Genomic DNA, 57,671 nt, shown 5'->3' with positions numbered 1-57,671 from the left:
TTGTTAGAATTATGATGCAGAATCATTGGGACATCTCCTTAAGTAAATTATTAAATGAATTATTTGAAGGAAATGGATTTTTGATTGATCCTGCAGGTTTAAAAAATAATCAAAAAGAACTTGATAGTTTTATCAGAGATCGAATTGATCAGAACTTAGCGGATCAAAAGATTCCTAATGATTTAATCCAAACGGTTCACAAAATAAAAGATCTCAATCCTACTAAAATTGAGGAAGCTTGTTTAATTCTAAATAATCATCATGGAGATGCAGACTTTGTTGAGATGATTCAAAATCTAGCTCGGGTACAAAGATTATTTAAGAAAGAAAATCCTAAAGATTTCGAAGGGAAAGTAGTTAAGCAAGATCTTTTTGAAAACGATTCTGAAAAATCATTAAACGAAAAAGTTGAGTCAATCACAACTTCTTGGAATCAAGAGCGAGATTTGTCTAAACTTTATCAAAATCTTGAAAATATGATTCCAGTAATTAAGGATTATTTTGAACAAACGATGATTAATGTTGATGATCAGAATTTAAGAGAGAATAGATACGTTCAGATGACATCTTTACTTAATCTAATTAATTATTTTGGAGACCTAACTCAAATTGTTATTTAATAAAATAGGTGAATAGTGGCACAAAGGATTCCAAAAGAAATAATCAATGATATTCAAGAACGGGTTAGTATTGTTGATGTTGTTGGCAGATACGTTCAGTTAAAAAAGCAAGGAGCAAATTATTTTGGCCTTTGTCCTTTTCAAACTGAAAAGACTCCCTCATTTTCCGTAAACGAGGAAAAGAAAATTTTTCATTGCTTTTCCTGCGGACGCGGGGGGAGCGTGTTTACTTTTATCATGATGATTGATAATCTTAACTTTGTTGAGGCTGTTTCCAAGGCTGCAGAAATTGGCGGAATTCCTTTTGATTCATACCGTTACCAGGTGAATTCTAAACGAAGAAATATCGATGAACCAATTGAAAAAGTTTTGAAATTTTCATGCAATTTTTATCATCATGTTTTACAGCATACGCAAATCGGTCAAGAAGCGCTTGATTATCTAAAGCAAAGAGAAGTTCTACCTGAGACAATTGAACATTTCAAATTAGGATATGCGCCTGATAACAATCTTTTATCAGAATCATTAAAATCAGCAGCTGATCTTGATCAAGAAGCAGTAAAAAAGAGTGGGATTGTTACAGAAGCTGATTCTAAAATTTATGATTATTTTAAAGATCGGGTAATGATCCCAATATCTGATGAAAATAATAATTTAGTTGGATTTGGCGGCAGGCTGCTTAATAATACTGATTCAAGTGAACCAAGGTATTTAAATAGTAAACAAAATGAAGTTTTTAATAAAAGTAATCTACTATTTAATTTAAATCATGCAAAGCAGGAAATTGCTTTAGCACATGAAGTAGTGTTATTAGAAGGATATTTCGATGTAATCAGCGCTTGGCAGGCAGGCTTAAAAAACGGCGTTGCTTCCATGGGAACAAGTTTTACAGAAAAGCAGCTCAGTTTACTAAATAAAGTTACGAATCGCGTAATCTTAGTATATGACGGTGATTCTGCTGGAAAGGCGGCAATTGATAAAGCCATCGACAGTCTAACTGGACGACATAATTTGGAAGTTATGGTTGCACCGATTCCTGGGGGATTAGATCCTGATGATTATATTAAAAAGTATGGGGCTGATAGTTTTAAAAAACTTGTAACTAAAGATCGGGTTTCAAAATATCGATTTAGACTCGATTACTACCAAGAAACCGCTAATCTCAGTAACGAACAAGATTTATTAGATTTTGTAAATCGGGTCTTAGATAAGTTTGTTGACCTTAAGGATGATTCAATTCAAAAAGAATTATATCTAAAAGAGCTATCAAAGATAACGGGGATCAGTTTATTAAATCTTCAAAATCAATTTAATCAGCATGTTGCGCAAAATACTAAGAGTGTTGAGCGAGTTGTAAGACCACTATCAACTCCTGTCAAGCAAAAAACTGATAATCGATTTGAAAGAGCTCAAAAAGAATTACTGTTTATTGTTTTCAATAACGATCTCTTTGATTGGTTGGAACAAAAATATCATTGGTTCTTTCCCAATACTGATTATCAGATCATTTATGAGTTGTTTTCACAGTATTATAAGGATAATAAAGATAACATTAAGTTCTATGAATTTATAAATGATTTGCCGGCAGAACTAGCAAATATTGCCACAAATATCAGTTCACTTGATCGTCCAACTTCAACGGATGAACAGGAGGTTCAAGAACTAATCGATGTTATCCAGAAAGAGAATCTTGAAAATAGAATTGTAAAATTAAAACAACAAATTGAAGAGTATCAAAAATTAGGTCAAAAAGAAAAGTTAGATCAGTGTATGAAAAAACTAATTGAACTGATTCGCGTAAAACAGCAGGAGGAATCTTATGGCAGCAAAAAAGACATCAAATAACGAAGAAAATAGCCAAAAACCAAAGAAGGTTACGGCTAAAGAGAAAACAAAAAGCACTGGCAAGGTAAAAATTTCGGTAAAATCAAAAGTCAAAAAGACTCCAAAAGCTGCAGCAGCTAAAGAAAATGTTAAAGAAGAAAAAGTAGAGCCTAAAAAGACAACTGCCAGTAAGGCACCTAAAAAGACAACTGCTAAGAAAAAAAGTAAAAAAGAAACTAATGCACCAGCTGTTGATCAAAAAGAATTAGAATTTCAAAAGTTAGTTACTAAATACAAAAAAGCTCATGAAATCACATACGATGAACTAGCTAACCGCTTGGAACTTTCTGAAGATCAAGATGCTGACGAAATTGAAAAAGTAATTGGTCGTTTAGAAGACGAAGGAATTGGTGTTGTTGATGAAGAAGGTGAGCCGACAGATATTGCACTTAAAGCACAAAACGTTAAGATCAAGAAAGACGATTTAACTGCACCTGCTGGAGTTAAGATCAATGACCCAGTTCGGATGTATTTAAAAGAAATTGGTCAATTTCCATTACTGAAAGCAGAAGAAGAAGTTGAAATTGCTAAAAGAATTGAAGCAGGTGATGAAGTTGCTAAACAAACACTTGCAGAAGATAATTTGCGTTTAGTTGTTTCGATTGCTAAGAAGTATGTTGGAAGAGGCATGCAGTTTCTTGATTTAATCCAAGAAGGTAACATGGGATTAATGAAGGCCGTTGAAAAGTTTGACTACACTAAGGGATTTAAATTCTCTACCTATGCAACGTGGTGGATTAGACAGGCCATCACCCGTGCAATCGCCGATCAAGCTCGAACAATTAGAATTCCAGTTCATATGGTTGAAACAATCAATAAGTTAATTAGAATTCAAAGAATGCTTTTGCAGGATTTGGGTCGTGATCCATTACCGGAAGAATTAGGTGCTGAAATGGATCTTCCAACTTCTAAGATTCGTGAAATTTTAAAAATTGCCCAAGAGCCAGTTTCATTAGAGACTCCAATTGGAGAAGAGGATGACTCTCACCTGGGAGATTTCATTGAAGATTTTGATGCAACAAGTCCAGAAGAACATGCTTCTTATGAATTATTAAAAGAACAGCTTGAACAAGTGCTTGATACTTTAACTGAACGTGAAGAAAATGTGCTTCGCCTTCGATTTGGCTTAGACGATGGGCGAGTTCGGACCTTAGAAGAAGTCGGTAAGGTATTTGGCGTAACGAGAGAAAGAATTCGTCAGATTGAAGCTAAAGCATTAAGAAAATTGAAGCACCCAAGCCGTTCTAGACAATTAAAGGATTTTCTATAAGTGATAAATATTGATCTAAGATTAAAAACTTTAGCAAATTTTGTTCCAGCACAAAGTGATTGTGTTGCCGATATTGGAACAGATCACGCATATTTACCAATTTATCTGATTCAATCCGGGAGGACTCACTATGTTTTTGCAACAGACATTAAGGAGGGTCCTCTTTTTAACGCCAAAAATGATATTGCAAAATTTGGCTTAAAAAAGCAAATTGAAACTAGATTAGGTCCAGGACTTGTGCCGATTGTTGACGAAAGTTCAATTGATACAGTCATAATCTCTGGGATGGGCGGTAAGTTAATCGCACAGATCATGGAAGATTCTTCCAAAATGTCTAATCAGATTACTTATATTTTTGAACCAAATTCCAGTGAACCTCTTCTCAGACGCTGGCTAATGGCTAATAACTTTTTAATTACTAATGAGAAAATAATCGAAGTCCAAGATCGAATTTATGAATTTATTGCAGCCAATCATCAGTCCAAAACTGTTTCTTACAGTGAAGAAGATCTTTTATTAGGTCCAATTTTGCGAAAAGAAAAAAACGCAGTTTTCACTAAAAAATGGCTCAAAGAATTGAATAAAAGAGAATTGGTCAAGGCTAACCGTCAGAAATCAAATCAATTAATTTCTTCTAAGGACTTGGATCAAGAAATAAAAATAATAAAGGATAACTTATGAGTGAAATTAGATTATCAAATTTAATGGATTTTTTAGAGGAAAAATATCCCTTAAATGACGCGATGACATGGGATCATGTAGGTCTGCAGATTGGAGATCCGACACGGGTGGTCAAAAAAGTTTTTACAACGCTTGATGTAACTCCTTCGGTTGTTGATCATGCAGTTAAAAATGGTTTTGATACGATTGTAAGTCACCACCCGCTGCTTTTTCATTCGATTCAATCGATGAATTTAACCATTCCGCGTAATGAAATGTACCAAAAAATCATCAAAAATAATTTGAATGTCTACAGCATGCATACTAATTTTGATGTTGGAACAAACGGGATGAATGACGGGTTAGCAGAAATGCTGGGTTTAACTAACGTCGAAGGGATCTGTCCCGTGAAAACAAAACAAGGTGTTAAATCCATTGGCCGCATGGGAGACACTCAGTTAACAGTTGATGAAATTGTAGAGAAGTTTAAATCTAGATTAAAAATTAAAATGATTAGACTTTTATCTAACTATAAGCCAGTAAGAAAAGTAGGAATTGTTGGCGGTGCGGGAGCAGAATTTATCACTCCTGCATTTAACAGCGGCGTTGATCTGTTTATTACTGGAGATGTTAAATATCATGACTTTTTAGATGCTCAAATTGCGGGTTATGCGGTTTTAGATGTGGGTCATGTCGCTGAAAAGATTTTTGCCGAGAGAATGGCAATAATGATAAATAAAAATTTAAATTTGACAGTTGAAGCTAATGATTTAGACAAAATGGAAATTTTATACCTGGAGGACAAATGAAATATACAAATTTAAAAGATCGTTTTATAAAATATGTTAAAGTTAATACTCGCTCAGATGAAAAGAGCAATACAACTCCAACAACTAAGTCCCAAGTTCATTTCTTACACGATTTAGCAGATGAATTAAAATCAATTGGCTTAGAAGATGTCAAATACAACAAACAGAATGCTTACGTTACTGCAACTCTTCCAAGTAATATCGATCAAAAAGTACCAGTTGTCGGTTTTATATCTCATGTTGATACTGCAGATTTTAATTCTGAAAATATCAATCCGCAAATTATCGAAAATTATGACGGTAAAAGCGATATTCCTCTTGGACAAAGTGGATTTAAGTTGGATTTAAAAAATTCACCAAATTTAAGCAAATATGAGGGGAATACGTTAATCACTACTGATGGAACGACATTACTAGGATCAGATGATAAATCTGGGGTTGCCGAAATTGTTTCCGTGATGGAATATTTAATTAATCATTCAGAATTTAAGCATGGTAAGATAAGAGTTGCCTTTGGTCCTGACGAAGAAATTGGGGTTGGGGCAGATAAATTTGATGTGAAAGATTTTGGAGCAGATTTTGCTTATACCGTTGATGGAGGGCCACTTGGAGAATTAGAATGGGAAACCTTTAACGCAGCAAGTCTTGAAATTAAAGTTCAGGGATATAATATTCACCCTAGCGTAGCTTACGGTAAAATGATTAATGCGTTGCAAGTTGCGATTGATTTTCATAATTCATTACCCCAAGATGAATTTCCAGAAAATACCAAAGATCGAGAAGGATTTTTCCATTTATTATCCCTAGATGGATCTGTTGATCAAGCTCGCATGTCATACATTATTCGTGATTTTGAACGAGACGGTTTAGAAGAACGCAAAGAATTAGTTAATAAAATCGTTGAGCGCCTTAATAAGCAGTATGGCGAAAAACGAGTGCAAGCAGAAATGCACGATCAGTATTATAATATGGCAGAAGTGATGAAAGACCATATGGACGTTGTCGAGCTTGCTAAAAAGGCCATGGAAGATTTAGGTATTAAGCCCAATATTGCACCTGTGCGCGGTGGTACTGACGGTTCTAAGATCTCATTTATGGGACTTCCTACTCCTAATTTGTTTGCTGGCGGAGAAAATATGCATGGTCGTTACGAGTTTGTATCACTTGAAGTAATGGAAAAAGCTGCAGATGTGCTGCTCCAGATTATTAAGTTAACTACAGAGAAAGAAATTTAAAAGGAGGATTTGAAATGCCTTTAGTTCATATTGATTTAATCGAAGGAAGAACCGATGATCAATTACGTAAATTAGTAAAAGATATTACTGACGTGATTGGTAAAGATCTTAATGCACCTGCTGAACATGTGCATATTGTATTAAATGAATTTCCCGCTAGTAGAATGGCTGATGCAGGAAAATTAAGAAGTGACGAAGATTAAGAATGAGTGAAAATCCAATGTCTGAAGAAGATCATGACACAAAGGTCAAAAAGGAAATTTTAACAGCTTTAGAAAATGTTATCGATCCAGAATTAGGAATGGATATCATTAATTTGGGTCTAGTTTACCGCATCGATCTTGATGATCAAGGGACATGTAATGTTTTAATGACATTAACCACGGTTGGCTGTCCTTTAACAGTTGAACTGCAGGAAATGATAAAAATGGAATTAGAAAATGTTCCTGAGGTTAAAGACGTTACGATCGAATTAACATTTGATCCACCGTGGTCAATGGACCGAATGTCTCGTTACGCTAAAATTGCGTTAGGAATTGCTTGAGAGGCTGTGACATAACTGTCCCTTAAAAATAAAATAACGCTGATTAAATCATACCGACCAATAAAGTCGGTATTTTTTATAGCTGTCCTTTTTTCTTTTCTTTTTCAAGCTTTTGATGATTAGGCACGTATTTAAAATTTGGATCGATTTTCTGGTCAATTTCAGTAAAACTTTTTTGCATTTTTGAATCAATATCAGCACTGAATGCTTTGAAGTCTTTAATTGAATAGTCAACGTCTAATGGTTCGCCAAATCGAATCGTTATTTTTTGACGTTTAAGAAGGCCGCTAAATTTGACTGGTCCCTGATAAACTACAGGAATAATCTCAGAGTGAGTTAACTTATCAATTAAAGCAACTCCGCCTTTCATAGCTTCAGAGTGCCGAGTTCCTGACGGATACATTAGAAGTGATAATTTACCAGATTTCAGATAATTGACTGGCACCTTGATTGAAGATGGTTTGGGATTTTTGCGGTCAACTGGAAAAGCATTCATATGTACTAAAATAAATCTAATGACAAAATTGTTAAAAAGTTCTTTCTTTGCCATAAACGAAAATTTAAGCGGCCACGCCGCGAGAGCAGTCATGATTGGATCCCACCAAGTTCTGTGTGGTCCAACAAAAATGTAAGTTTTATCTTTAAGAACTTCTTTATTTTGGACTTCGATTTTTCCATTTAAAACCCAAACAATGAAACCGACTAAATAGCGCATAAAAGTATAAAACATTTGAATCTCCAATACTGATTGATTTAAGATAGATAAATGGATTTAAAAGAAAATGAACGGATTGATTATATTTTCGATCAAAAAATGCCAATTATCCAGAGTGAGGAAGTATTTTCTTTTTCACTTGATGCAGTGATCTTGGCTTATTATACTAGGATTTCCAGTCGGGCAAAAGTAGTTGTTGATTTATGTGCGGGAAATGGGGCAGTGGCAACCTTTCTTACTCGGAAAACTAAAGCTAAAATTTATGAGATTGAAATTCAAGAACAATTAGCTGAAATGGCTCAGCGAACTGCAATTTTAAATCAAGCCGAAGATCAAATTAATATTTTAAATATTGATTTAAAGGATTCTTTAAAATACTTGAAACATGATTCAGTTGATGTAATTTGCTGTAATCCGCCTTATTTTAAGGTTACTCCTTCTTCTCAGCAAAATCCCAACCAAACGTTAGCAATCGCTCGTCATGAAATTAAAACTAATTTAGATGAGATTGTCCACGTGAGCATGCAGTTACTTAAAAGTGGGGGACGGGCTTTTTTCATTCATCGTCCCGAAAGATTAACTGATATTTTAGCAGTATTTGATCAATATAATTTGGGAATTAATCGATTGAAATTTATTCATTCTTTTAAGGATGCAAACTCGAAAATGGTATTTATTGAAGCAATCAAAGGTAAGAGCAGTGAAGGAATTAAAGTTGAACCGCCCCTTTATATTTTTGAAAAAGAAGATGTCTATACAAATGAGATGAGCCAAATTATTCATGGATGAATATTATTTCTATGTTGTTCTTTGTAGTAATGGAGCATTTTATGCAGGAACAACTAATAACGTTGAAAATCGAATCAAAGCTCATAATAGCGGCAAAGGCGCAAAGTATACAAGAGCTCACCGACCAGTGAAGCTAATTTATCAAGAAACTTTTCCTTCAAAAGGAGAAGCTCTTTCATTTGAATTAAAGTTTAAGCGCTTTAATCGACAAAAAAAAGAAAATTATTTAAAAAACCATTGCAATCAATCTAAAAAGTGAGTAATATGTTTTTCAATATAAAAAATTTGAGGAAATGGTAATGATTAATCGAATTGAGATAAAAACAAAAATATTTTCACGAGCTGAAGGTATTAGTGTTTCTATTGAAGGATTAGTTGTTTCATTTTTAAAATTTTAGTTTTACTTCTCGCAAGAGGAGTTTTTTTTTGCCCAAAAATGAAAAGGAGAGAATGATGGCAAACGAAAAAATAATTAAATCTAATAATGCAATATATGATGTAAATGAGCGTCCGCCGCTTGGAACGTGGTTTGGACTTTCACTGCAGCATATGTTTAGTATGTTTGGCTCAACGGTTTTGGTTCCTTTGTTAGTCGGACTTAGCCCGAGTGTTGCTTTAATTTCTTCGGGAGTAGGGACTTTACTCCATATTTTAATTACACGTGGGAAAATCCCAGCTTACATGGGATCGAGCTTTGCTTTTGTAATTCCAATGGCCAGTTTAATGAAATCATTTGGTTATCCTGCTGTTGCTCAAGGAATTTTCAGTGTGGGCTTAGTCTATATCGTTGTTGCCTTAATAGTTGCTAAGGTTGGAACAAATTGGATTGACAAAATTTTCCCACCGGAAGTTGTTGGTCCAGTTGCAGTAGTCATTGGTCTGAGTTTAGCTGGATCGGCAGCTCTTAACGCCACACGAGTAGGAGGAGTGGAAACAGGTAAATATGACATTAGAATATTTATCGTTGCATTATTAACCCTGCTTTTTACAATTGGCTACAACATGTTTCTCAAAGGATTTTTAGGCATGATTCCCGTTTTATTGGGAATTATTACTGGTTATATTTTTGCAATTCTTTTCGGCTTAGTAGATTTAACACCAGTAGCAAAAGCGAGTTGGTTTGCCCTGCCGAAATTCAACAGTATTTTTGAAAGTCGGAGATTATATGTCAGCGGAATTATCAGTATGGCGCCACTAGCGTTTGTAACCATTTCTGAGCATTTAGGACATTTAATGGTTCTTAATAAAATTACCGATCGCAACTTCTTTAAAGATCCAGGACTATCCAAAACTTTAACCGGTGATGGTACAGCTTCGATTGCTGCCAGTTTGATTGGTGGACCTTCAGTTACCAGTTACGGAGAAAATATTGGAGTAATGCAGTTGAGTCGAGTTTACTCAGTCTGGGTAATCGGCGGCGCTGCGGTATTTGCGATAGTTTTTAGTTTTGTTGGTAAATTAAGTGCCCTAATTTCATCAATTCCTGGTGCGGTTATTGGCGGAGTGGGCTTTATGCTTTATGGAGTTATTGCTTCAACGGGATTACAGATCATCGTTGATAACAAGATTGATTTTAGTAAAAAAAGAAATATCATGATTGCTGCTCCAGTTCTAGTAACGGGAATTGGGAATTTTCAACTAGATTTAGGACATGGATTGGTATTTACAGGGGTCGCACTGTCAACTTTATTGGGAATTGTTTTAAACTTAGTATTGCCTAAAAAAGCAGCTTCAGAAGAATAATTTTTAAAGAATTTTACCAAATTGTCTTTTTTTATTAACGCAAATAGTAATATAATAAGATAGAAAGAATATCGGTTCTTTCGAATAAATTTCACAAAAATAGGCCTTCTTCTATAATGGAGAAGGTTTATTTTTATTACTTAACAGATTAGGATTTATGATGGTATATACAATTCCAATTAGAACTGCTTTGATATTATTTCCCTTTGTATTAATTTTATTGCTAATTCCTTTTTTAATTTGGCAGTATCGCAAATACGGATCAATTTCATCTTGGCGGTTTGCTGTTACTTTTAGTTTTGTCTTTTATCTTTTGACCGCTTATTTTTTGATAATTTTGCCCCTTCCTTCAAAAAAGTACGTTGCTCGTTTAGCGGCAAATCATTATCCTACGTATAATTTGGATCCGCTCATGGTAATAAAGGAGTTTATTCAAACTAATCCCTTGATTACAAAAGGACTTACTGCGTGGAAAGCAGGGTTAAAAGACGGAACCTTCATTCAGCCTTTTTTTAACATTCTTTTAACGGTTCCTTTTGGCTTCTTTTTGCATTATTATTTTCGAGCAAATTTAAAGCGTTGCGTCATTATCAGTTTCTGCCTTTCGCTTTTCTTTGAGTTAACCCAATTAAGCGGTCTTTACGGATTGTATGCGAGACCTTATCGTTTGTTTGATGTAGACGATTTAATTTTAAATACTATAGGTGGAATAATTGGTTTTTCTTTAGTTCCAATTTTTCAAAAGATGCTGCCAGATCTCCATGAAATAACCGAAAAGTCAAAAGAAAAATCGGAAAAGATTTCATTCGTGAGACGTTTAATTGCATTTTTAATTGATATTTTGATGATTCAATTAATAGCTGCAATTATTCAATTATTTATCAAAAATCGGCAACTTTTTTGGATTGAAGAGATTTTGGGATGTTTGATTGTCGGATTTATTTTTCCTTTGATATTTAAATGGTCCACTCTTGGAATGAAAGTAGTTAAAATTAGATATGGATCAACGATTAACAATAAATCAATGAAATTGTGGCAGCTTTTGACCAGAAATATTGTTGGTTTTGGATTGACGTTAGGTAATTTTTTTGCTTTTAATATAGCGTTGAAAATGATCTGGGAAGTAAAAGTTGATGATCGATTTATTTATATCGGTCTGTCTTTAGTTTTATTATTACCTTTGATGTTTTTTGCAATCGATTATTTATTAGTTTTAAAAACAGGACATCGGACGTGGTATGAAAAATTAAGCCGAACCAAATTAGTCTCAAATTTTAAAACCCAAACAATAAAATAAAGTGTATAATTTTATTTGTTTGGGGAATTAGCTCAGTTGGGAGAGCGTTTGCTTCGCATGCAAGAGGTCGTCGGTTCGAACCCGATATTCTCCATGTTTATTAAGAGTAGTTGGTGCTGCTCTTTTTTATTGTAAATTTTTTAGAAAAGTAGATAAATTATACAAATCTCTGAATATTGAAGATTTTTTCGTATGTTATAATTTTTCTTGATATTTATATGTAGAAAGTAAGGAATTTAAATGGAATCGTTAGTTGGTGTTACAGGTTTTGTTGGCGGGAATTTTGCTAGACAGCATCATTTCGATCGAAGTTATCACTCGACGGACATTAAAGAAGCGTATGGAACAAAGCCTGATTTACTAGTTTATGCAGGTGTTAGAGCTGAAAAATTTCTGGCAAATGCTCATCCGGAAGAAGATCTTGTTTCAATTAAAGACGCTATTCACAACATTGAAATGATTAATCCAAAAAAATTAGTTTTAATTTCAACAATTGACGTCTATCCAGTTCCCAATGCAGTTGATGAAGATACACCAATCGATCACTCAACTGTTCAGCCATACGGTAAGGACAGACTTTATTTAGAAAAATGGGTTAGAGATAACATTGATAATTCTTCAATCATTCGGCTGCCGGCGCTTTTTGGACCAGGGTTAAAGAAAAATTTTGTCTCTGATTTAATTAGTTTGGTTCCTTCAATGCTTTCAAAGGAAAAATACGATGAACTCAGTTCTCAAAGTGTTGATATAAAAGATTCATATCAACTTCAGCCTAATGGCTTTTATCAGCTAATCGTTAAAGATCAGAATAAAATAAACTTGTTGCGGCAAGAATTTATTAAATTAAATTTCACTTCGCTAAACTTTACTGACAGTCGGACAATTTTTTCTTTCTACAACATGGAACAGATCTGGCAGCATACTCAAACCATTATAGATAATAAAATTCCTTTAATTAATATGGCGGTTGAGCCCATTTCTGCTCATGAACTCTATAATGCGGTAACAGGCAAAGATTTTAAAAATATTATTCGTAAAGATCCTTTAATTTATGACTTTAAAACAAAATATGACCGAGTGTTTGACGGCTCAAATGGATATCTAGTTGATAAAAAGACTGCTTTAAGCGATTTAGTAAAATTTATCGAGACTAATAAACAATGGTAAAACTAGCAATTTCTCAGATAGCGTGGGATCTTAAGAACGATGACGAAATTTTGCCGTTTCTTGAAACTAATAATTATCAGGGAATTGAGTTAATTCCAACCAAGATTCAACTTGAAAATCCTTATGATCACGTCGAGCAGTTTAAAAAATATTTTGAAAAATTAAGTAAATACCACCTTGTAGTTCCGTCCATGCAGTCATTGATTTATGGACGAACAGAAAATATTTTTGATCCAAAAGATGGTCCAATATTAGTTAACTATTTAAAAAAAGCGATCTCTTTTGCGGGACAATTAGGAATTAAGAATCTAGTTTTCGGATCACCGAAAAATCGATTGCTGCCAGATAATTATTCAGAAGATAAAATTATTAATATTTTTAAAGAACTTGGTGACTATGCTCTTGAAAATCAAACTATTTTTGCAGTTGAAGCCAATCCTTCTATTTATGGCGGAAACTTTATTTTAACCACAAAAGAAGCGATCGATCTGATTAAAAAAGTAAATAGTCAGGGTTTAAAACTCAATCTTGATTTAGGAACGGTCATTGAAAATAACGAAGATTTATCTGATATTTTATCCAATGATTTAAACTTGATTAATCATATTCATTTATCAGAACCGTCATTAAAGAAGGTTTTGATCCATGAAAATCTTTATTCGGTTTTGTCACAGCATCTAAAAGATTATTCGGGCTTTCTATCAATTGAAATGAAAAATTTAAATGATTTAAATGCAACCAAAGAAATAATATTAGAGATTAAGGAATATTTTTCAAATGTTATCGATTAATTACGAAAAAATTGCCGGGGTACCGGATTTTGATTCACTTGAATTGAATAGTAAGTCAAATAAATATGTATTATTGATTCCAGTCATCAATGAAGGGGATCGAATTATTAATGAGCTGAGGAGAGCGCAAAAAGCTAAGGTCGGAACTATAATCGACATTGTGATTTGTGATGGCGGATCAGATGATGGAAGCCTTGATGATTTATCTTTATTACAATCACTTAATGTGAATACGATTTTAACGAAAAAAGGTCCGGGACGCCAAGGAGCTCAGCTAAGAATGGGGATCTATTGGGCTTTAAATCGTAATTATCAGGGAATTGTAACCATTGATGGTAATGATAAAGATAGTATTGAAGACGTTCCTGAATTTATTCAAAAATTAGATCAAGGATATGATTTAGTGCAAGGATCACGTTTTATTGAGGGAGGAGAAGGGATAAACACTCCTTTAGTTCGTGATTTATCAGTGAGATTAATTCATGCTCCAGTCATTTCACTAACTGCCGGACAACGTTATACAGATACGACCAATGCTTATCGAGCTTATTCTCGTAAATATTTATCAGATCCAAGAGTAATGCCTTTGCGTGATATTTTTCAAACCTATGAATTATTGGCGTATTTATCAGTAAGAGCAAATCAAATTGGCTTGAAATCTACTGAAGTACCAGTAAAAAGAAAGTATCCAGCCAAAGGTAAGACCCCAACTAAAATCAGCCCATTAAAAGGCAATTTAGAACTATTGAAGATCTTATGGCATAATTATAATGGTGTATATAAGCCTCAAATTTAATTCGGGAGTAAAAGATTGAATAAGGAAGTAGAATCAAAATCAAAAATTGTCAATGCCAATTTTTTTAAAAAAAATGGAAGTAAAATTATCACATTTATGTTTGTTTTACTAATTTTAGTTTATGCAATGAATATGGCATTTAAAAGAGCTGCGTTTGTTGACTTTTATGCAGTCGATGGAGATTTCCAAAATTATGATGCTTGGCGAAGAATACTTCATGGATTTGTACCATTTAGAGATTTTTCTGTTTATTTGGGATTGGGGCATCTATATATTGGAGCTTTATTTACCTTAATTTTTGGAGGAACATTCGCTAGTAGTCTTTTTGTCGGAGTTTTTCTAACAATTACATTAACTGCGTCGATAATATTTGTAATCGTTAAATTAATAACAAAAAATACAAATGTTTCGTTATTAGCTTCAACATTATTTGTTGTTGGTTACGAAGTCTACCCTGGTGTCATTGACTATTTAACAAAAAAAATATTTAGTGTTTCAACTAATTACATTACGCCAGGACCCTCAGCAAGAATTTTACGTGGAAGTTGCGTTATTTTATATTTTCTGATTGTATTCTTAATTATTAAAAAATTATATTTTAAAAGTTTTTTAAAATTTTCAATTTGCACATCTCTTTTTAATGGATTTTTAATTCTGTTTTCAAATGATACTGGAATTTCTAGTTTTGTTGCATCTTCGTTGTGTTTTTTAATATTATTAATAAAAAAATATAAATACGATTGGAAAAAAATTTAAAGTATATTATAATTTGGATTTTAGGAACGTTAAGTATATGGCTGTTAATAATAATAATAACTACACACGTAAACATTGGAAGCTATTTTGAGTCTATTTTGGGAACTTCAGGCGCACAATCTTGGTATTATCAACTTTTTCCTAAAACTTACGTTTTTTCTTTTTTTGATATTTTTACCCACTTTAAACTTTTTGATTATTTGTTATTATTTTATATAGTTCTTGAATTTATTCTTACGATTAAAACGCAAAATACAAATGAATATTTATTTCACGTAGGATTATTATTCATTTATCTCTCTTATTTTTTTGATCGTTGGCTCTATGCAATTTTTAGCTCCACCACAAAAACTGATTTTATTGCTTTAGTTCTTTTTTCCTCTACATTTGGCTACTTATTTAATTTATTAGTGCATAAAGGAAAAGAAACAGAAAGTTCAACCAAAAATAGTTTTTCGATCTTTTTAGTATCAATTATTTGTATTTCTTGTTTTGCTATTAGTCAAATTAATTTATCAAAAGAGGTTATCAATACTTACGCAACTCGTGCAGAAAATGGCGTTTATTATAAAAATTTAGGGGGATATTTAAGTAATGATGGTGTTTCTTTGTATGCCGGTGTACCAGGTGTAAGTGATGAAGGCTTTGATACTCTTATTGATAAAACTAAAGGTAAAAATTTCTTTTCTACTTATTCTTCTGCTCTAGAAGTTATTAATAATAAATTTTCTAAATCGCATGAAGATTATATAATTCACGCTCTTGGACCAAAAGCACAAAAAAATTATCTTAAAAATTTTCAAAAAAATAATTATAATGTTTTTTTGACGCCCTCTATTAAAAGTTCGTTAGGTTATTATGAATGGATAATCAATAGTAATTGGTATTTTTTCAAGTATATTTTTGAACATTATCACTATGTTGATACTCATTCTTACGCTGATATTTGGAGGAAAGATAATAAAAATCGCATCATTTCAAGCAAATATTCTATTTTAACTCAAAAAATTAAAGTCACCGTAATGGAAGGAGTGTCTGATATTACAGGAATTGAAATAAAAACTTCCAAAAAAATTAATGGAATAGCTAGTCTTAAAATAAAGTATAAGGTTGTAGATCAAACGTTTGGTACCATACATTCGAATATTGGAATCATTTCTGCATTACCAGATGAATTTGCCGGAAAGGCTGGCTCTAGTTATTTTAATTTACCAATTAAAGGCGAATATGAAATACCGGTGTATTTAAATAATGGAAAAGGAGTGGCATTGTTGTTCCCATTTCCACAAAATAAATCTAACCTAATAATTGAGAGTACTAAAATTTCAGAAATAATAAAATATGATTATAAAAACATTTCTAACCAGTAAAATGTATAATCATGTATACTGATGATACATAGTTAAGGAGTGAAGTCTTGGATTCCAGGAAAAATTTTATAAAGAACAAAAAAATTTATGTCATAATTTTAACCATTTTAATTGTTATAGTTTTAGCTTTTGTAAAATATAAAAGCGGAGAAATAAATTATATAGATTCAGATGCAACTTGGCATGTTTTATACACTTTGAAATGTTTTGATGAAACGCCTCTAAGTGTTCATAAATTCCTTCCATTAACCTCATTAGGTGGAATTGATAATAAATATATCCCTTGGGGATTAACAATTCTTGGAAACGGTGGAAATTATTATTACACATCTTTTTCAGGTATCGGTTATGCATTACCGTATTTATTTTTAAAGTTGTTTAATTTAGGATTTAATGAATTTTCAATTTATCTGTTTAACACTATTTTATTTATTATCTCAGCCTTAATTTTAGCTTTTTCTTATTAGATTTATTTAAGGACTACAAAGGTCGCTATACAGTTTCTATGATTGGTATCATTGTCTATACTATGGAACCAGTTTTACTTCACAACATGGGAATTGTTTATTGGCATCATTCATTGATGCAAGTGACCCTTTTAATTCAGTTCTACTCATATTATCGTTACAGATCGGTTAACTCTAAAAATGCTTATATTGTTTTTTTGATTATGACTTTACTAAATCCTTATATTGAATGGACAGGGTATGTTGCCAATATTGGTTTTGCTATCATTGAGGTTATTTCTAAATGGAAAAATAGTAAAAAACAAGCTTTTTTTAAAGGACTATATATTTTGGGCCTTTCTACTTTGTCGGCTTTAATTTTCTGTGGTCATTTTCTTCTGAATATTAGCTTTAATAATTTTATAAAAGCAATGAAAGAACGATTCTTTTCCCGTAGTATAGCAAGTCATCTTTCTATTAATAGCTTATTTTTAGGATACTGGTCTTCATTTAAATTTACTTTTGTTCTTCTAGTTTTTCTTATAATAGTTTCTTTTGTTATCTATCAACAAAAACGAAATTCATATAGAAAATATTCATCCATTTTTGTTAAAAATAAATATTTTTTATTTTTATTTTTATTTCCTATGATAGAAAATGTATTAATGAAAGAACATGCTATTTTATACACTTTTGATAGAATGAAATTGGTATTTATTTTAGTTCTAATTATTTGTGATATAAGTGCTATGATTATATTTTATTATAAAAAAAGGTTGGTTATTACTGCACTAGTATTATTCGTAGGCATAATGAATACCATTAATTATAATTATGACAGTTCTTATGTTTGGAATACAGATTTTAGAAAAAATAACCAAAAAATTGCTCACTATATGAAACCGTACTTAGAAACATCTATTTTTGGGGCAACACAACCAGTGAGAGGTTATACTGATTTGCTTTTTGATCATGGAATTAGAGATACCGAATCTCTTAGCAGTTTATTTCAAAATACAAAAAAAAGTAGAAAACGATATACGATTCTAATTCAAAATGATTTAAAAGATTCAAAATTTCAATGGGCAATGAATCCCATTTCTAATGTTTTCATATTCGATACAAAGAAAACTAACGTAAAAGTTTTATATTTTAGCGATAATGAGTTATCTTCTCAATGGTTGAATGCATGGGTTGCTTCTGATATAAACAATAAGTTTTGGATTAATGGGATTTCTCAAAATAAAGTTTTGTTTGATTATAATCCATCACTATTTAATAGATTAAAAATGAGTTCTAAGTTAGTTGATAATAAAAATAACACCATAAAAATCAAAAAAGTATCTCGTACTAATTTAGGGATTGAGGTGGTTGTTGAAGGATCATCAATGGATTTACAATATCCTTCATTGATACAAATAAAAGAATAGCAGGAGGATAATTTGAAACATTACGACAAAATAATCATTGGCGGCGGACTATACGGACTTTATTCCGCATGGCTAACGGGAAAACAGGGTAATCAGAAGATCTTACTGATTGAAAAGGATCCCGAACCTTTTATGCGTGCTACATATATCAATCAAGCACGAGTCCATATGGGGTATCATTATCCACGTTCTATTTCTACTGCCATTAAATCTAAAAAGTATTTTGATCGTTTTGTTGAAGATTTTGATTTTGCAATTTTAAAGACTTTTGATCAAATTTATGCCACCTCATCTCACTTTAGTTGGACTAATAAGGATGAATTTAAAAAATTCTGCAGCGATGCCGGGATTTTTTGCGAGGAAATGCCAAGGGAAAATTATTTTAATCCTGAGATGTGCGACGGAGCGTTTTTGACGAAAGAGTATACATTTGACGCTCATATTATTCGTGACTTTTTCTTAAAAGAAATTGCTCAATTTCCAAACGTTGAGATGCTTTTCTCGGCTAAAATTACTGCTATTAAACAGTTAGATTCTCATTTCGAAGTTTCTTTAGCTGATGGCAAAGAATTTGATACGGATTTTATTTTGAATTCTTCTTATGCTGGAGTTAACGAGGTTCATAGTCTCTTAGGATATCAGCCTTTTCAAATTAAATACGAAAAATGTGAAATTATTCTGGTCGAGGTTAACGATTTATTAAAAGATAAAGGGTTAACTGTCATGGACGGGCCATTTTTCTCCTTGATGCCATTTGGCAAAACCGGACTTCATTCACTGACGGCAGTAACTTTTACTCCTCATGAAACAAGTTATGATAATCTTCCAACCTTCCCTTGTCAGGCAAGGAGCAATGGTTATTGTTCACCTGAGGACTTAGGCAATTGCAATGATTGTCCGGTTCGGCCTTTAACTGCTTATCTTTATATGCGTTCAATTGCCAAAAAGTATATTAAAGATGAATATGAGTTTAAGTATAAAAAGTCGCTGTTTTCAATGAAGCCAATTTTAAAAGCTTCAGAAATTGATGACAGTAGGCCAACTGTTGTAAAGGTAATGAATGAAAGTCCAATGTTTGTTAGTGTTTTATCAGGAAAAATAAATACAGTTTATGATTTAGATAAGGTCTTGTTAAATGGAAAATAGTAATAAAGAACAAAACTTCGTTTCTCTCGTTGCATATGTTCATAACAACAAAAATTTGATTAAAGATTTTTACGAGGAAATGAACGGCTTTTTAAAAAGTAAGTTTTTAAATTATGAAATAATATTCGTTGATGATGCTTCCACTGACGGCAGTATCGATGAGCTGAAATCGGTTGTTTCTACTGAAAATGGGGGATCTTTAAGTATTATTACCATGAGTTATTTTCAGGGTAAAGAAAAATCCCTTAATGCTGGTTCTGATTTAGCTTTAGGCGACTTTGTTTATGAGTTTGATTCCGTGTTCATTAATTATAAAATCGATGTTCTTTGGCAAATGTATGAAGCAGCCCTTGGTAACAATGATATCGTTGTCGCTTCTGAAAAAAATAGTGAGCGATTTATGTCGAAGATGTTTTATTTTGTCTTTAATCATTTTGCTAATATTCAATATGAAATCGGCACGGAACGAATGCGTCTTGTTTCTAGGAGAGCTATTAATCGGGTCAAGATGTTAAATGAATACTCGATGTACAGTAAGGCAACCTATGCTAACTCAGGCTTAAACCGCAAAACTATTTCTTATGAAGCTACAATTCATGTCAATAAGAAAAAGCTTTCTCGTAACCAAAATCGATTCTCACATGCTTTAAATAATCTAATTTTGTTTACTAATTTCTTCTATCGTTTTTCTTTATTTTTATCTATTTTAATGCTGTTATTAACAATTTTTGCGGTAATATATACATTAGTTTTATATTTATCAGGAAATGCTGTAACCGGTTGGTCGACGACGATGTTATACATTTCGTTTGGATTTTTCGGAATTTTTCTATTTTTTACAATCGTTATCAAGTATCTTGATTTACTGGTAAGAATGAATTTTTCGCATCAAGATTATTTGGTTAAAGACGTTGATAAATTCCGATAAATAACTAGCTAATAAAATTTGGGAGAAAATTTTTGGAAGAAAAAAGAACTAAACCGTTAGTTGTATATGGTGGAACTTTAATTTATTTTTGCCTCAACTTATTTTTACTTTTTAACCACGAACCATGGCGTGATGAGATAAACGCTTGGCTTTTTGCTCGTGATTCAAGCACTTGGCAGATTTTTACGGGCTCAATTCAACAAGGGCATCCTTCTTTGTGGTATTACTTCCTTGCAATTTTTGCAAAGATGGGTTTACCGATTATCACTCTTAATGTTTTAAGTTTACTAGTTATGACAGTGACGGCCTTTCTTTTATTAAAATTTGGGCCATTTAGTCAGACCATTAAGCTTATTTTGCTTTTTACTCCGATGTTTCTTTATAACTACCCAGTTATTTCAAGGAATTATTGCTTAATCGGATTATTAATGGTTCTGCTTTGCGTCTTTTATCAGAATCGTCATACTAATCCTTGGCCTTACGGAATTTCTTTAGCTCTTTTGATTCATACCCATTTAATGATGATTGGGGTAGCGTTTATCCTGTGGCTCATTTATTTAATTGAATTATGGAAAGAAAAAGACCGCAAAAAAAGCGAATTTGGAGTTTTAATTCTAGTTTCCCTCAGTACCATTATTCTCTTCATTCAGGTGGTATTTTTAAATAAAGTCAACGTGATTGTCGGCACAACTTCGGGACCAACTGCTGGTTTTGTTATGAGTGACTATCTGACTACTGTTTGGAAATTTTTCTCAGATACATTTGTAACTTTAAAAGTCCCAGCTATAATTACTGTTATTTTCTGGCTGATTTTGTTCATTTATTTAGGAATTTACTATCGTAAACAATTTTTTATCTTATTAGTTTCGACCGTTTTCATGGCACTAGTCAGTGCTTTTGTATACAGCACCATCATCTATATGCAGGCTAAAGTTATTTCACTATTTTATATTTTGCTTTATATTATGTGGACGATTTTAGAAGACCATGATTATCAGCCGTATGAAATAATTTCAAAAACTGGTTTAGCAGGGGACACGTTTAGTTATGTCTTTATTGGAGCGATTGTTGTTGTTGGTGCAATTTCAAGTTTCAGTAACGCAGTGGATGCTGTTCAGGACTTTAACGAACCTTTTTCAGAATCAAAAGAAGTAGGGGAGTACATCAACAAAGAATTACCAAGTGATGCGGTGCTGATTGATACCAATGCCTTTCTTGCAACCCCAGTAGTGGGTTATATGAAACCGACTCAAAAGATGATTGACATTCGAGCAATGAAGAAGTTAACTTATACTCCTTGGGATTATGATTACTTTTGGAACATGCCTTTTTCGAAATTTAAGAAAAATATCGAAAAAATTAAAAATAAATACAGTCATGTCTATTGGCTATATAATAATACTGGAACGCAAGGCTTAGAGTATCAGCCAAAAATTGATAAAATGATCATGCGTTACTATACAAACCAAGATATTGTTGACTACGCTCAGAAGTTACCATCACCTACTGTGTTTGATAATAAGGCAATCAATGGTGATGAGAGTAATTATATGATTTTTAAGCTTAAATGATTAGTTAACAATGAACTCTAGCTTTGATATAATTCTTTTAGGATTGAATATGTAGAGGTAATAGATTGGATAATATGCAAGAGACAAGTCAAAATCGTTCAGAAACAGAGAATGAATTTTCTATTAAACTAAATCCCCGCGAAATCGCCGATAAAAATTTTGATACCAGATTACGTGGTTTTGATAAAGATCAGGTTAATGAGTTTTTAGATGATGTCATTAAAGACTATGAAAATTATATTCAGGAAGTTGATCGGCTGACCCGTGAGAATCAACGCTTAATTCGTAGAGCTGATGAATTAAGCAAACAATTGACCGTTGCTAAACAAACAGGCGGCATGAACAAAAATAGTGCGGTCACAAATTATGATATTTTAAAGAGAATTTCTAATCTTGAAAGAAAAGTTTTCGGTCTGAAACTGGATAATTCTGATTAATTATATTATCATATTCATTTGTGCAGACTTTGGGTAATCGCGGTTAGCTGATGCTGGCTGAGGAAAGTCCATGCTCACATTCGCTGAAATGCGAATAGTGTTCGTGCTTGACCCAATAAGTCAAGGTACATTTCTATGTAACGGCGGATAAGTCTGCTAAGGATTTTATCTATGCAGACCTCCATAAAGTGCCACAGAGACGAGTTATAAAGAAATTTATAAGTGGAACGGGTAAACCCCACGAGTGAGCAACCCAAACTACGGTAGGGGCATATTGATCGAGGAATTAAACTTAGGTCGATATCGCTAAAGCGAAGACAGATGATTACCGAAGAAAACATCTAACTGGGATGTTTTTTGAACAGAACATGGCTTATAGAAGTTTGCACTTCAGTACCTAGGTTTTTGCGACCTAGGTTTTTTTTATAGATAAAGAGGAAATAATGAAATTAGTAGCAAATGTAGCTAGCGGCATCGAATCAATTACGAAAAGAGAACTAATTGATTTAGGATACGATCCTAAACCAGAAAATGGCAAAATTTACTTTGAAGGAGAATATGAAGACGTTGCTAAAACGAATCTTTGGCTTCGAAGTGCAGATCGAATTCAGATCGTTTTAAAGGAATTTAAAGCGCATTCTTTTGAAGAATTATTTGATAAAATTTTTGAAATGTCTTGGGAAGAGATAATTCCTTTAAATGGTCAAATTATTGTCAATGCGAAAAGCAAATTATCAAAACTATTTAGTCTTTCAGATATCCAAGCAATTACAAAACGTGCAATTATCAAAAAATTGCAGAAGATCTATCATCGTTCAGGAAGATTACCAGAATCTGGAGCAGTGTACAGTCTTAGTATCCGTTTTGAAAAAAACAAGGCTGAGGTTCTCTTAGATACTACCGGAGACAGTCTTTTTAAACGCGGATACCGAATCGAGAAAGGTGTCGCCCCGCTTAAAGAAAACATGGCAGCTAGTTTAATCATGTTAACTAATTGGCATCCGGACCTACCATTTGTTGATCCGATGACAGGTTCTGGGACATTAGCAATTGAAGCAGCTTTAATCGGTGCTAATATTGCTCCTGGTCTAAAGAGAGATTTTTTATTCAATCATTTTGACGATGTTGATTCTAAAATTTTAGAAGATCAGAAAAAAGCAGCCAAAGAAGCAATCGACCGCAGTGTTAAATTAGAAATATCAGCTAGTGATATTGATCAGAATATGATTTCTATGAGTGAGCAAAATGCGCACGGAGCAGGAATTTATAATTTAATTCATTTTAAACAGATTGCTCTTCGTGATTTAGACCTGCCAAATGAAAAAGGGGTTATTATCGTTAATCCTCCATATGGTAAAAGAATGGGAGAAGAATCGCAGGCAAAAGAACTTTACCGCCAAATGGGCAAGAAATTTATTCCGCTCGATAAATGGAGCAAATATGTGATTACAAGTGATTTAGATTTTGAAGATTACTATGGGATGAAAGCCACAAAAAAAAGGAAGTTATTTAACGGGGCAATTAGAACCGATTACTTCCAATTTTGGGGTGAAAATTAAAGAATTGGTGACAATAGTCTTGAAAAGTCTTGCTTGAAATGCTCCCAACCACTCTGATTATTTATAACTTCGTCATTTAATTCAGTACATTCTTTAATATCATCTAAGAATGTTTTTGCAAGTTCATCATTGAACTTTTCGCCGTAAATAAATTCAGTTGCTTCAAAGTTTAGCTTAAAAGAACGAATATCGATATTTGCCGAACCAATTGTTGACACCATATCGTCAAAAATTGAGGTTTTAGCGTGGAGAAATCCGTTGTTGTAAATATAGATTTTAACTCCAATATCATAAAAATATTTAGCATAATATTGGGTTGCACGATAAATAAATGGATGATCGGGAAAACTTGGAATCATGATTCTCACGTCAATGCCTGATTTAGCAGCACTGACAAGAGCATCGGAGAAACTGTCGCTTGGTACCAAATAAGGAGTCTGGAGCCAAATTCTCTTTTTGGCTGTTGAAACTAATTTAATTAATCCCATTTCAATTTGGTCAATCCTTTCATCAGGACCGCTCGTGACTAACTGCATATAAGTGTTACTTCTACTAATTGGATTGGCAATTTCGTGCGTTGAAATAATTTGAGGATACTCAAGCCATTTTTTACGATCAACGGTTGCATTATAATCCATAATAAATCTAACAGTCAGAGCTCGAACGGCTTCACCTTCTACGAGAATATGAGTGTCCCGCCAGTTACCAAACTTCTTTTTAAGACCTAGATACTGATCTCCAATATTAAAACCGCCAATTAATCCGACTTTTTCATCAACAACGACAATTTTACGGTGATTTCGATAATTTAAACGAAAATCAGTGATAACATAACGGGAAGAGAAGAAGAGTTCAACATTTCCTCCGGCTTTTCGAAGCGGGAGCCAGAAGTGACGAAAAACTCCCATTGACCCCCAGCCATCATAGATTACGTAAACTTTAACGCCTTGCTGGACTTTTTTAATCAAGGCGTCACGGAATTTATGTCCAACTTTATCAGCGTAAATAGTGTAAAATTCAACGTATATTGATTCTTCTGCTCCGTCAATGAGTTCAAAAAGTTCATCGAAGAAATCTTTACTTTTAGTAAAGATTTGAGGCTTTTCAGATGTTAAAACTGGCGAGGCATTTAAACTAAAGAATAGGTTTACGAGCTGTTCAATGTCAGCTGGAAATTTATGACTTTTTTTGGTGATTAAGGCTTTTTGTCTGTCTAGTGCATTGCTGATACCTTGCGAGTAGCTGTCTTGAATTCGGCTGATTTTAGTTTTAGACATCCCACGTCCGAAAAACATGTAAAGGGTTAATCCTACAACCGGCAGTAATATTAAAACCAATAACCAGGCCCAAGTTGCAGCAATATCTCTAGGCGTACGCATGACAACAAATATTGAAAGGATTGTATTGATAAGCACAATGGCAATTAAAACATAAATGAATATCCGCACTATTTTTTCTTCCCTGATTGTAAATTTTTCTTAGAACTTTATTTATTGTAAAATAAATTTATCATTTTTACATAAGCAAAGCAGGTGTATTATCAAATTTAATTATCGTCCTAGTTTACCACTACAAATATTTCATTGGGCAGTGATCAGTATTTTTTTATTTATTTCATTTGTTTTTCAAATGGAATATACGTATTTAAATTGGCCGACAGTTGCCTTTTTAATTGTATTTATTGTCCTGTCTTTTATTGAAGCTACACGCTATTCAATGGTAATTAATACTGATGAAGAAAAAATTACCAAATACAGTTTGTATCAGTGGGTAACTAAAGAAGAAGTTTTTTCTAATTTAGCTGAGGTTGTTTTTTATCAGAAATATATGATTATCAAATTTAAAGATGATTCATGGTGCTTATATTTTAAAAAAGAAGATCTTAGTTCGCTTAAAAGTTTTTTTAAGAGTCAAAAAATCAAAATCATTGAATCAAAACAAAATAAAGTTTTCGATCAATTTTTTGAACAAAAATAAAAGGAGTTGTTAATTTGGATGAATTAAAAATTGCCCGTGAGGCAAAAAAAGAACCAATCGAGAAAATCTGTACTGAACTTGGAATTGAAAGAGAAGATTATGAACCTTATGGCAATTATATTGCTAAAGTAAAGATTCCATCGCAAAGCGTTAAGAATGATAAATTAATTCTAGTTACGGCGATGAATTCAACACCAGCAGGCGAAGGAAAAACGACTCTTTCAATTGGACTCGCTGACGCCATGAATTCTTTAGGCTATAAGACCGTTTTAGCCTTGCGCGAGCCTTCTATGGGACCAGTAATGGGACGAAAAGGCGGAGCAACCGGCGGGGGATACTCACAAATTGTTCCTCGTGCAGAAATTGATTTACATTTTACTGGTGATTTCCACGCTCTCCAAATTGCCAATAATACTTTAGCAGCTCTTATTGATAACGATATTTATCAGGGAAATCCTCATCAATTGGATCCAAAATCAATCATTTTCACGCGAATTTTAGACGTTAATGATCGTGCTTTAAGAGAAACTATTATTGGTCTTGGCAGTAAAGTAAACGGAGTTATCAGACCAGATCAGTTTGAAATTACCGCTGCCAGTGAGTTGATGGCGATCCTTTGTTTAGCGAAAGATTATGTTGATCTTAAAGAGCGAATTGGCAAGATCTTAGTTGGCTATACGTATGAAGGAAATCCCGTCACAGTTAAAGAATTAGGATTTGTCGGACCAGTGGCTGCTATTTTATCGAGTGCAATACGTCCTAATTTAGTTCAAACGCTCGATCATAATCCAGCGTTTGTTCACGGAGGACCATTTGCAAATATTGCGCACGGTGCTAATAGCATTTTAGCAACCAAATTAGCATTAAAATATGGTGACTATGCAATTACTGAAGCAGGATTTGGTTCTGACCTCGGAGCAGAGAAGTTTATTGATCTTGTTTCTCGTAAATTAGAAGTCACTCCAAAAGTGATTGTTATCGTTGCTAGTATCCGTTCTTTGAAGTTCCAAGTCCAAGGCTCAATGGATCAAATTCTTGAAGAGAATATTGACGATGTCAAAAAAGGATATGCTAATTTACAGCAGCACATTCAAAATTTGACTAGTACGGGCATCAAAGTAGTAGTTGGCATCAACAAATTTTACACTGATACAGATGATGAATTTAAAGCGTTAACTGAACTTTTAGATCAAGATCAATTTAAATGGGCAATTTGTGAAACTTACGAAAAAGGAGCTGCCGGTGGTAAAGATCTCGCTGAAATTGTTCACTCCTTAGTTGAAGAAAAACCTGAAAAAGTTAAACGATTCTATGAATTAAACGATACTCTCGAAGAAAAAATTGAAAAAGTGGCCAAAAAAGTTTATCGCTCTGAGCAAGTTGAATATAGTACAGCTGCTAAAAAGGCAATTAAACAGCTAAAAGATAATCATTGGGATCAGCTGCCAATTTGTATTGCCAAAACGCCACAGTCTTTTAGTGATGATGCAAATGTTCTTGGTGCACCACGCGGTTTTACATTACACATCAGAGACATTAAGCCAAAACTTGGTGCCGGCTTCATTGTTGTTTATACTGGCAAGATTTTAACTATGCCGGGACTTCCAAAGGAACCTGAGGCTCTTAACATTGATCTTGATCAAGACGGAAATATTACTGGACCGGTTTAATGAGTAATAAAATTAAATCTTTGATCATTTTTGTTGTGGTATTGCTCGATCAGCTCTTGAAATATTTTGTGAAAACAAGTATTGCAACAGGTGCTGAATTAAAAATGATTCCGGGTGTTATTTCGCTTACTAATATTAAAAATTCTGGCGCTGCCTGGAGTCTTTGGGAAGGCAAAACCTGGATTTTTATTATTGTTACGATTATTTTTATTCCATTTGCTGTTTACTTTTTATTTTTTAAGAAATACCAGAGTAAATGGTTCAACGTGGGACTTTCATTAATTTTAGGTGGGACGATTGGTAACTTTATTGACCGGATTTTTCAAAAACAGGTTATTGATATGTTGATGCTTAAATTTATGGATTTTCCTATTTTTAATCTTGCCGATACGGCAATAAATATCGGGGTTCTTTGTTTGATCATTTATCTTTTTCAAAGCGGAAAGGAAAACACTGTTGAATAAAATCTCGATTTCAAAAGAATCCGGTCGGTTAGACAAAATTTTAAATGAGAAATTAGAACTTTCAAGAAGCCAAATTCAACGCTTAATTAGTGAAGGCAATATTACATTAAATGGTAAATCTACCAAAGCTAATGTTAAGCCAAAAGAGGGTGATTTGATTGAAGTTAGTGAAGTTGAAAGGCCACCTTTAAAGGCAGAACCAGAAGACATCCCACTCGATATTGTTTATGAGGATGATGACGTTCTTGTAGTCAATAAGCCAGCTGGCATGGTTGTTCACCCAGCCAGCGGTCACTTTCACGGAACCTTAGTTAATGCTTTAATGTATCACACTAATTTAGCTGAAAATGATAATGCTTTTCGACCGGGAATTGTCCATCGTATTGATAAAGATACAAGTGGGCTTTTGATGGTAGCTAAATCTGAATTAGCCTTGCAAAGTCTCAGCGATCAGCTTAAAAAGAAAGAAACTCTTCGCAAATATTATGCTTTAGTTAGCGGCAGAATAACTGAAGACGAGGGAACGATCGATGCACCGCTTGATCGGGATCCCAAGAATCGGCTTAAGCGAGCGGTTATTGCTGGTGGTAAATCTGCGGTAACTCATTTTTTTGTTGAAAAAAGATATGATAATTTTACTTTTATAAGTTGTAAACTAGAAACAGGCCGTACTCATCAAATTAGAGTTCATCTTAAATATATCGGTCATCCCGTAGTAGGAGATCCCTTATATGGATCAAAAGAGACAATCAAAATGCATAATGGCCAGTTATTACACGCAGGAGTCTTGGGATTTATTCACCCTCGAACCAAAGAGTTTCTTAGTTTTAGTTCTCCGTTACCTGCTTATTTTGAAGAAATTTTAAATACCTTGGAGTAAAAAATGGTTAAAAAAATAATTAATTCAATTACTTTAAAACGTTCAATTACGAGAATTGCGGTTGAAATAATTGAAGAGAACAATAATTACAAAAATAACTTAATTTTTGTTGGCATTGAAGAAGCAGGTAATGAAATTGCGAAAAGATTGGCTGGAGCAATTAATGATCTGGAAGATGTTACAATTCCGGTTTTGACATTAGATGAAATAATCAAACAAAACGTTGATGTTAAAGAAAAAATTGTAATTTTAATAACTAAAGTTGTGTCTAAAGGCTGGTTAGTTGAACAAGCAATCAATAAAATTTTGTCTTTAGGAAAACCTAAAGCAATTCAACTGGCGGTTTTAATCGATCGTGGTCATCGTGAATTGCCAATTGGTGCCAATTACATTGGCAAAAATGTACCTACTTCAAAATCTGAATTTGTAGAAGTCCACTTAAATGAACTTGATGGAGAAGATGCTGTTTATCTAAAATGAAAAAGTATTTAATTTTAAACGATGGATCAACTTTTGAGGGTGATTCATTTGGCAGTGATTCGGTAGGGACCGGGCGCCTAGTATTTAATTTGGTTAATAATAACGTTACGGAATCTTTAACCACCCCTCATAATTTTGGATCTATTGTTGTTTCAAGTGATCCGATTGTGGGAATTAGAGAAATTGAAACCATGGATTTACAATCCTTAGAAACAAACATTAAAGGTTTTATTGTTAATAGCTTTTTAACGATTAACCGCCCAGAAGGCATAAATTTAGACCGTTATCTAAAAGAGAAAAACATTCCGGGAATTTATAACGTAAACGTTCATAAATTAATTGAGCATCTTAAAGACGTCAAGGAAATGGATGCAACGATTATCGATTATGTAGATGATCACGCTTTTGATCAATTAAGGGCTTTTGTTAATCCTAATAATCTAACGGACTTTGTTTCTACAAAGGGACCTTATTTAATCCCCGGTATCAAAAAAACGGTGGTTGTTTTAGATTTGGGCTTAAAAACCAATTTATATCGTTCTTTAGTTGAAGCAGGGCTCAATTGTGTGGTTTTACCCCACGATTCCTCAGTTGAAACTATTGATTCTTATCATCCTTCGGGAATTATTATTACTAACGGTCCAGGCAACGTAACAGAATTAGCATCGTTAATTGATGAAATAGTTGACTTGTCTGAAAAGTATTCTATTTTAGGAATTGGGTTAGGACAGGAATTAATTGCTAAAGCTTTTGAAATTAATTCTTTTGAAAAAGAACAGATTCCGCGTTATGAAACTCAATTTGTAGTTGAAAGATCAACTGGCGAAGTTTCTCAGGTAAGAGATGATTCAAACTATGAAATCCCTTTTAATGAAAAAATAAAGAAAATTGCTTTTGTTCTTTTTACAGATGTTAATCGTCAACAGGTTAAGGCTTTTAGAATTCGTAAACATAATGTAATTGGAATTTCTTTTGATCTAGAATATGCCGGAAGCGGAAGAAATTACCTCTTAGATGAGTTTATTGAGAATCTAGCCTGAAAGAGTGAAGTACTTTGCGTAATATTGTTTTAATTGGAAGTATAAAAAATAATAACAATAAATATTCAATCCTCAATGAATTTTTAACGGAAATTGTTAATTCTTTGACCGAGAGATTTGATCAAGTTTTTTTGGTTAATACTGATTTTAAGATTATTAATTCTAAGATTAAACAGATGCGGTTTGATTTAAATCCTGAAGACTTTCAGTCATTTATCACCGATAACAAAATTAATTTTGTCTTTACTTTAGCCGGCGGAAAGTCGGTTCAATCTTTTATTTATCAATTTTTTTCGGACTTTCCCGAAGAGCGAAAGAAAATCAGATTTGTTGGGACCAGCTATCAATCATTAAAGATTTTAACTGACCGCCAAGAAACTGAGCATTTTCTTAAACTAAATCAAGTTAACTTTCCTAGTGTCAAACTTATTACTAATAAGAATAATAATATTAGAGACATTGCATTAACTTTTCCTACCAGATTAAGGTTAATTAGTCCGAAAACCAGATCATTAGGGCTTTTTTATAATTTTGAAAGTTTATTAGAGGCCGTTCAAGATAACTTAGGTGAAGATACTGTTTTGCAGTTGGAAGAGTCTGCTCATGGTGATAAAGAAGTTGAAGTAATTGGACTAAGGGATCGCTATCAAAATATTAGAATTTTGATTCATAATGAAAAAATTGATCCCGTAGGAGTTCATCGCGATCATTCACTTGTTATTTATCCCGCGGTTACTCTTTTAAGAAGAGAAATTGATGAGATGGACCGAATTGTTCATCGAATTATGAAAGAAATAAATACGCCAATTATCCAAATTAGATTTGCTATTAGTGATCTTGGGCAATTTCGTGTGCTTTCAATTCATAGCGACTTAACAACCTCTGAATTGATCGTTACTAAAACTTTTCACCTTAATCTAGCAAAAGTTATTGTCGAATTAGCTTGCGGAAGAACTATTTTAGAATTAAGCCGTACTAATCCTAACCTGTTAGCTTCTGATTTAGATTTCTTTACGATCGTAGGCCCTTATCATGAAGTTGATCATTCTTCAGTAAAAAGTTTAACTGTCGCATCTCGCAAGCGCGCTAATTCTTTAGTTATGATGATGGAATCAAATTTGGTATTAGGCATTAGAAATACTTTGATCGAGCTGGGAGGAGTTCATCAGAGCGAAATCGATAAATATTTAACTCAACTTTCAGATAATTATTTAGTTAGACAAATGATGAACGTTAGAATTTTTCGCTTATTTTTTATTTTGGAGGCGATTAAGCGTGATTTTCTTTTAGAAGATATTGCTGAAATTACTAAAATCGACCAGGGATTTCTAGAAATTCTAAAATGTGTTTCAGAAGTATTTGTTAATAAAAATCAGCTGTTAGAAAATAATTGGCAAAGTCCAAATTATAAAGATCAGAATATATTTTTCCCAGTTCAAGCAGAAGTCAGCGATCAGTGTTTGGTTAGAGACGATCAAATTGTCATTCGTTTTGATACAAAAAAAATAGATCATTATTCAAATGTCTATCGTTATTATTTAAGGTCCATTATTAAATTACTTGTTCAAAACAACAAAAAAGTTTTGTTGTTAAATAACTCATTTGATAACTTTGATTTTAAAGATTTGAGTGTTATTCAGCTTCCAATGGAGCTGGTTGATTTTAAAGCTGATATTGATGAATTATCCGTGATCAGTAAAAAGTCTTTTGAGTTCGGAGTTATTAGCGATGGTTCAAAAATAGTTTGTTCACAAGTTATCGAATTAAACAAAAATAATATTGTTCAAGGGGTTAGAAATATTGAAGAATTTTTAAAACAAATTTCACTAAAAAAAGATCAACTGTGTATGACTTACTCTTTTAATCTAACAGATGATGGAAAAGTTGAAGATTTAACTTTGGATAAATCATTATCGAGGGCATTTTATTTTTCTGATCCGGTAATCTTAAAAGAAGCATTATCTTTGTTTGTTAATGTAAAATCAGGCCTTTAGTTTATCAATTAGACTTTCTTCAGGGGTAACAGAGATTGTTTTTTGACCTGTAAAGATAACAAACCCTGGTTTACTGCCATTAGGCTTTTTAATATTTTTAATCGGAACATAATCGACTGGTACTTGGGCAGAGTGGCGGGATTTTGAATAATAAGCAGCAATCATTGCTCCCTCATAAATGGTCTGTTCGCTAGGATTTGGATCTTTAATAATGACGTGTGATCCGGGAATGTTTTTAGTGTGAAGCCAATAATCTGTTTTTTGAGAGTCGTGGAGGGTTAACCTTTCATTTTGCATGTTATTACGCCCGACTAAAATCTTAGTCCTGTCACTAGAAATGTATTCTAATGGTTTGCTTTTAACGGATCTGTGATGTTTTCCAGCAGAATTTTGGACTTTCAGATACTTTTCTTTTATTAGCTCATTTTTAATCTCATCAAGAGTATTGTAGTCTGCTAAATCAATTTGCGTCAGAATTGTTTCTAAGTAGTTGATTTCCTCTTCGGTACTTTTAACTTGCTGGTCAATATGTTTGAGCGAATTTTGCAATTTGCGGTATTTTTTGTAGTATTTTTGAGCATTTTTCTGTGGGCTTAGTTCGGGATCTAAAGAGATTGTGATTTTACTATCTGGTTCGTAGTTATTTTCAACTGTAATTTCATTTAATCCTTGTTTAATCTCGTTAAGATGAATGGTAATTAAATCACCCTTAATTCGGTAATTATCTGAATTTTGGGCCTTTTTTAGATCTTTCTTTAAATTCAAAAGTTTACGCTGATCTTTTTTTAACAGCCCGTCAACATGCGTCAGCATTGACTGAGCTGCCTGTTTGTTTCTCGCAAAAGCTGATTTTTCTGAAAAATATGAATCCAGTAATTCAGAAAATGAAGCGAATGATTTGGTTGTAAGATCAATTGACTCATAAGGAAAAATCGTAAAATTTACTGGCTGTTTATGATCGTCATAATAAATAGTCGGGTTAGGGTGATCAAGCTGTTCGAAAAATTCCTGCCAGGCCTTAATTGGATCTTTATTTAACATTCTAAAAGCTAATTCTTTTTTGGTATCTTTTCCCAGCCCTTGAAAATATGCTAAAAATTCACTGATTTCTTTTTCTGTTGGACGCGGAAAAGTTAAATCATTACTTTTTGTTAAATAATCAAAAGGGTTTAATTTTTGCTGTAATTCGGGTAGTTCATAAGGAAAATCGGGAACCAAAACTCTTTTTTGGTCAGTATCAATATTTCCTCTTTTTAAAAGATCGATGATTTTTTCGCTTTTTTCGTCGACAAGCAGGACATTAGCTCTTCTTCCCATCATTTCAGCAACTAAGGAAAAATCCATTTTATCGCCTAAATCATTGATATTAGTCAAATGAATTAGTACAATGCGGTCATTACCAATTTGTTCTAATTCTTTAATTTGTGCTCCTTGTAAATATTTTCTGAGAATCATTGTAAAAGGATAAGGACGCGTAGGGGCAAGGAACGACTGGTTAGTAAGATTTATTTGTTGAAATTCTGGATGGATTGAGATTTCAAGGTTACGATTTTTTCGCTGCTGGCGAATTGTTAGAATAATTTCAAAAGATGATGGCATTTGAATTTTAGTAATTCTGCCACCTGCTATTGAAGGTTTAAGTTCTTTAATTAAACTGTGAATAAAGGTTCCGTCAAAACTCATAATTGTCTCTTTCTTAATTGTTTGTATAACTAGTTTATATTATTTTGTTGGTAGTTTGGTTTGATTTTGTAAATCTTGTATAATAAATAAAGTTTTTTAAGGAGTATTTTATATGAAAATCGGCTTAGTGACAGATAGCAGCTCAACTTTATTTCCTGAAGAAATAAAAAAATATAATATTGAAGTAGTGTCAATTCCAGTTGAAATTGGTGGGAAGACTTATCACGAAGGCGAAGATATCTCAACGGCTGAATTTTATGACAAGTTAAAAACAAGTAAAAAATTGCCTAAAACTTCGCAGCCAAGTATTGCGGAAACCATAGATCGATATCGGAAATTAGCAGATGAGGGTTGCGATGCAATCATCAGTATCCATATTACATCAACAATTTCTGGTTTTGTCTCCAATTTGAAATCAGAATTGAAAAGTTTTAAAGGACCGAAAGTATACGTTTTTGATTCTTGGATTACCGTTCGTTTAATGGGACATTTAGTTCTTTATGCCGCTAAACAAATCGAAAAAGATGGCGATCAATCCGATCCTGAACAGATAATTGATAATTTAAAGAAAATAAGAGCTTCTATCGGTGAATATTTTATTGTCAATGATCTTCAAAACTTAGTTAAAGGCGGGCGTTTATCGAATGCCGGAGCTTTTATTGGTAATGTGCTTAAGATTAAACCTCTGCTTACTTTTGATGACGACAGCCACAAGATCGTAGCTTTTGAAAAGGTTCGTTCAATTAAAAGAGCTAATGCAAGGATTGAAGAGCTGTTTCAGCGTGATGTTTCTAAACTGGATTATCCAATTAAGGTATTGGTAATTCAAGGTAACGATGAGGAAGAAGCTGAGCGGTGGATGCAAAATTTAAAAGAAAAATATCCTGACTTTTCATATGAAATTAGTTATTTTGGCCCAGTAGTTGGAACCCATTTAGGTGATAAATCAATCGGGGTAACATGGCTTATGGATTATGATAAAGTTTTGTTAAGTGGAGATTAATAATGGAAAATGATTTTCCGCAGGCTTTGACAATTGCTGGATCCGATTCAGATGGCTCGGCGGGAATGGAAGCAGATCTCCATTCTTTCTTTAAGCGCAAAGTTTATGGATTAGTTGTTTTAACTGCAGCCGTAGCAGGTAATTCTTATGGAGTTTTTAATCGCTGTAATCTGCCGGAAGATTTTATTCAGGCGGAATTTAAAAACTTAGCAGCTGATTTTAAGATTAGAGCTGCAAAGACTGGAATGCTTGCCGATGCGCCTTTAATTTCACTGGTTGCTAAAGAATACCAAAAGTATGATTTGGGCCCGTTGGTTGTTGATCCAGTTATTGTTTCAAAACACGGGGCCATTTTAATGGACGACCCTGGGATTGATATGTTAAGGTCGAAGCTGCTCCCTTTAGCAACAATTTTAACCCCTAATTTCAAAGAGGCCGAAAGGTTGACTGAAATGGATATCAAAGATGATTCTATGATTATTAAGGCAGCTTCTAAGCTTCGTTCTTGGGGTGCAAAAAATATTATGCTTAAGGGATCTCATGCTTTTGATAGTCAGCAAAAGGTTGTTCGTGATTATGTCTTGTTAGAAGACGGTAGTTCTTTTTGGATTGAAAATAGCTATATCGATACAAAAAGAATTAATGGGACAGGTGATACACTGTCTGCAATAATTACGGCAGAACTTGCTAAAGGCGAAAATATTCGTCAGGCAATAATGACAGCTAACGAAAATACTCATCGAGCATTAGCTGATTCTATTTTAGTGGGTCATAAATATGGTCCAATTAATCACTGGAAAATAAAGGAGAATTAATATAAATGAATCCAAAAAAGGATCAGAAAAATAAGATTATTATGGCAGTTGCCGCAGTAATTGTTGCTTTAGTTGTGATATTTGGCATTGTTAAACTAACTGGTAAAAACAATAATAAGAGTCAGTCTAGTAATAGCACTAATAAAGTAGTCAAAAAATCAACCAGCAATTCTAATAAATCATCAAACTCCAAGGTGAAATCAAGTATTACAAAAGGGAAATTTTTAAAGAAAGAACCTACTAAATCACAATTTAATAAAATAAAAGTAGCTGATACCAGCGAGAAAAACAGTAAAGGATCGACTTTAAGCGAAGCTGAAAAATTATTAGGGAAACCAACTAATTTAACAACCAATACTATCAAAGGGACAACTTCATCTTATGCAAATTGGACTTATATTCGAAAACAAACATCGGATAGTATTAGCTTAAGTATTTCTTTTACTAATCAGCGGGCAGTTTCAAAGGCAATTGTTGGTTTTAAAGTAGATCGTCCGAAAAAAATTAGCCTATCCGATTTTAATAACATCAAAAATGGAACGACTTATGATGAAGTTATCAAAGAGTTCGGCGAACCTAATGGTCTAACCGAAAGCATTTCCAGTAAAAAGACATTTAAAACTGCAATTTTTTCTTCGAATTTAAATACTAATCCATCAGATTCTAAGACAGCTAACGTAACTTTTGTATTTACCGCAAACAAATTGACAGCTAAAAATCAAACTGGTTTAAAGTAGTTTAGGATTTTGTTCCCTGATATAGAGTTAAATATTTAATTTCTTGATAGGGAATTTCTTGCTCGTCAACTACTAATCCATCATCTGAGTATCCTTGAATAAATCCTTTAATTTGAGCAGAATCAATCATCTCACCATTTTTAATTTCAGTATCATTTTTTTCAATTATCACCTGACTCTGATGAACTAACGCAAGAGAAATAGTTTCAGCTATTTCAGAAAAGCTCATTTGAAGATGGTGCTTTTGGGCAAGAATTTGATGTTCTTGCTTTTTTTGTTTTCTAATTGCTAAGCTATGATCTGATAAATAAAAACCAAACCACCGCATCATTCCCCGGTCTTTAAAGTCATGGAGAAACTGATCGCGTTTTTTAGAACTATAATTAGGATATTTATTCATATGCGTTTCCTCCAGCATGTCCACCAACAAGTCCGGCTCTTTTAATTGCAGTCCCGCCGGTTTTTAGAGAGGTACTTCTTACTAGTTTAGTAAATCCGAACTTTTGTCTAATTTGATCGATCGTATTATCTAAATAATCGTTCTTATTTTTTTCAACATCTGATAGAAATAAATTAGTCTGCGTTTTACTTGAACGTGTTAAATCAGTCGAATAAACAGCGACATATCGAACTTGTTCACCGCTCCAAGCACTTTTAAAAAGTTTTTCAACTTCATCAGCGATTATTGACGAATTATTTGTAGGTTCGATTTGTTTTTGCTTAGATCTACTGTTATTACTGCGGGTTGAATCATTAAATGATACGCTAATACATCCGGCCAAATAACCCTGTTTGCGAAGACGAGATGCCACTTGATCTGCTAGTTCTCGAAAAACAATCCTAAGTTCTTTAATTTGAGTGTAATCATACGGTAAAACTTGTGAATTACCGATACTTTTAGATTTAGGTTCTTGGTAATGTCCCAAAACTGAGCGGTCAATTCCCCAAGATAATGCGTAAAGCTGAGAACCAATCACACCAAATTTATCTTGCAGAATATAAGGATCAAAGTGAGCCAGATCTTTTAAAGAATAGATTCCTAAATTATTTAATTTTTGTGCTGTTTTTTTGCCGATGCTCCAAATATCAGATAAATTATTAAGCGGCCAGAGATAAGTTTCAACCGTTTCATAATGAATTTCTCCTAGAAAAGAGGGATTCTTTTTGGCATATATATCGAGAGCAATTTTAGCTTGGGTTGGATTATCACCAATTCCAATTGTTGTATAAATTCCGGTTTTTTTCTTAACTTCTTGTTGAATTTTGCGGGCGACCTCATCAACAGTTTTGCCATAGAGATTCCAAGAATTTGTCAGATCTAAAATAGACTCATCTATTGAGTAGGGATGAAGATCTTCATTTGCTGCAAAATTTCGAAAAATATTATTAATTTCAATATTTTTGGCAATATAGCGATTCATGCGAGGGGGATAAATTATTAAACGTGGATCATTGGGAATATCTTTAATCCGAGAAACGTTTGTTTTCAATCCAAACATCTGTTTAGCTGTGGGGCTTGTTGCAAGAACTAGTCCTCCTCCGCCAATATTATCTCCTTTTGAAACAACAATGATGGGATCAGCTAGAGGATTCTTTTGATGATCCACTGCTTCAACGCTGGCATAAAAAGATTTGGAATCAATGACAAAAATTACATGATGCGGTTCATTTGAATAGTCATACATTTCATGTCCTCCATTCTAAATAAGAATTTTAGAACATTTGTTCGTTAATTTCAAGATGTTACTAACTAAAAGTACGTGATATACTTAATTACATGAAAAGAAAAAAAATCACCTTATTATTTATCATGTTATTTGCTTTAGGATTTTCTAATTTAGAACAGCCAGTCCAAGCAGCAGTAAATCAGGGAGTTATTACTATTAACTATATTCCTGGCTATGGAGTCGAATTATGGCAAGGGTATGGTTTAAATAAGAAAAAAACTGGAAGAAAGTTAGCTGACGGAAGTGCTTGGAAATATTCAGCAGTTAAAACAGCTCAAGGGACAAGTTGGTATCAAGTAGGAAACAATCTCTGGGTTTCCAGCAGTCAAGGTGCGACACCAACTGAATCAGAGATTATCAATAAAGGAATCGCGAAAATAAATTATGTTCCTGGATATAGTATTGCCGTTTGGAATAGTTATCAAGTTACTCGCCAAAGAACGGGTCAAACGTTAAAACACGGAACATCATGGACTTTTTCTCAAAAAGCTCTTGATAAACAGGGAAATTCTTGGTATCAAGTCGGAAAAAACCAATGGATTTCTGGGGCTTATGTTAAGGTCACCAATACTAGTTTTCCATTAACTTCTGCGGAAATCTGGGATCCAAATTTTGCAGCATTAAAAGTGGTTAAAAATTCACCAATTTATTATGACAGTAATTTCTATTCTGCAGGTATTTATCGGGCAAATGTAGGTGCAATTGTTGAAGTGAACTCAACTGTTTTAAACGGCAACACTATTTGGTATGAACTAAGTGATGGAGGATGGCTGCCTTCTACAGTCGTTAAATCTATCACTCCAAAGCGTTCCCGAGTTATTTTAAATGGCAAAACTAAACAGCAGGCCATTAATCAAGTTATTTTAGCGGCAAAGGCGCAATTAGGCAAACCTTACGTTTGGGATGGCAAAGGACCAAATAGCTTTGATTGTTCAGGATTAATGCAATACGTATTTCAGCAGGTTACTGGACAAAATATTGGTTCTTGGACTGTACCGCAAGAATCAGCAGGAGTTAAAGTGGGACTTAATCAGCTTCAGCCGGGAGATCTTTTATTCTGGGGTGCTCAAGGTGCAACTTATCATGTTGCTTTGTATTTGGGAAATAATCAGTATCTTAACGCATTGCGTCCAGGTACCAACATTAAAATTGATCGAATAACGGCAGATTTTATGCCGTCATTCGGCGTTCGAATCTTTACTTAGTTAAAACTAATAGGAGGGCTTAGTTGTGATCAAAAGATTATTTAGTTATGGTAAAGCAGGAAGAATGGGAGCTCTTCAGCAGATTGTTAATGAATGGTTAATTATGGTTTTGCCAGTTTTAACCGCCGCGGTTATATTTTTTTGGTATCAAACAGGAACAATAAATTTTACTTTAACGAGTATTTTGATCGCAATCTTAGTTTTAACGATAATTTATTTCAATTTACCACGTGCCCGCTCGCGCATCGAACAATGGACAATTACTGCTAAACAGCAAATTAGAAAAGAATATCTTCAAGGAGTATTTAACACTGACCCTGTTAAAGCTGAAAAGTTAAACGCAGAAACGGTCATTAATCGTGATTTACAGGGAATTGACCGTTTAAATGTTTTTTACAATAGTGTTTTTCCTTCATTCTGTGCTGAATTTTTATCTTATATATTATTGTTGATCTTAGCAATTGCATGGCACTCGTGGGTCTGGATTTTACCAATTATTTGTATTTTATTAATTGGGGTAGGAATGATGTTACTCCAAAAAGTTGGTCCGCAGGTAAATTGGGCTTATATGAATGGCTGGCTTTCAATGGGACATCGCTTTATTGACGACTTACACGGAATTAACACTTTAATGGTATACAAAGCTGATACGCGCTATCGTGATTCTTTCAGTGAAAAATCAGAATTTTTCCGACAAAAAACTATGGATCTGCTAAAGTATCAGCTGCAGTCATTACTGATTTTAAATAGTTTAATTTTTGGAACTTTAGCTGTTGGTTCAGCAATGCTCTGGTTTAATCTTAAAAATCAAAATATGTCTCTTGCTCAAAGTTTAGTGCTTTGGGTCTTAATGGCCGAACTTTTAATTACTGAAAGGCAGCTGGGTTATTTTGTCCATATTATTATGTCCACCAAACCCGCAATGACTCATATTTTCCATATTATTGATCATGCTAAAACACCAACTGAATTCAAAAAAGACTCTACTGTTGAATCAATCAACGAAATTAAAGTTGAAGATGCCTCATTTGCATATCCAGATAAACCATTACTTTGGGAGAATGCCAATTTTGATTTAAAACCTGGAAAACTTTATGGACTAGTTGGTCATAATGGAAGCGGCAAAAGCACACTTGCCCAGGTCCTAAGAGGGCAGCTAAAAATTTCTAGTGGGATTGTATCTTGTCTAAGTGCTGACAATCAAAATGAATCTACAAATTTATTAGCGCAGCGAGTGGGATATTTAAGTGCCCAGCCTTATCTATTTTCAGGTACGATTAAAGAAAATTTAACCCTGGGAGAAGGATTTAATAGTGATTGGCAAGGATATCTAAAAGATCTAGGTCTGTGCGAATTTGTTGAAAAGCTGCCGGAAGGATTTAACACGCAAGTAGGTGAGGGAGGAAAATTACTTTCACCAGGACAAAGACAGCAAATAGCTTTTGCCCGCCTGATCTTGATGAATAAAGATGTTTACATTTTTGATGAGGTTACTGCAAGTATTGATTCCAATAACAGCAAAATCATTTTAAAAGCAATTAAAAAGCTGGCTGCTCAAAAAATCGTGCTTTTGATAACACATGAGTGGACAATTATTGATCAACTAGATTTTATTTATTTTCTGACAGATCGTCATTTCGTTTTGGGAACAGTTGATGAACTTGATCAACAAAATGATGCCTTTAAAAAGATGATGTCCACGCAAAAAGACTTGGAGGCAGAATTATGATTAAACGAATGATTAGTTTTGTTAGACCGTTAATACCTGCTTTAATTTTGAGCCTTTTATGCGGTCTAGTGGCCGAGTCAGTTCAAGTAGTTGTAGCTTGGTTTACTGGCTCTATGTTGAGTCAGTCAGCGTTTTCAATAAATTCTCTCTGGCTAATTTTAATTTTTATTATTGTTGGTGGAATTACTGCTTTTGCTGAACAATATAGCGGTCATTATGTTGCTTTTAAGATTCTGGCAACCATTCGTAATCTGGTTTATCAAAAGATTCAAAAATTAGCTCCTGCTGGTTTAGATCAAAAAAAATCAGCAGATTTATTAAAAATGGTGGGCAGTGATATCGAGGCAATGGAAATTTTCTATGCCCATACAATTGTGCCGCTTTTTATTGGTTTAATTTTTCTAGTTGGTATTTCAATTATTTTTGCAATAGTAGCGCCAGCTGCCGGTTTGATCTATTTCTTATGCGGAGCCTTAATCGGGATCTTTTTGCCGTTATATAAGGCAAATAAAATCAAAGAACAAAATGCTGAGTTAAGTAAAGTTCAAGGAAAAATTCAGCAGCAAATGTTTGAAGCTATTATGGGAAGAGATATTTTACTTCAGTTAAACGCAGTACCTGTGAAGGTAGATTCAGTCGAAAAAGAATATCATTCAGAAGCAAAAGTAAGTCAAAAAGTCGGATTTTTAAATTGGCAGAAAAATTGGTTAAAATTAATAATTTTGATTATTTCTTGGGTTTTAACTGCAGGGGTTTTAATTACTCAAGCATATCCATTTTCCACAGTTTTACCGCTTTTATTGGCATTTCCGTTTGCTTTTAAACCGGTTGAAGCATTAGCTGCCTTATCTGATCCTTTAAGTAAAGGTTTTGGTGCTGCTAAAAGAGTATTTGAACTTTTAGATACACCTGAACCTAAAACTGAATCAGCTGATTCAGTTCAAATCGGACAAATTAAAGACATTGAAGTTAACCATTTAAACTTTAAGTATCCAAGTCGTGATGTCGAAGTATTAAATGATATTAATTTTTCTTTACGTGAGGGTGAAATCGGTGGAATAATCGGGCAAAGCGGAAGTGGAAAATCTACTTTAGTTAAGTTAATTATGAAGTGGTATCATGTAAAACCAAATTCAATTACGATCAATGGAACGGATCTTGATCAAATTGATCGTGATAGTTTGTGGGAACAAATTAATTATTTAACTCAGGAGCCACAGGTATTTTCTGATACAATTCGCCAAAATTTAACTTTAGGTAATGACTCTTTTAATGATGAAGAACTTTGGCAGATTTTAAAACAAGTTCAGCTCTCAGAATTAATAGAACAATTACCAAAAGGGCTTGATGAAGTTGTCTCGTCGACAGATCTTCAATTATCAGCTGGTGAGGCTCAAAGATTAACTTTAGCAAGAGCCTTACTGCATAAATCCTCATTTTTAATTCTTGACGAACCGACTAGCAACCTAGATATTCTTAATGAAAAAATTATTCTTTATGCGATTAAGAAACACTATCACGGAATTGTTTTAATGATTACTCACCGGGAAGAATCACTTGGAATTTGTGATTATGTCTGGAAAATGTCAGATGGTAGATTAATCCAAGAAAAAAATGAGTCTGTGACATAAATGCTTCTTAAAAATGAAATAACGCTGATGAAATCGTTCTTGATTTTCGATTTCATCAGCGTTTTTCTTATTTATTAGTCAAAAGCATCGACTTTCGATTTTTTATAACAAGTCTTCTTTTGATATTTCAAGTGACGGATAGTGACCTAAATCAGGTAAATAGGTGTCCGTCGGGCAGCTATAAACCATAAAATAATCATCTTTGTTCTTACTTTTATTAAACTCTTCTAACTTCTTTTTCGCTAAAGCAACATCTTTGGTTATAAAAACCACAGCAAAGACACCAACTTTACTTTCCACAGAACCTTTTAAAATTAATTTAAGATTTCCATCATCTTGAAGTCCCAATGCTGCCAGTTCATCGTAATTCATCTATTTATATTCCCTTTTAATACAACTAACTCTTTTTATTGCCACCTTTTGATCCGCCAATATGATTTGAAATTGGTTTTGCAGCGAAGAATAAAACAAAACCAATTACAATGGTTGGAATATTCATAAAAAAGGCTCCTACCAAGATTATTACAGTTGCAACACCCATAATAAGTCTTTCTGCATCACTCAAATTATCCATTTTTTTTCGCATGTTATTTATCCCTCTGTTTATATTTTATAGTTCATGATTCAAAAAATGAAGGTGAAGCTCCACTTTTAATTAAATTATTTATAATCTCTTTTAAAACTGCACTTTGATCGTTAGTTTCATTTAAAACTTTATTTGCAGTCTGTTTTACTATTGGAATTGCATTTTGAACCGCAACACCAACTCCCGCATATTCTAACATTTCTAAATCATTTCCATTATCACCGAAAACCATTAAATTATCAGTTGTATCTCCATAACTTTCTAAAAGAATTTTTAAACCTGATGCTTTACTGATGTCTTTTGAAATTATATCAATGCCCGATCGACCAGAACTAGTTCCTCTGATAGCTTCAAAATTATTTTCGATGTATTCTAAATGACGGCTGATATCATCTTCATCCGGCCAATTTAAAGCAACTTTGTATATGTCAACCTCACTAGCAATTCTACTCAAATTATCTGTTACCAAAAGATTATGATAATAGTTACCTGCTCGTTCAATACTATCAGAAGAAACGTGATTAATATAGGCATGATCACGTGCTGAAAGAATAATTTGAGCCCCTGCTAAATAAGGATCGCTTAATAAATCTTCCACAAGAATAAAAAGAGCCATTTTATTTAAAAAGTTTTCATAAATTATCTGATTATTAACGACAACAACGGCTCCGTTTTCAGCAACATAGTCGATTTTATCAGCAACTTCTGAAAATATTTGCCTTACGTGCTGATACTGATTACCGGTAGCAGCTGCAAATTTCATCTGATGACTATTTAAATAATCAATTATTTTTTTAAATAGCGATCGATCGTAATCACTTTGGCTGTTTAATAAAGTACCGTCTAAATCTGATGCAAAAATCGAACAATTTGACATGAATATTTTTAACTTTCTACTTAAATTTAACAATTTTTAATTTTACTATAAAATAAAAAAGAGTGCTGATAACTCAACATTCTTTTTAGCTAATATAGTGGAGGTGAGGGGATTTGAACCCCTGTCCACTAGATCTGAATCATAAGTTTTTTGTTACGATTATATTCTGAGTTAGCATTCGCCTATCACAAGGACTCAGAAAATCCTAAATGAAAGACTAACCCGTGGTGTTTCACTTTAATCATTGGGTTATAATTAAAGCTAGTCTACATTAATTTGAGACCTGGATCTTACCTATAGACGAATAAAAACCAAGTCACGCAACTGTTTTTTAGGCAGCTAAAGCGTAAGAATTTTCATTTTTAGCAGTTATATTTCTGCTGGGTTTTGAAAAGACCCAAAACTTTAATCGAAACTTAAGCCCATGGTCTAATGTCGATTCCAAAACACCCCCGTGAGTGTATTATTATAGTTGAAAGGATTAGGTTTTACAAGAAAACGAAATGATATTTGTTTATTGTGGTTTTGTGATGATTGCCCTTGCAATAATCTTTCAAATTATTAAGCCAAAAAGGAGCATTAAAATATACGGTTATTACTCTTATTTAGCAAATGTAAATGAAGATTCTTATCAATATGCTCAAAAAATGGCAAAATTATATCTAATTTTATGTGGTGCGGGACAATTAATTTTAGGAATAATGATTCATATTTTAAAGCTAGATCGGTTAGTATATTTATGGATCTTTGCTGAAATGTTACTAATTCTTTCTTATTATGCATTTGTAGAACAAAAATTGACAGTTAAATTAAAAAAAGAAAATAAGTTTCCGATTGGATATCAGAGCTTAGATGAACGAGAACGAAAAAAAATCAAATTAGAAAAAGGTTTACGTAAATGAAAATATTAATGGTTGAAGATAACAAATCTGTTTCAGAAATGATGAGTATGTTTTTTAAAAAAGAAGGTTGGGAAGTTGTATTTTCCTACGATGGAATTGATGCAGTTGAAAAGTTTAATGAAGATCCAACTTCTTTTGATATCATAACGCTTGATCTTAACCTGCCCGGTAAAGACGGGATGCAGGTTGCTCAAGAAATAAGAGATAAGTCTAAAACGGTTCCGATAATTATGTTAACTGCACGAGATTCTGAAAGTGATCAAGTATTAGGTCTTGAATTAGGGGCAGATGATTATGTAACAAAGCCATTTTCACCAATTACTCTAATTGCTCGAATTAAGGCATTACATCGCCGCAGCCAAGTTAGTGAAGAAACGGTAAATGAAGAAGAAGTCAAAGAAGGCAATCCTCAATTTGATATTGATACGGGACGTTTTAAAATGAACGTTAAAACTCGCGAAGCATTTTTGGACGGTAAGCCAATTGAAGGATTGACTCCTAAAGAATTCGATTTATTGCATACACTTGCAAAAAATCCTAAACAAGTTTACTCAAGAGAACAGCTTTTACAGCAAGTATGGGATTATGAATATTTTGGTGATGAACGAACAGTAGATGCCCATATCAAAAAATTACGTCAAAAAATTGAAAAATCAGGACCTCAGATCATCCAAACCGTTTGGGGTGTGGGTTACAAATTTGACGATTCTGAAAACAGCAGCGAAAAATGAAAGTAATTTATCAGCAGATCATCTCATTTGTTACCCTATTAATTATTACTTTAGTAATAATTTCAGTTTCTTTTATTCAGTCTACTAAACGGCTGGTCTACAGTAATACTTGGAACCAGTTGGAAGGTTATGCTGATGTTTTACAAAAAAATGGCTGGGACCGGATTGGAAATTTTTTTAGGCCGAATCAAAATTATATTTTAGAAGCCCAAGATATCTTAAGCAGTCAGGATGTAAATTTTATTATTTATAATTCTGAAAATCTGCCAATATTTCCTTCTAATGTAGGAGCAATTCCTAGTATTTCAGGTGATAAGTGGAACCAGCTTTTGAATGGCAAAACAATTCGTGATCCTAAAGCCCCAAAAAAAGCAATTCCTAAAGACCGCCAGCACATTGAGCAGACCGCAATTTATAAACCTTATTTTTACCGTAATAAGCTTTTTTGCGTAATTGTAGTGACCTCATCAGTTCAAGGCGTTCAAAAAAATATTCAAAATATTGAGTCGAATTTATTACTAGCGATTATTATTTCAAGTGCAGTTGCCATTGTAATTATTTATTTGCTTTCTAGTTTTCAATCGCGCAGAATTAATCGAATGCGTAAAGCAACTAGAGAAATTTCGGAAGGTAATTATGATGTAATAATTCCAGTATCTAAAAAAACTAAAGACGAGTTGAATAGTTTAAGTCAAGACTTCAATAATATGACTCAAAATTTAAAAGAAGCAAATATTGAAATTGAAAGACAAGAAGAACGCAGAAGGCAGTTTATGGCAGATGCGGCGCACGAAATGAGAACGCCTTTAACAACGATTAACGGCTTACTTGAAGGCTTAGCTTATGATGCAATTCCAGAAGAAGAAAAAGGTAAAAGCATTGATTTAATGCGAAAAGAAACCACGCGTCTAATTAAGCTAGTTAATGAAAATCTTGATTATGAACGGATTAGAGCAAATCAAATTACCTTAAACAAAACTTCTTTTGATAGTACCGAAGCTCTTAAAAATGTTGCATTTCAATTAGAAAAAAAAGCAGCAGAAGCCGGAGATACTATCAAGTACGAATCGGCTGGAAGTGAAGAAAAAATTCCAGTCTATGCTGATTATGATCGATTTGTAGAAATAGTAATTAATATTGCTAATAATTCAATCCAGTTCACCAAAGACGGCACGATTACCCTTAAAAATGAACGAGGATACAAAGAAACCAAAATTATGATAAGTGACACTGGAATTGGGATGACTGAAGAACAAGTCAAAAACATTTGGGATCGTTATTACAAAGCAGATCCTTCTCGTAAAAATACTAAGTATGGTGAATCAGGATTGGGACTTTCAATCGTTCAGCAGCTTGTAAAATTACATGGTGGTGAAATTAAGGTTGAAAGTGAAGTTGATAAGGGAACGACTTTTACGTTAGTCTTCCCGGATGGAGAAGAAGAGAAAAATGATTAAAATCGTTATTACAGTAATAGGCAAAGATACTCCAGGAATTGTTGCTGGAATCTCAACAAAACTAGCTGATGTAAAAGCTAATATTTTAGATATATCTCAAACGATTATGCAGGATATGTTTACGATGATGATGTCAGCTGATATTCAAAATGCTGAAGTTGATTTTAAAGAATTAAAATCAATTTTAACTGAAGAAGGAAAAGTTCTAGGAGTCGAAGTAAACGTTCAAAGAGAAGATATTTTTAATGCGATGGCGAATATATAAAAATGGATAAAACTCAAATTCTAGAAACTATAAAAATGGTTCGTGATGAACATTTAGATATCAGAACAATCACGATGGGAATATCATTATTAGATTGTGTGAGTGACGATCATCAAAAAGCTTCCCAGCGTATTTATGATAAGATCACAAATTACGCCCAAGATTTAGTGAAAACTGCAGACGATATTGAAGATGAGTATGGAATTCCCATTACAAATAAAAGGATCAGTATTACGCCTGTTTCTTTAGTTGCTGGTAATGCTAATTCTTCAGATATGATCACTTATGCGAAGGCAATTGATAGAGCCGGTAAAGAAGTTGGTGTTGATTTTGTCGGTGGTTTTAGTGCACTTGTTCAAAAAGAAGCAAGTAAAGGAGATGAAAATTTAATTGATTCTCTCCCGCAAGTATTGACAGAAACAGATATTTTAAATTCTTCAATTAATATTGGTTCAACTAAAGCCGGGATCAACATGGATGCTGTTGCTAAAATGGGGAAAATTATTAAAGAAATCTCCTCAAAAAGTGTCATGGGTAATTCTAAATTAGTAGTTTTTGCTAACGCGGTAGAAGATAATCCTTTTATGGCGGGCGCTTTTCATGGTGTCAGCGAAGGAGATTCAACAATTAATATTGGAATTTCTGGCCCAGGAGTTGTAAAACGTTCAATTGAAAGGCTATCTAAAAGTGCATCGATTGACCAAGTATATGAAACAATTAAAAAAACAGCTTATAAAATAACCCGTTTAGGCCAATTTATTGGCAGTGAAGCCGCTAAAAGATTAAACAAATCTTTTGGTATTGTCGACCTATCGTTAGCGCCTACTCCTGCAAGGGGAGATTCAGTTGCTGAAATCTTAGAAGAAATGGGATTAGAAGTAGTTGGTACTCACGGGACAACAGCAGCTCTAATGATGCTTAACGACGCGGTGAAAAAAGGTGGGGTTATGGCAAGTTTGAGAGTTGGAGGATTATCAGGTGCTTTTATTCCAGTTTCAGAAGATGCAGGGATGATTGATTCAGCAATCGCTGGAGTTTTAAATATCGACAAATTAGAGGCAATGACTGCCGTTTGCTCAGTAGGTCTTGATATGATAGCAATCCCAGGCTCAACTCCTTCAGAAACTATTGCGGCAATTATTGCTGATGAAGCAGCAATTGGCGTTCAAAATAATAAAACCACCGCAGTAAGAATTATTCCAGTTCCAAATGCTAAAGTAGGTGACATTTACAAACTTGGTGGTCTTTTAGGAGATGCTCCCATTATGCCGGTCCACAGTGAAAAAAGTAACGTATTTATTAAACGGGGTGGTTTTATTCCAGCTCCTATCCATTCATTTAAAAATTAAGATTTAAGTTCGCTAGTTATAATCATATCTTTTACTTTGTAAAGCTTATTGAGGTGGGTAATTTCATCAATAAGCTTTCTTTGTTCGTTAATTGATAAATCAGAAGTTAAATCGGAAACAACAATTTGATTTTTATTTTCTAAAATTAAACGGTAGTACTGAATAAGGATTTTTTCGTAAGGCGATAGAAATACTGCTTCGTTGTTAATGAAAGATTTTTTGGAAATTGTTTTAAATAATTCGGCATAATTTTCTGCCGTTTTTTTGTTTTTAAGAACGAAACAGACATTGTCTAACCCTGATAAATATGGAATAAGAGGTTCATTCTCTTGAAAAATAAAACCATAGTTTTTATCATTATAGAATTTGTTGAAAAACTCTTTAAATTTGTCATCTTCTTCTTTAACAAAAGAAGTGAAAAGCTTTTTTCTTTGCTTGATCAAATATAAAACCACAACAATTGATATCAAAGCAAAAATTGTCATCGTTAAGAATAATATTTTATTAAAAATCGAAGAAAAATTAAATTTAACTATTTCAGGACTAATTGAAAGAATATTAATTGAGTTATACATAGAGATCGTATTGTTCGATAAGGCCTGATCAATAAACTTTAGCTCATCAAAATCATATCCATAATGTATGTTTAAAAGCTTGTTAATGTTAATTTCAAATAATTTATCGTTTAAATTATTGGCTGCATTATAAAGGATTGGATAGAGGACACTCATAATTACAATTAACAGAAATAAACTAATCAAAAAAACAATTAATAGTTCTAAGAGTAACTGCACTAAAATTTCAATATTGGTTTTACCTAATAAAATTAAAGATCTTAACTCGTAGTTCCTATTTTTTAGATTCTTATAAGTTAAATATAGAATTAATATTGTCAATCCAATAACTAGAAAACAATCTAGTAAATAATATAAGTTATTTATTTTATCAAAGCTTACATTAACGTATTTTAAAAAAGTGCTGATCTTAGAACCAGGAATCTCACTAAAACGATCTTGAAGAGTTTCAAGGCGAGAATTGTTATTAAAAATTAAAATGTTTGAACATAAAAGCAGAAAAAGAAAGCACACAAAAGTAAAGATTAATCTAATGTTTAACCTTAAATAAAACTTAAAACTAACAAATGCGTTCTTAATTGTTTTCATTATTTTTCACTCTTTAACAGTTACTTTAAAGTATATAAGAAGGATTTGAAAAAAATATGAATATTAATTAAGAACTGAATTATTTTTTGGCTTTATTTTGATTTATTTTTGTTGGTGGAACTGTCATTTCATCTGGGTTTTCAATTAGTTCTTTTTCGCTCGGTTTAAAATCAGAAATAGTAGACTTTGAAGAATTTGAAATAAATACGCTTTGATGTTTAGAAGAACTTTCTTTTTCTTGTTTAAGGAGTCTCGGATATTCATTCATGTAATTATAATTATTAGGATCTACTGGTTTAAAACCTGCTGGAGTGTAAAATCTTAAAAGATTAGAATTGTTTATTAAATCAGAAACGTTTAGTTTATCATTGACTTTCTTTTGATCTTTTTTAATTTCTTTTATTTGGGTTTCATCAGGAGTAAGTTCACTGCCAGTTGCCGTATCATATAAATCTCCATCGTAAGATGTGTATTTAGGACTCACAAAACTATGATTTCTAAATGCGATAACTTGGCTTCGTTTGGGATTTAACAAATCCTGTCCGAGCTGAACATAATTTTTAGTATCAATTCCTAATAGATGTAAAAGAGTTGGTAAAACATCAATTTCTCCACCAAATGTATGGTTTACGCCACCTTTAATTCCTTCGTCGTAAATCATAAAAGGAACTCGTTGAACCATTGCGTTATTATAGTTATTCCATTCTTCAGAAGATTTATTTAAAAGAGGGGCGAGATTTTTATTTCGATCATTTGAAATTCCAAAATGATCACCATAAATGACCACAACCGAATTTTTTAATAGACCACTGGTTTGAAGATAATTGAAAAATTCATGAACTGATTCATCTAAATAATTGGCCGTTCTAAAGTAACGGTTTACAACATTATCTTTAGTATCGGCCAGCGGAAAATCACTGTCTTTAGAACTAAGTTCAAAGTTCATATGATTAGTAATAGTAATAAATTTAGCATAAAAAGGCTGCGGCAGATGTTCTAAATATTTAATGCTTTCACCAAATAGCAGTTTATCTTTAATTCCCAAATTAACCTTGGAATCAGGAGTATTATAAAAATAATCATTATGAAAAAAATAATCATATCCAAAATTTTTATAAACGTTATTTCGATTCCAAAATCCAGCAGTATTACCATGAAAAACTGCAGAGGTGTAATCACCTTTTTGCTGTAAAATTGCTGGAGCAGCTTGGATCGTATTATCTTGGGCGATTGAACTAAAAAATGATCCTTGCGGCAGTCCAAAAGTTCCGGTTTCCAACATTGTTTCAGCATCAGAAGTTTTACCTTGACCAACTTGATGGAAAAAATTATCAAACGACAAAACGTTTTTGTTGTTTAGTAAGGAATTCAAAAAAGGAGTCACTTCTCGTCCATCTAATTTATAGTTTAGTAAAAATTGCTGAAAGCTTTCAAGATGAATAATAATCACGTTTTTACCTTTGGCAATCCCATAATATTTCTTATTAGGCTCTATGTAATTTTTTTCTTTGTACTCAAGAACTGTATTAAGGTCTTTGGGGATCTTGTTGACATTAACGTTTTTATTCTGAACAGTTTTAAAACCATCATAAAAAGTAAAGGCATCTAATCCCAAATATTTAACGATATAGTTTCGGTCAAAAGTTCTCAATAATAATTGAGGTCGATCAATCTCACTTAGAGATAAAACAAGAAAAAAACTAACCACGACACCTGAAATAAGGGCTGAAAGGCCTTGTTTAGAAACGGATTTTAGTGATTGCAACCAAGATAGAATTGAGTTTCTTTTTTCATGTTTAAAAACTTTTTTAAATAAAATATATAATAATGCAATGACAATGACTAAAACATCAATTACGTAAAAGAAATCGTGTGGCTTTACTAAACTAATTGAACTGGTTGAAAGGCCTTCAGAAACCTTGGAATAACCAAGCATTGTATTTACCGTCATAAAATCTGTAAATTCTCGATAGTAGATGACGTTAAAAAAAACTAAAGCAGATTCAGCAATTTCCAAAATGATCATTACTGTGTATTGAATCCATTTTTTCTTAAATAATAATGGAAGAAGAAAAATAAGGAATGCTAAAGGTAATGGATTAAGTATTAACAAAATTATCTGCAGAGGATCTGATATTCCCAATGAAAAATCAAATAAATACGCTAAGAGTGACTTAACCCAAATAATTATCGTAAATATTATAGGTAAAGCTAATTCAGTATTTAAAATTTTTTTAATATTTTTTCTCATTGGTAATGGGGCTAAAAGATTTTTACCCCGTCCTTTCTATCAGATCTATTCTGCAAAAAAATTGTTATTTACTTTAAATTTTGATTCTAATAAATGTAAAATTATAAATTATGAACTAAATTTTCTTATTTATGGATTTCTCTTTTAGCAATAGAGCTTTGATTAGTATATACTTTTAGGAATGAGTGAATTATAAAATTATAAGATGAAAAAGACAAAAAAATTAGTGCCGTTTACTGTTAGTTTAACAGTTCTTTTAATTTTACTACTTTTAGTTTTCTTTATAAAAAAAATAGATTCAGTTGAGACGACAAAAAGGATCGACTATTCTAAAAGTATTCAAAAGGAAAAGCTTAATGAAGAAAGAAAAGAAGAACTAGCTCGAAGTAAAGAGGAACAAAATAAGAAATATTTTATTAAAACGATTACCCCGATTGCCCAACAAATTCAAAAAGAGTACCATATTTTGGCAAGCATCACAATTGCTCAAGCGTGTTTAGAAAGTGATTGGGGGCGCAGTCAGTTATCGACTGATTATCATAATTATTTTGGAGTAAAGGGAACCGGTCAAAATAATACAGTGTCGCTTGAAACCAAAGAATTTATTAATGGGAAATGGATTAAAAAGCATGATAACTTTGTGGTATATAGAAATCTTAGAGATTCAGTAGTGGCTCACGCAGAGCTATTGAAAAATGGAACATCGTGGAATTCAAAACAGTATCAAGAAGTTTTAAATGCTAAAGAATTTCGTGAAGCCAGTAGAGCTTTGTATAAAGCCGGTTATGCAACTGATCCAACATATGCTGAAAAATTAATAGCGATTATTAATAAATATAAATTAAATCAATACGATAATTAAAGAAAAGTGGGTTAAATAAAGTGACAAATGTTTTTCTTCCAGGAGCTGTTGTAGGAATTCTTGGTGGTGGCTCTGATGCATTTAGACTTGTACTGCAGCTTAAATATATGGGCTATCAAGTTGCAGTATTTTCAGAGGTGAGTAATTCTCCAGCAATTTTATCAGCAGATTTTCATTTTGTCGGCAAAATTACCGACCGCAACAAGTTAGATAGTTTTGCAATCGTTAGTGATATTATTATTTTAGAAAATAACTATATTAATCCATTTTCAGCTCAGTATTTATCCGAGCACTATTATTTGCCGCAGGGATCAAATCTACTTGCATTATCACAAGACCATTATTTAAATTCGCTTTTTCTCAATGATCTTAATTTAAATACCGTTCCTAATGCAACTGCTGTCTCATTTGATGATTTAGTAATGCAGACAGAAAGCATCGGATTTCCTTTAATTTTAAAGCCAATTCAGAAAGTTTTACGTAAACAGTATTTTGTTTTGAATAATATGGATGACTTGAATCAAATTTCTGATCTCGTTCAAAAGTTTTCCTTTTTTGTTGAGGCTAAAATTGATATTGAAGCTGAATATGGTTTAACTCTGTTTAAGAGCAGGTCGCAAAATATTGAAATTAATGTATTACCAGTTATAAGAAATTATTATAATGAACATTTTGATTTACTAATTTCAACTTCAAATCAGGGCAAAATTAGTGATCGCGATTTAATTGAAATGAAAAGAATTGCCACGGAAATTGCTACAAAGCAAGCTTTTATTGGAGCAATTTCAATCGAATTTTACAAAGCCAAAAATGGGATGTTATATGTTAAAAATGTCACTGAAGGGCTTCAAAAATTTGGTAACCTTTATCAGACAATTTTAGGTAAATCTCAGGAAGAGTTATACATTAGAGCAAATCTTGGCCTCCCAATTCCTGAAATCAAAAAAAATGCGAATGGCGTTAATATATATTTTAAACAGTCAGATTTAAATGATATTTATACTCAGATTCAGATAAAACCAAATTGGGATTTTTACTTTTATCCTAACAAGTGGAAAAATCCAATTGATACTGCGGGTTATGTTTCCGTGAAAGGAAACAATTTAGAAAATATATATGAACGTTTGATGGATACGGATATTTGGAATTTACCACAAGGACTTTTTGAGTAATGATTAAAAATACAAAATCACTAACAGAAAATATGAATGATAAACAAGAAGAAGCAATTGAAACAACGGAAGGCCCACTATTAATTATGGCCGGTGCCGGTTCTGGCAAGACAAGAGTTTTGACCCATCGAATTGCTTATTTAATTGACGAAAAAAATATTGCACCATGGAATATTTTAGCAATAACCTTTACCAACAAAGCTGCCAGTGAAATGAGAGAACGTGTTGAAACGTTACTTGGCACTGACGGTAATAAGGTCATGGTTTCTACTTTTCACTCTCTATGCGTCAGAATTTTAAGAGCTGAAATTGATAAATTAGGATACAGTAAATCCTTTAACATTGCCGATACCAGCGAATCATTAGTCATCATCAAAAATATTTTAAAAGATTTTAATATTGATACTACCAAAATGCCGCCAAGAGCATTTCTAGAACAAATTTCTAAACAGAAAAATGAATTAATAACGGCTTCTCAATATGCAGAGACTGCCGATAACTATTTTCTAGAAAAAGTCGCCACAGTTTTTAAAGAATATGAAAAAAGATTAAAAGAATATCAAACTGTTGATTTTGATGACTTGATCATGCTAACAGTAAATCTTTTTCAAAATTTCCCAGCAGTTTTAGAGAAATATCAGGAAAGATATCAATATATTCATGTTGATGAGTATCAAGATACTAATCGCGCCCAGTATATTTTGACGACGCTTTTGGCTAAAAAACATCATAATATTTGCGTTGTTGGAGATGCGGATCAGTCGATTTATGGTTGGCGTGGAGCTAACATGAAAAATATTTTAAATTTTAAGCAGGATTATCCCAATGCCCATATTGTTTTACTAGAACAAAATTATCGGTCTACCGGCAATATTTTACATGCAGCAAATAATGTCATTGATAACAATACAGAGCGAATAAAAAAGAAATTATGGACTGATAATGGTGAGGGTGAAAAAATTCATATTTATCAGGCGCGTAATGAAAATGAAGAAGCAACGTTTGTTGTTGAACAAATTCAAGAACAAATGAAAGATCATGATTTCAAGTATGGCGATTTTGGAATTTTATTTCGTACCAATGCTCAATCAAGAATAATTGAAGAGACTTTGATTAAATCAAGTATTCCGTATCAGTTGTTTGGCGGAAAACGTTACTACGAACGAAAAGAAATTTTAGATGTAATCGGATATTTAAAAGTAATTGCTAATCCGGACGATATGTACTCTTTACAAAGAATTATTAATGTTCCCAAAAGAGGAATTGGTAACACTACACTTGAAAAAGTTAGAAATTACGCTGGTGAACACGGGTTAAGTGAATTTGAAACTTATGGGCAGGCAGATCAAATTCAGATTACTTCAAAAGCTAAAAGCGAACTTTTAAATTTTTATTCGATGATCAATAACTGGCGTCAAAAAATTCAAAGCGACGATTTAAAAATTACGGATTTAACTCAAGAAATTTATGATCAGACTGGATATTTAAAATTTTATAAGAGTCAAAACAATCCAGAAGCAGAAGCAAGAGTTGATAATCTGGAAGAATTTTTATCAGTTACTAAAAATTTTGACGAAAAAATAACAGATTCTTCATTCGAAGAATTGACGGATAATAAATTGGTAAACTTTTTAACCGACCTTGCATTAGTTACTGATAACGATGATGAAGACGATACTAATAATGTTTCTTTGATGACGCTTCATGCGGCTAAAGGATTAGAATTTCCGATTGTCTTTATAATTGGAATGGAGGAAGGACTTTTTCCTAGTCAACGATCAATAATGGAAAATGAGGAGGTTGAAGAAGAAAGAAGACTAGCCTATGTAGGGATTACACGTGCAAAACAAGTTCTTTATTTAATTTTTGCGGCTCAACGTGTACTTTATGGGAGAACTCAAGCTAATCGACCATCTCGTTTTATTGACGAAATTGATCAAGACATTAAAGAAATTTCTTCTTCTTTCAATTATAGTGAGGAGTCAATGCCAAGAGCTCAAAAAGTACGATCTAGTTATCGAAGTGTTTATCAAGCTCCTCATCCTGTTAAAAAGCAACAAAATGAAGGAAGCTTTCAAGTCGGTGACAAGGTTGAACATAAAAAATGGGGTCAAGGTATCGTTGTCCAAGTGACTGGTCAAAATTCTGAACAAGAAATCGATGTTGCTTTTAAAGACAATGTTGGTATTAAAAGATTAATGGCTAGCTTTGCTCCAATAACTAAGGTTTAAAAAATGAATAATAGTGATTACGAAAATTATATAAAATTAAAAGATCAATTAAACATTTATCGGCGGCAATATTACACAGAAGATGCACCGACAGTTCAAGATTTTGAATATGATCGCCTATATCAGGAACTTCTTAAAGTTGAATCTGCCCATCCTGAATGGGTCACCAACGATTCTCCCAGTCAAAATGTTGGCGGAGCGATAAATTCTGCTTTTCCAAAATTTAGGCATGAAATTCCAATGTTATCAATGGATGATGTTTTTTCTTTAGAAGAGTCTCAAGCTTCAGCTGAACGAATTAAGAAATTTGTAAATCAAACTGATGTTGAATTTAATCTGGAACTTAAAATTGATGGACTTGCATTATCTCTTATTTATGAAAACGGGAGATTAGTAAAAGGATCGACTCGCGGTGATGGTTTTGTCGGAGAAGACATTACTCCAAATATATTTCAAATCGACGATGTTCCGAAAACCATTCCTTTAAAAGAAAGAATCGAAGTTAGAGGAGAATGCTATCTAGGAAAAGACAGTTTTGCTGAACTCAACAATAAAAGATTAGAAGACGGCAAGAGTACATTTGCTAATCCGCGTAATGCTGCAGCGGGAAGTTTACGGCAATTGGATTCTAGTATTACTAAGTCTCGTCATTTACAAACTTTTATTTATTTTGTGATTGAACCAGAAAATTATGGTTTAAAAACGCAAAGCGAAGCTCTTAAGCAATTACAAGAGTGGGGATTTGCTACTAATAATCAAAATCGAGTCGTTAATGATTTTAAGGAAGTTCAAAATTATATTGATGAATATCAAGAAAAAAGATTAGA

56 protein-coding genes, 1 tRNA gene and 2 other RNA genes (2 of these 59 running past the window's edge) are annotated in these 57,671 nt (G+C 33.0%); 48 read left to right on the top strand and 11 right to left on the bottom strand.

Annotated elements, in window-relative coordinates:
• The 8 genes in view from glyS to R8749_RS05315 are tightly spaced (at most 15 nt apart) and all read left to right on the top strand, a layout consistent with a single transcriptional unit that may run on beyond the window.
• Positions 1–620, top strand: the 3' portion of a protein-coding gene (gene glyS / locus R8749_RS05350; protein WP_317698457.1) for a glycine--tRNA ligase subunit beta. The gene continues 1,456 nt to the left of window position 1, outside the view; only the last 620 of its 2,076 coding nucleotides appear in the window; its start codon lies off the left edge, out of view; the stop codon is at positions 618–620.
• Between the two features lie 15 nt (positions 621–635).
• Positions 636–2,465 carry a DNA primase gene (gene dnaG, locus R8749_RS05345; protein ID WP_317698456.1) on the top strand — a complete coding sequence of 610 codons (1,830 nt, stop codon included), beginning with the start codon at positions 636–638 and terminating at the stop codon, positions 2,463–2,465.
• Positions 2,440–3,774 (top strand): RNA polymerase sigma factor RpoD, encoded by a 1,335-nt coding sequence (gene rpoD, locus R8749_RS05340; protein WP_317698455.1) that lies wholly within the window; start codon positions 2,440–2,442, stop codon positions 3,772–3,774. Before dnaG ends, rpoD begins: the two co-directional genes overlap by 26 nt.
• Complete coding sequence (locus tag R8749_RS05335) at positions 3,775–4,455, top strand: tRNA (adenine(22)-N(1))-methyltransferase (protein WP_317698453.1); 681 nt, start codon at positions 3,775–3,777, stop codon at positions 4,453–4,455.
• The gene (locus R8749_RS05330) at positions 4,452–5,243 is read left to right on the top strand and encodes a Nif3-like dinuclear metal center hexameric protein (protein WP_317698452.1); all 792 of its coding nucleotides are present in this window, start codon (positions 4,452–4,454) and stop codon (positions 5,241–5,243) included. Before R8749_RS05335 ends, R8749_RS05330 begins: the two co-directional genes overlap by 4 nt.
• Complete coding sequence (gene pepT, locus R8749_RS05325; protein ID WP_317698451.1) at positions 5,240–6,478, top strand: peptidase T; 1,239 nt, start codon at positions 5,240–5,242, stop codon at positions 6,476–6,478. The genes R8749_RS05330 and pepT overlap by 4 nt, the downstream gene beginning before the upstream one ends.
• 14 nt (positions 6,479–6,492) lie before the next feature.
• Positions 6,493–6,681: a 2-hydroxymuconate tautomerase gene (locus R8749_RS05320; protein WP_317698450.1), complete on the top strand. Its 189-nt coding sequence runs from the start codon at positions 6,493–6,495 to the stop codon at positions 6,679–6,681.
• Positions 6,682–6,683: 2 nt separating this feature from the next.
• Positions 6,684–7,022 carry a metal-sulfur cluster assembly factor gene (locus R8749_RS05315; RefSeq protein WP_345784992.1) on the top strand — a complete coding sequence of 113 codons (339 nt, stop codon included), beginning with the start codon at positions 6,684–6,686 and terminating at the stop codon, positions 7,020–7,022.
• Positions 7,023–7,098: 76 nt separating this feature from the next.
• Here R8749_RS05315 and R8749_RS05310 read toward each other — a convergent pair whose 3' ends face one another.
• The gene (locus tag R8749_RS05310) at positions 7,099–7,752 is read right to left on the bottom strand and encodes a lysophospholipid acyltransferase family protein (RefSeq protein WP_317698449.1); all 654 of its coding nucleotides are present in this window, start codon (positions 7,750–7,752) and stop codon (positions 7,099–7,101) included.
• 36 nt (positions 7,753–7,788) lie between these two features.
• Between R8749_RS05310 and R8749_RS05305 the strand changes: the two genes are divergently transcribed.
• From R8749_RS05305 to R8749_RS05220, 18 genes are all read left to right on the top strand, one after another.
• The gene (locus R8749_RS05305) at positions 7,789–8,526 is read left to right on the top strand and encodes a tRNA1(Val) (adenine(37)-N6)-methyltransferase (protein ID WP_317698448.1); all 738 of its coding nucleotides are present in this window, start codon (positions 7,789–7,791) and stop codon (positions 8,524–8,526) included.
• A complete protein-coding gene (locus R8749_RS05300) occupies positions 8,519–8,785 on the top strand; it encodes a GIY-YIG nuclease family protein (RefSeq protein ID WP_317698447.1) in 267 nt (88 codons plus the stop codon). Before R8749_RS05305 ends, R8749_RS05300 begins: the two co-directional genes overlap by 8 nt.
• Before the next feature lie 194 nt (positions 8,786–8,979).
• Positions 8,980–10,269, top strand: coding sequence for a uracil-xanthine permease family protein (locus R8749_RS05295; RefSeq protein WP_425613215.1), 1,290 nt, complete (start codon positions 8,980–8,982; stop codon positions 10,267–10,269).
• A gap of 157 nt (positions 10,270–10,426) precedes the next feature.
• The gene (locus tag R8749_RS05290) at positions 10,427–11,566 is read left to right on the top strand and encodes a VanZ family protein (protein WP_317698443.1); all 1,140 of its coding nucleotides are present in this window, start codon (positions 10,427–10,429) and stop codon (positions 11,564–11,566) included.
• Between the two features lie 21 nt (positions 11,567–11,587).
• A tRNA-Ala gene (locus tag R8749_RS05285) sits at positions 11,588–11,660 on the top strand.
• Between the two features lie 146 nt (positions 11,661–11,806).
• Complete coding sequence (locus tag R8749_RS05280; protein WP_317698441.1) at positions 11,807–12,733, top strand: NAD-dependent epimerase/dehydratase family protein; 927 nt, start codon at positions 11,807–11,809, stop codon at positions 12,731–12,733.
• Positions 12,727–13,524: a sugar phosphate isomerase/epimerase family protein gene (locus R8749_RS05275; protein ID WP_317698439.1), complete on the top strand. Its 798-nt coding sequence runs from the start codon at positions 12,727–12,729 to the stop codon at positions 13,522–13,524. The genes R8749_RS05280 and R8749_RS05275 overlap by 7 nt, the downstream gene beginning before the upstream one ends.
• Entirely contained in the window at positions 13,511–14,320 is an 810-nt protein-coding gene (locus R8749_RS05270) for a glycosyltransferase family 2 protein (RefSeq protein ID WP_317698438.1), read from the top strand. The genes R8749_RS05275 and R8749_RS05270 overlap by 14 nt, the downstream gene beginning before the upstream one ends.
• Before the next feature lie 15 nt (positions 14,321–14,335).
• On the top strand, positions 14,336–15,076 hold the full coding sequence (locus R8749_RS05265) for a hypothetical protein (RefSeq protein ID WP_317698437.1): 741 nt from the start codon (positions 14,336–14,338) through the stop codon (positions 15,074–15,076).
• 98 nt (positions 15,077–15,174) lie between these two features.
• Positions 15,175–16,446 carry a hypothetical protein gene (locus R8749_RS05260; protein ID WP_317698436.1) on the top strand — a complete coding sequence of 424 codons (1,272 nt, stop codon included), beginning with the start codon at positions 15,175–15,177 and terminating at the stop codon, positions 16,444–16,446.
• 47 nt (positions 16,447–16,493) lie between these two features.
• The gene (locus R8749_RS05255; RefSeq protein ID WP_317698434.1) at positions 16,494–16,913 is read left to right on the top strand and encodes a hypothetical protein; all 420 of its coding nucleotides are present in this window, start codon (positions 16,494–16,496) and stop codon (positions 16,911–16,913) included.
• 38 nt (positions 16,914–16,951) lie between these two features.
• Positions 16,952–18,322 carry a hypothetical protein gene (locus tag R8749_RS05250; protein ID WP_317698433.1) on the top strand — a complete coding sequence of 457 codons (1,371 nt, stop codon included), beginning with the start codon at positions 16,952–16,954 and terminating at the stop codon, positions 18,320–18,322.
• 12 nt (positions 18,323–18,334) lie between these two features.
• A complete protein-coding gene (locus R8749_RS05245) occupies positions 18,335–19,468 on the top strand; it encodes an FAD-dependent oxidoreductase (protein ID WP_317698431.1) in 1,134 nt (377 codons plus the stop codon).
• Entirely contained in the window at positions 19,458–20,396 is a 939-nt protein-coding gene (locus tag R8749_RS05240) for a glycosyltransferase (protein WP_317698430.1), read from the top strand. Before R8749_RS05245 ends, R8749_RS05240 begins: the two co-directional genes overlap by 11 nt.
• A 32-nt stretch (positions 20,397–20,428) precedes the next feature.
• Positions 20,429–21,967: a hypothetical protein gene (locus R8749_RS05235; protein ID WP_317698429.1), complete on the top strand. Its 1,539-nt coding sequence runs from the start codon at positions 20,429–20,431 to the stop codon at positions 21,965–21,967.
• Between the two features lie 74 nt (positions 21,968–22,041).
• Positions 22,042–22,404, top strand: coding sequence for a cell division regulator GpsB (gene gpsB, locus R8749_RS05230; protein ID WP_317698521.1), 363 nt, complete (start codon positions 22,042–22,044; stop codon positions 22,402–22,404).
• A gap of 25 nt (positions 22,405–22,429) precedes the next feature.
• An RNA gene (rnpB, locus tag R8749_RS05225) (RNase P RNA component class B) lies at positions 22,430–22,785 on the top strand.
• Positions 22,786–22,847: 62 nt separating this feature from the next.
• On the top strand, positions 22,848–23,963 hold the full coding sequence (locus R8749_RS05220; protein ID WP_317698427.1) for a THUMP domain-containing class I SAM-dependent RNA methyltransferase: 1,116 nt from the start codon (positions 22,848–22,850) through the stop codon (positions 23,961–23,963).
• On the opposite strand, the gene cls is transcribed toward R8749_RS05220, so the two are convergent.
• Positions 23,960–25,411: a cardiolipin synthase gene (gene cls / locus R8749_RS05215; protein ID WP_317698426.1), complete on the bottom strand. Its 1,452-nt coding sequence runs from the start codon at positions 25,409–25,411 to the stop codon at positions 23,960–23,962. The genes R8749_RS05220 and cls overlap by 4 nt on opposite strands.
• 40 nt (positions 25,412–25,451) lie before the next feature.
• Here cls and R8749_RS05210 point away from each other — a divergent pair, with 40 nt between their 5' ends.
• From R8749_RS05210 to R8749_RS05180, 7 genes are read left to right on the top strand one after another with little or no spacing between them, the layout of a single operon-like run.
• Positions 25,452–25,940, top strand: a complete 489-nt coding sequence (locus R8749_RS05210; RefSeq protein WP_317698520.1) for an EbsA family protein — start codon at positions 25,452–25,454, stop codon at positions 25,938–25,940.
• Positions 25,941–25,954: 14 nt separating this feature from the next.
• Positions 25,955–27,610: a formate--tetrahydrofolate ligase gene (locus R8749_RS05205; RefSeq protein ID WP_317698424.1), complete on the top strand. Its 1,656-nt coding sequence runs from the start codon at positions 25,955–25,957 to the stop codon at positions 27,608–27,610.
• Positions 27,610–28,074, top strand: coding sequence for a signal peptidase II (gene lspA, locus R8749_RS05200; RefSeq protein WP_317698423.1), 465 nt, complete (start codon positions 27,610–27,612; stop codon positions 28,072–28,074). Before R8749_RS05205 ends, lspA begins: the two co-directional genes overlap by 1 nt.
• Positions 28,067–28,954 (top strand): RluA family pseudouridine synthase, encoded by an 888-nt coding sequence (locus R8749_RS05195; RefSeq protein ID WP_425613214.1) that lies wholly within the window; start codon positions 28,067–28,069, stop codon positions 28,952–28,954. Before lspA ends, R8749_RS05195 begins: the two co-directional genes overlap by 8 nt.
• Positions 28,955–28,957: 3 nt before the next feature.
• Positions 28,958–29,434: a type I phosphoribosyltransferase gene (locus tag R8749_RS05190; RefSeq protein WP_317698422.1), complete on the top strand. Its 477-nt coding sequence runs from the start codon at positions 28,958–28,960 to the stop codon at positions 29,432–29,434.
• On the top strand, positions 29,431–30,474 hold the full coding sequence (locus R8749_RS05185; RefSeq protein ID WP_317698421.1) for a carbamoyl phosphate synthase small subunit: 1,044 nt from the start codon (positions 29,431–29,433) through the stop codon (positions 30,472–30,474). The genes R8749_RS05190 and R8749_RS05185 overlap by 4 nt, the downstream gene beginning before the upstream one ends.
• Positions 30,475–30,488: 14 nt before the next feature.
• Positions 30,489–32,468, top strand: coding sequence for an ATP-binding protein (locus R8749_RS05180; RefSeq protein WP_317698420.1), 1,980 nt, complete (start codon positions 30,489–30,491; stop codon positions 32,466–32,468).
• On the opposite strand, the gene R8749_RS05175 is transcribed toward R8749_RS05180, so the two are convergent.
• On the bottom strand, positions 32,457–34,151 hold the full coding sequence (locus R8749_RS05175) for an Rqc2 family fibronectin-binding protein (RefSeq protein ID WP_317698419.1): 1,695 nt from the start codon (positions 34,149–34,151) through the stop codon (positions 32,457–32,459). The two genes, R8749_RS05180 and R8749_RS05175, sit on opposite strands and share 12 nt — an antisense overlap.
• Before the next feature lie 112 nt (positions 34,152–34,263).
• Here R8749_RS05175 and R8749_RS05170 point away from each other — a divergent pair, with 112 nt between their 5' ends.
• The 3 genes from R8749_RS05170 to R8749_RS05160 are packed head-to-tail and all read left to right on the top strand — an operon-like array spanning position 34,264 to position 36,706.
• Positions 34,264–35,154 (top strand): DegV family protein, encoded by an 891-nt coding sequence (locus tag R8749_RS05170; RefSeq protein WP_317698418.1) that lies wholly within the window; start codon positions 34,264–34,266, stop codon positions 35,152–35,154.
• A 2-nt stretch (positions 35,155–35,156) separates the two neighbouring features.
• Positions 35,157–35,969, top strand: a complete 813-nt coding sequence (gene thiD / locus R8749_RS05165; protein ID WP_317698417.1) for a bifunctional hydroxymethylpyrimidine kinase/phosphomethylpyrimidine kinase — start codon at positions 35,157–35,159, stop codon at positions 35,967–35,969.
• A 5-nt stretch (positions 35,970–35,974) separates the two neighbouring features.
• Positions 35,975–36,706 (top strand): DUF3862 domain-containing protein, encoded by a 732-nt coding sequence (locus R8749_RS05160; protein ID WP_317698415.1) that lies wholly within the window; start codon positions 35,975–35,977, stop codon positions 36,704–36,706.
• Position 36,707: 1 nt separating this feature from the next.
• Here R8749_RS05160 and R8749_RS05155 read toward each other — a convergent pair whose 3' ends face one another.
• Entirely contained in the window at positions 36,708–37,106 is a 399-nt protein-coding gene (locus R8749_RS05155; protein ID WP_317698413.1) for a DNA polymerase III subunit alpha, read from the bottom strand.
• A complete protein-coding gene (locus tag R8749_RS05150; protein ID WP_317698412.1) occupies positions 37,099–38,391 on the bottom strand; it encodes a Y-family DNA polymerase in 1,293 nt (430 codons plus the stop codon). The genes R8749_RS05155 and R8749_RS05150 overlap by 8 nt, the downstream gene beginning before the upstream one ends.
• Positions 38,392–38,483: 92 nt before the next feature.
• Here R8749_RS05150 and R8749_RS05145 point away from each other — a divergent pair, with 92 nt between their 5' ends.
• From R8749_RS05145 to R8749_RS05135, 3 genes are read left to right on the top strand one after another with little or no spacing between them, the layout of a single operon-like run.
• A complete protein-coding gene (locus tag R8749_RS05145; RefSeq protein ID WP_317698411.1) occupies positions 38,484–39,638 on the top strand; it encodes a C40 family peptidase in 1,155 nt (384 codons plus the stop codon).
• A 25-nt stretch (positions 39,639–39,663) separates the two neighbouring features.
• Positions 39,664–41,367, top strand: a complete 1,704-nt coding sequence (locus tag R8749_RS05140) for an ATP-binding cassette domain-containing protein (RefSeq protein ID WP_317698410.1) — start codon at positions 39,664–39,666, stop codon at positions 41,365–41,367.
• Entirely contained in the window at positions 41,364–42,998 is a 1,635-nt protein-coding gene (locus tag R8749_RS05135; protein WP_317698409.1) for an amino acid ABC transporter ATP-binding/permease protein, read from the top strand. Before R8749_RS05140 ends, R8749_RS05135 begins: the two co-directional genes overlap by 4 nt.
• Before the next feature lie 102 nt (positions 42,999–43,100).
• Here the strand turns inward: R8749_RS05135 and R8749_RS05130 are convergent, their stop codons facing one another.
• The 4 genes from R8749_RS05130 to ssrA all read right to left on the bottom strand — a co-directional run bounded on the left by R8749_RS05130 (position 43,101) and on the right by ssrA (position 44,915).
• Positions 43,101–43,370, bottom strand: coding sequence for a hypothetical protein (locus R8749_RS05130; RefSeq protein ID WP_317698408.1), 270 nt, complete (start codon positions 43,368–43,370; stop codon positions 43,101–43,103).
• Positions 43,371–43,395: 25 nt separating this feature from the next.
• Positions 43,396–43,584, bottom strand: coding sequence for a hypothetical protein (locus tag R8749_RS05125; protein ID WP_317698407.1), 189 nt, complete (start codon positions 43,582–43,584; stop codon positions 43,396–43,398).
• A 31-nt stretch (positions 43,585–43,615) separates the two neighbouring features.
• The gene (locus tag R8749_RS05120) at positions 43,616–44,461 is read right to left on the bottom strand and encodes an HAD family hydrolase (RefSeq protein WP_317698406.1); all 846 of its coding nucleotides are present in this window, start codon (positions 44,459–44,461) and stop codon (positions 43,616–43,618) included.
• A 95-nt stretch (positions 44,462–44,556) separates the two neighbouring features.
• Positions 44,557–44,915: a transfer-messenger RNA gene (ssrA, locus tag R8749_RS05115) on the bottom strand.
• A 49-nt stretch (positions 44,916–44,964) separates the two neighbouring features.
• Here ssrA and R8749_RS05110 point away from each other — a divergent pair.
• Genes R8749_RS05110 through R8749_RS05090 form a run of 5 tightly spaced genes read left to right on the top strand, consistent with a single transcriptional unit; the run spans position 44,965 to position 49,165 of the window.
• Positions 44,965–45,363, top strand: coding sequence for a hypothetical protein (locus tag R8749_RS05110; RefSeq protein ID WP_317698404.1), 399 nt, complete (start codon positions 44,965–44,967; stop codon positions 45,361–45,363).
• A complete protein-coding gene (locus tag R8749_RS05105; protein WP_317698403.1) occupies positions 45,360–46,094 on the top strand; it encodes a response regulator transcription factor in 735 nt (244 codons plus the stop codon). Before R8749_RS05110 ends, R8749_RS05105 begins: the two co-directional genes overlap by 4 nt.
• Positions 46,091–47,551 carry a sensor histidine kinase gene (locus tag R8749_RS05100; RefSeq protein WP_317698402.1) on the top strand — a complete coding sequence of 487 codons (1,461 nt, stop codon included), beginning with the start codon at positions 46,091–46,093 and terminating at the stop codon, positions 47,549–47,551. The genes R8749_RS05105 and R8749_RS05100 overlap by 4 nt, the downstream gene beginning before the upstream one ends.
• A complete protein-coding gene (locus tag R8749_RS05095; RefSeq protein WP_317698401.1) occupies positions 47,544–47,816 on the top strand; it encodes an ACT domain-containing protein in 273 nt (90 codons plus the stop codon). Before R8749_RS05100 ends, R8749_RS05095 begins: the two co-directional genes overlap by 8 nt.
• Before the next feature lie 2 nt (positions 47,817–47,818).
• Complete coding sequence (locus tag R8749_RS05090; RefSeq protein WP_317698399.1) at positions 47,819–49,165, top strand: PFL family protein; 1,347 nt, start codon at positions 47,819–47,821, stop codon at positions 49,163–49,165.
• On the opposite strand, the gene R8749_RS05085 is transcribed toward R8749_RS05090, so the two are convergent.
• Positions 49,162–50,328, bottom strand: coding sequence for a hypothetical protein (locus tag R8749_RS05085; protein WP_317698398.1), 1,167 nt, complete (start codon positions 50,326–50,328; stop codon positions 49,162–49,164). The genes R8749_RS05090 and R8749_RS05085 overlap by 4 nt on opposite strands.
• 79 nt (positions 50,329–50,407) lie before the next feature.
• Complete coding sequence (locus R8749_RS05080; RefSeq protein ID WP_317698397.1) at positions 50,408–52,441, bottom strand: LTA synthase family protein; 2,034 nt, start codon at positions 52,439–52,441, stop codon at positions 50,408–50,410.
• A gap of 343 nt (positions 52,442–52,784) precedes the next feature.
• Here R8749_RS05080 and R8749_RS05075 point away from each other — a divergent pair, with 343 nt between their 5' ends.
• The 4 genes in view from R8749_RS05075 to ligA are tightly spaced (at most 20 nt apart) and all read left to right on the top strand, a layout consistent with a single transcriptional unit that may run on beyond the window.
• Positions 52,785–53,441 carry a glycoside hydrolase family 73 protein gene (locus R8749_RS05075; protein WP_317698395.1) on the top strand — a complete coding sequence of 219 codons (657 nt, stop codon included), beginning with the start codon at positions 52,785–52,787 and terminating at the stop codon, positions 53,439–53,441.
• 20 nt (positions 53,442–53,461) lie between these two features.
• A complete protein-coding gene (locus R8749_RS05070) occupies positions 53,462–54,613 on the top strand; it encodes an ATP-grasp domain-containing protein (RefSeq protein ID WP_317698393.1) in 1,152 nt (383 codons plus the stop codon).
• Between the two features lie 2 nt (positions 54,614–54,615).
• Entirely contained in the window at positions 54,616–56,844 is a 2,229-nt protein-coding gene (pcrA, locus tag R8749_RS05065; RefSeq protein ID WP_486684822.1) for a DNA helicase PcrA, read from the top strand.
• A gap of 3 nt (positions 56,845–56,847) precedes the next feature.
• Positions 56,848–57,671: the 5' end (the start) of an NAD-dependent DNA ligase LigA gene (gene ligA, locus R8749_RS05060; protein ID WP_317698390.1), read on the top strand. The gene runs 1,183 nt beyond the window's last position; the window shows 824 of its 2,007 coding nt (coding positions 1–824); its start codon is at positions 56,848–56,850; its stop codon lies off the right edge, out of view.

It is taken from the genome of Xylocopilactobacillus apis (assembly GCF_033095965.1).
Lineage (GTDB): Bacteria > Bacillota > Bacilli > Lactobacillales > Lactobacillaceae > Xylocopilactobacillus > Xylocopilactobacillus apis.
This window is presented reverse-complemented; position numbering and strand designations above follow the sequence as displayed.

What these genes read in the sequence shown, in the direction of transcription:
- R8749_RS05330 (WP_317698452.1), top strand. Translation starts at nt 4,452, where the DNA reads ATGAGTGAAATTAGATTATCAAATTTAATGGATTTTTTAGAGGAAAAA.
- R8749_RS05090 (WP_317698399.1), top strand. Translation starts at nt 47,819, where the DNA reads ATGGATAAAACTCAAATTCTAGAAACTATAAAAATGGTTCGTGATGAA.
- R8749_RS05110 (WP_317698404.1), top strand. Translation starts at nt 44,965, where the DNA reads ATGATATTTGTTTATTGTGGTTTTGTGATGATTGCCCTTGCAATAATC.
- R8749_RS05075 (WP_317698395.1), top strand. Translation starts at nt 52,785, where the DNA reads ATGAAAAAGACAAAAAAATTAGTGCCGTTTACTGTTAGTTTAACAGTT.
- R8749_RS05100 (WP_317698402.1), top strand. Translation starts at nt 46,091, where the DNA reads ATGAAAGTAATTTATCAGCAGATCATCTCATTTGTTACCCTATTAATT.
- rpoD (WP_317698455.1), top strand. Translation starts at nt 2,440, where the DNA reads ATGGCAGCAAAAAAGACATCAAATAACGAAGAAAATAGCCAAAAACCA.
- R8749_RS05150 (WP_317698412.1), bottom strand. Translation starts at nt 38,391, where the DNA reads ATGTATGACTATTCAAATGAACCGCATCATGTAATTTTTGTCATTGAT.
- R8749_RS05305 (WP_317698448.1), top strand. Translation starts at nt 7,789, where the DNA reads ATGGATTTAAAAGAAAATGAACGGATTGATTATATTTTCGATCAAAAA.
- R8749_RS05095 (WP_317698401.1), top strand. Translation starts at nt 47,544, where the DNA reads ATGATTAAAATCGTTATTACAGTAATAGGCAAAGATACTCCAGGAATT.
- R8749_RS05240 (WP_317698430.1), top strand. Translation starts at nt 19,458, where the DNA reads ATGGAAAATAGTAATAAAGAACAAAACTTCGTTTCTCTCGTTGCATAT.
- R8749_RS05290 (WP_317698443.1), top strand. Translation starts at nt 10,427, where the DNA reads ATGATGGTATATACAATTCCAATTAGAACTGCTTTGATATTATTTCCC.
- R8749_RS05135 (WP_317698409.1), top strand. Translation starts at nt 41,364, where the DNA reads ATGATTAAACGAATGATTAGTTTTGTTAGACCGTTAATACCTGCTTTA.
- lspA (WP_317698423.1), top strand. Translation starts at nt 27,610, where the DNA reads ATGAGTAATAAAATTAAATCTTTGATCATTTTTGTTGTGGTATTGCTC.
- R8749_RS05155 (WP_317698413.1), bottom strand. Translation starts at nt 37,106, where the DNA reads ATGAATAAATATCCTAATTATAGTTCTAAAAAACGCGATCAGTTTCTC.
- R8749_RS05270 (WP_317698438.1), top strand. Translation starts at nt 13,511, where the DNA reads ATGTTATCGATTAATTACGAAAAAATTGCCGGGGTACCGGATTTTGAT.
- R8749_RS05175 (WP_317698419.1), bottom strand. Translation starts at nt 34,151, where the DNA reads ATGAGTTTTGACGGAACCTTTATTCACAGTTTAATTAAAGAACTTAAA.
- R8749_RS05220 (WP_317698427.1), top strand. Translation starts at nt 22,848, where the DNA reads ATGAAATTAGTAGCAAATGTAGCTAGCGGCATCGAATCAATTACGAAA.
- R8749_RS05185 (WP_317698421.1), top strand. Translation starts at nt 29,431, where the DNA reads ATGAAAAAGTATTTAATTTTAAACGATGGATCAACTTTTGAGGGTGAT.
- gpsB (WP_317698521.1), top strand. Translation starts at nt 22,042, where the DNA reads ATGCAAGAGACAAGTCAAAATCGTTCAGAAACAGAGAATGAATTTTCT.
- R8749_RS05120 (WP_317698406.1), bottom strand. Translation starts at nt 44,461, where the DNA reads ATGTCAAATTGTTCGATTTTTGCATCAGATTTAGACGGTACTTTATTA.
- R8749_RS05145 (WP_317698411.1), top strand. Translation starts at nt 38,484, where the DNA reads ATGAAAAGAAAAAAAATCACCTTATTATTTATCATGTTATTTGCTTTA.
- R8749_RS05170 (WP_317698418.1), top strand. Translation starts at nt 34,264, where the DNA reads ATGAAAATCGGCTTAGTGACAGATAGCAGCTCAACTTTATTTCCTGAA.
- pepT (WP_317698451.1), top strand. Translation starts at nt 5,240, where the DNA reads ATGAAATATACAAATTTAAAAGATCGTTTTATAAAATATGTTAAAGTT.
- thiD (WP_317698417.1), top strand. Translation starts at nt 35,157, where the DNA reads ATGGAAAATGATTTTCCGCAGGCTTTGACAATTGCTGGATCCGATTCA.
- R8749_RS05105 (WP_317698403.1), top strand. Translation starts at nt 45,360, where the DNA reads ATGAAAATATTAATGGTTGAAGATAACAAATCTGTTTCAGAAATGATG.
- R8749_RS05295 (WP_425613215.1), top strand. Translation starts at nt 8,980, where the DNA reads ATGGCAAACGAAAAAATAATTAAATCTAATAATGCAATATATGATGTA.
- R8749_RS05315 (WP_345784992.1), top strand. Translation starts at nt 6,684, where the DNA reads ATGAGTGAAAATCCAATGTCTGAAGAAGATCATGACACAAAGGTCAAA.
- R8749_RS05310 (WP_317698449.1), bottom strand. Translation starts at nt 7,752, where the DNA reads ATGTTTTATACTTTTATGCGCTATTTAGTCGGTTTCATTGTTTGGGTT.
- R8749_RS05300 (WP_317698447.1), top strand. Translation starts at nt 8,519, where the DNA reads ATGGATGAATATTATTTCTATGTTGTTCTTTGTAGTAATGGAGCATTT.
- R8749_RS05125 (WP_317698407.1), bottom strand. Translation starts at nt 43,584, where the DNA reads ATGCGAAAAAAAATGGATAATTTGAGTGATGCAGAAAGACTTATTATG.
- R8749_RS05275 (WP_317698439.1), top strand. Translation starts at nt 12,727, where the DNA reads ATGGTAAAACTAGCAATTTCTCAGATAGCGTGGGATCTTAAGAACGAT.
- R8749_RS05250 (WP_317698433.1), top strand. Translation starts at nt 16,952, where the DNA reads ATGATTGGTATCATTGTCTATACTATGGAACCAGTTTTACTTCACAAC.
- R8749_RS05160 (WP_317698415.1), top strand. Translation starts at nt 35,975, where the DNA reads ATGAATCCAAAAAAGGATCAGAAAAATAAGATTATTATGGCAGTTGCC.
- R8749_RS05130 (WP_317698408.1), bottom strand. Translation starts at nt 43,370, where the DNA reads ATGAATTACGATGAACTGGCAGCATTGGGACTTCAAGATGATGGAAAT.
- R8749_RS05085 (WP_317698398.1), bottom strand. Translation starts at nt 50,328, where the DNA reads ATGAAAACAATTAAGAACGCATTTGTTAGTTTTAAGTTTTATTTAAGG.
- R8749_RS05280 (WP_317698441.1), top strand. Translation starts at nt 11,807, where the DNA reads ATGGAATCGTTAGTTGGTGTTACAGGTTTTGTTGGCGGGAATTTTGCT.
- R8749_RS05190 (WP_317698422.1), top strand. Translation starts at nt 28,958, where the DNA reads ATGGTTAAAAAAATAATTAATTCAATTACTTTAAAACGTTCAATTACG.
- R8749_RS05320 (WP_317698450.1), top strand. Translation starts at nt 6,493, where the DNA reads ATGCCTTTAGTTCATATTGATTTAATCGAAGGAAGAACCGATGATCAA.